The 42119-nt window shown below is 61.3% G+C and carries 31 protein-coding genes and 6 pseudogenes; 10 read left to right on the forward strand and 27 right to left on the reverse strand.

Annotated elements, in window-relative coordinates; genetic code table 11:
* A partial coding sequence (locus EN943_RS37935) for a hypothetical protein (protein WP_206522735.1) occupies positions 1-209 on the forward strand: 209 nt, incomplete at its 5' end.
* Between the two features lie 896 nt (positions 210-1105).
* Here the strand turns inward: EN943_RS37935 and EN943_RS38965 are convergent.
* Positions 1106-1414 carry a helix-turn-helix domain-containing protein gene (locus EN943_RS38965; RefSeq protein ID WP_236473435.1) on the reverse strand — a complete coding sequence of 103 codons (309 nt, stop codon included), beginning with the start codon at positions 1412-1414 and terminating at the stop codon, positions 1106-1108.
* A gap of 62 nt (positions 1415-1476) precedes the next feature.
* A complete protein-coding gene (locus tag EN943_RS38230; protein WP_224571022.1) occupies positions 1477-1776 on the reverse strand; it encodes a hypothetical protein in 300 nt (99 codons plus the stop codon).
* Between the two features lie 3 nt (positions 1777-1779).
* Between EN943_RS38230 and EN943_RS38235 the strand changes: the two genes are divergently transcribed.
* The 3 genes and pseudogenes from EN943_RS38235 (at position 1780) to EN943_RS07540 (ending at position 4413) form a co-directional block, all read left to right on the forward strand.
* On the forward strand, positions 1780-2022 hold the full coding sequence (locus EN943_RS38235; RefSeq protein WP_224571023.1) for a hypothetical protein: 243 nt from the start codon (positions 1780-1782) through the stop codon (positions 2020-2022).
* 1053 nt (positions 2023-3075) lie between these two features.
* Positions 3076-3297, forward strand: a pseudogene (locus EN943_RS07535) (insulinase family protein); the annotation flags it as partial.
* Positions 3298-3354: 57 nt separating this feature from the next.
* A complete protein-coding gene (locus EN943_RS07540) occupies positions 3355-4413 on the forward strand; it encodes a class I SAM-dependent methyltransferase (protein ID WP_024504268.1) in 1059 nt (352 codons plus the stop codon).
* Between the two features lie 421 nt (positions 4414-4834).
* On the opposite strand, the pseudogene EN943_RS07545 reads toward EN943_RS07540, so the two are convergent.
* The 18 genes and pseudogenes from EN943_RS07545 to EN943_RS07625 form a co-directional block, all read right to left on the reverse strand.
* Positions 4835-6179, reverse strand: a pseudogene (locus EN943_RS07545) (IS5 family transposase).
* A 335-nt stretch (positions 6180-6514) separates the two neighbouring features.
* A complete protein-coding gene (locus tag EN943_RS07550; RefSeq protein WP_024502859.1) occupies positions 6515-6757 on the reverse strand; it encodes a DUF2274 domain-containing protein in 243 nt (80 codons plus the stop codon).
* Between the two features lie 12 nt (positions 6758-6769).
* Positions 6770-7984, reverse strand: a complete 1215-nt coding sequence (locus EN943_RS07555) for a TrbI/VirB10 family protein (RefSeq protein ID WP_063169228.1) — start codon at positions 7982-7984, stop codon at positions 6770-6772.
* Complete coding sequence (trbG, locus tag EN943_RS07560) at positions 7981-9006, reverse strand: P-type conjugative transfer protein TrbG (RefSeq protein WP_164548809.1); 1026 nt, start codon at positions 9004-9006, stop codon at positions 7981-7983. The genes EN943_RS07555 and trbG overlap by 4 nt, the downstream gene beginning before the upstream one ends.
* Position 9007: 1 nt before the next feature.
* Positions 9008-9739 carry a conjugal transfer protein TrbF gene (gene trbF, locus EN943_RS07565; RefSeq protein ID WP_063169230.1) on the reverse strand — a complete coding sequence of 244 codons (732 nt, stop codon included), beginning with the start codon at positions 9737-9739 and terminating at the stop codon, positions 9008-9010.
* On the reverse strand, positions 9740-11062 hold the full coding sequence (gene trbL, locus EN943_RS07570; RefSeq protein WP_063169231.1) for a P-type conjugative transfer protein TrbL: 1323 nt from the start codon (positions 11060-11062) through the stop codon (positions 9740-9742).
* Between the two features lie 33 nt (positions 11063-11095).
* Complete coding sequence (gene trbJ, locus EN943_RS07575; protein WP_024502854.1) at positions 11096-11821, reverse strand: P-type conjugative transfer protein TrbJ; 726 nt, start codon at positions 11819-11821, stop codon at positions 11096-11098.
* A complete protein-coding gene (trbE, locus tag EN943_RS07580; protein ID WP_063169232.1) occupies positions 11818-14268 on the reverse strand; it encodes a conjugal transfer protein TrbE in 2451 nt (816 codons plus the stop codon). Before trbE ends, trbJ begins: the two co-directional genes overlap by 4 nt.
* The gene (locus EN943_RS07585) at positions 14262-14534 is read right to left on the reverse strand and encodes a VirB3 family type IV secretion system protein (RefSeq protein ID WP_024502852.1); all 273 of its coding nucleotides are present in this window, start codon (positions 14532-14534) and stop codon (positions 14262-14264) included. The genes trbE and EN943_RS07585 overlap by 7 nt, the downstream gene beginning before the upstream one ends.
* On the reverse strand, positions 14534-14842 hold the full coding sequence (locus tag EN943_RS07590; protein WP_024502851.1) for a TrbC/VirB2 family protein: 309 nt from the start codon (positions 14840-14842) through the stop codon (positions 14534-14536). The genes EN943_RS07585 and EN943_RS07590 overlap by 1 nt, the downstream gene beginning before the upstream one ends.
* Before the next feature lie 12 nt (positions 14843-14854).
* A complete protein-coding gene (gene trbB, locus EN943_RS07595; protein WP_024502850.1) occupies positions 14855-15823 on the reverse strand; it encodes a P-type conjugative transfer ATPase TrbB in 969 nt (322 codons plus the stop codon).
* Positions 15820-16233, reverse strand: a complete 414-nt coding sequence (locus EN943_RS07600; RefSeq protein WP_063170364.1) for a CopG family transcriptional regulator — start codon at positions 16231-16233, stop codon at positions 15820-15822. Before EN943_RS07600 ends, trbB begins: the two co-directional genes overlap by 4 nt.
* Positions 16234-16349: 116 nt before the next feature.
* Positions 16350-18374: a conjugal transfer protein TraG gene (locus tag EN943_RS07605; protein WP_063169233.1), complete on the reverse strand. Its 2025-nt coding sequence runs from the start codon at positions 18372-18374 to the stop codon at positions 16350-16352.
* Positions 18375-18593: 219 nt separating this feature from the next.
* Complete coding sequence (locus EN943_RS07610; RefSeq protein WP_063169234.1) at positions 18594-22058, reverse strand: Ulp1 family isopeptidase; 3465 nt, start codon at positions 22056-22058, stop codon at positions 18594-18596.
* Between the two features lie 833 nt (positions 22059-22891).
* Positions 22892-25198, reverse strand: coding sequence for a S9 family peptidase (locus EN943_RS07615; protein WP_063169235.1), 2307 nt, complete (start codon positions 25196-25198; stop codon positions 22892-22894).
* 667 nt (positions 25199-25865) lie between these two features.
* Positions 25866-26097 (reverse strand): annotated as a pseudogene (locus EN943_RS38240) (IS5/IS1182 family transposase); the annotation flags it as partial.
* An 86-nt stretch (positions 26098-26183) separates the two neighbouring features.
* Positions 26184-27228: pseudogene (fni, locus tag EN943_RS07620) on the reverse strand (type 2 isopentenyl-diphosphate Delta-isomerase).
* A gap of 88 nt (positions 27229-27316) precedes the next feature.
* Positions 27317-28210, reverse strand: a pseudogene (locus EN943_RS07625) (hypothetical protein); the annotation flags it as partial.
* A 902-nt stretch (positions 28211-29112) separates the two neighbouring features.
* Here EN943_RS07625 and EN943_RS07635 point away from each other — a divergent pair.
* The 4 genes from EN943_RS07635 (at position 29113) to EN943_RS07650 (ending at position 32067) form a co-directional block, all read left to right on the forward strand.
* Positions 29113-29409 (forward strand): DUF2604 domain-containing protein, encoded by a 297-nt coding sequence (locus EN943_RS07635; protein ID WP_024505654.1) that lies wholly within the window; start codon positions 29113-29115, stop codon positions 29407-29409.
* On the forward strand, positions 29402-30019 hold the full coding sequence (locus EN943_RS07640; protein ID WP_024505653.1) for a putative metal-binding protein: 618 nt from the start codon (positions 29402-29404) through the stop codon (positions 30017-30019). The genes EN943_RS07635 and EN943_RS07640 overlap by 8 nt, the downstream gene beginning before the upstream one ends.
* A 98-nt stretch (positions 30020-30117) precedes the next feature.
* Entirely contained in the window at positions 30118-30504 is a 387-nt protein-coding gene (locus tag EN943_RS07645) for a Mov34/MPN/PAD-1 family protein (RefSeq protein ID WP_236383243.1), read from the forward strand.
* Positions 30505-30507: 3 nt separating this feature from the next.
* Positions 30508-32067, forward strand: coding sequence for an E2 ligase fold family C protein (locus tag EN943_RS07650; RefSeq protein WP_024505651.1), 1560 nt, complete (start codon positions 30508-30510; stop codon positions 32065-32067).
* A gap of 206 nt (positions 32068-32273) precedes the next feature.
* Here EN943_RS07650 and EN943_RS07655 read toward each other — a convergent pair whose 3' ends face one another.
* The 7 genes from EN943_RS07655 to EN943_RS07685 form a co-directional block, all read right to left on the reverse strand.
* Entirely contained in the window at positions 32274-34742 is a 2469-nt protein-coding gene (locus EN943_RS07655) for a S8 family peptidase (protein WP_063169237.1), read from the reverse strand.
* 17 nt (positions 34743-34759) lie between these two features.
* Positions 34760-35746, reverse strand: a complete 987-nt coding sequence (locus EN943_RS07660; RefSeq protein ID WP_024505649.1) for an ATP-binding protein — start codon at positions 35744-35746, stop codon at positions 34760-34762.
* 355 nt (positions 35747-36101) lie between these two features.
* Positions 36102-38072, reverse strand: coding sequence for a relaxase/mobilization nuclease RlxS (gene rlxS, locus EN943_RS07665; protein WP_063169238.1), 1971 nt, complete (start codon positions 38070-38072; stop codon positions 36102-36104).
* A gap of 178 nt (positions 38073-38250) precedes the next feature.
* On the reverse strand, positions 38251-38934 hold the full coding sequence (locus EN943_RS07670; RefSeq protein WP_024505647.1) for a lytic transglycosylase domain-containing protein: 684 nt from the start codon (positions 38932-38934) through the stop codon (positions 38251-38253).
* Positions 38922-39470 carry a S26 family signal peptidase gene (locus EN943_RS07675; protein ID WP_024505646.1) on the reverse strand — a complete coding sequence of 183 codons (549 nt, stop codon included), beginning with the start codon at positions 39468-39470 and terminating at the stop codon, positions 38922-38924. Before EN943_RS07675 ends, EN943_RS07670 begins: the two co-directional genes overlap by 13 nt.
* Positions 39467-39736 carry a helix-turn-helix domain-containing protein gene (locus EN943_RS07680; protein ID WP_024505645.1) on the reverse strand — a complete coding sequence of 90 codons (270 nt, stop codon included), beginning with the start codon at positions 39734-39736 and terminating at the stop codon, positions 39467-39469. Before EN943_RS07680 ends, EN943_RS07675 begins: the two co-directional genes overlap by 4 nt.
* A 181-nt stretch (positions 39737-39917) precedes the next feature.
* The gene (locus tag EN943_RS07685) at positions 39918-40241 is read right to left on the reverse strand and encodes a DUF736 domain-containing protein (RefSeq protein WP_024505644.1); all 324 of its coding nucleotides are present in this window, start codon (positions 40239-40241) and stop codon (positions 39918-39920) included.
* A 1010-nt stretch (positions 40242-41251) separates the two neighbouring features.
* On the opposite strand from EN943_RS07685, the gene EN943_RS07690 reads away from it, so the two are divergent.
* Together EN943_RS07690 and groES are read left to right on the forward strand one after the other, a co-directional pair.
* Positions 41252-41599 (forward strand): hypothetical protein, encoded by a 348-nt coding sequence (locus EN943_RS07690; protein ID WP_063169239.1) that lies wholly within the window; start codon positions 41252-41254, stop codon positions 41597-41599.
* A 62-nt stretch (positions 41600-41661) separates the two neighbouring features.
* Positions 41662-41955, forward strand: a pseudogene (groES, locus tag EN943_RS07695) (co-chaperone GroES); the annotation flags it as partial.
* Positions 41956-42119: the final 164 nt, after the last annotated feature.

Consider the following 42119-nt stretch of genomic DNA (forward strand, 5'->3'; position numbering starts at 1 on the left):
GTACCGGCAACGCATCGAAGGAACTTTACAATCATAAAGGTACGTCACTGGTCTCGCGGCTCACCTATGACGATCTAGACGCGCATTCGAGTCCACAATCCGACTGGCATTTTCGTAAAGGCCTCCTCGGTGCGGGCGGCATCAGGGAGGATTTTCTCATGACGAGGACTTCTTACGGAAATGGGGGGCTACTCAAACACATTCAGTGATCAGCGCGGGGGCGGCGTCAGCTATTTCACCGCCGATCTTGGATATAATTTCTTGAACTCACCGCGCTACCGCATCGGTGCTTTTGTTGGCAACAATTTCTGGCACGAGAGCTACGATGCTTTCGGTTGCACGCAGCAGGCGACCAACTGGGGAACCTGTGTGCCAACCGTCCCACCTACGTCAACCTCTCAGCCAGGACAACGATTGGCATTCGCTGCGACTCGGCTTGGCCGGGCAGACGCAACTCACCGAGCGACTCAGCCTTTCTGGTGACGTGGCGTTCCTCTTCACGCGGCTCGACGGCAAAGAGCAGCACCACATGCGCCCAAGATCAAGCTAATTCCCGAAGACGGCGATGGGCATGGCGTCCAGCTCGAGGCGGTGTTGCGGCCGTGGCGAATAACGGCACCGCTCATTTCGAAGAGGCAATGGGCGGTCGTGGTTCCCCGCAGGCCGACGATTGGAAGGCAAAGCGCTACGGCGTTTTCGTGCAGGCTAGCATCAAGTTCAACTGAGAGAGCAAGAACCGAGGAGAGCGGCGATGCCACTCCAGCTCATTACGATCATTGGATCAACAGAAGGAAGTTTTCCGAAGAGTTTTGCAAGCGTGCGCAAAGTCGCCAGACAAAGTTCTCTCGGTCCATAGTGTACGTGCCGTCACGCCCGTTCTCGACATGGTTGAATGATACGTCCCGCGCGATCGATCAAAGTCGTTTTTCATTGGTTTTCCGGAAATCGCGGGGAGCACAGCGTGCTGTGACCCTCGCCTGCTGGTTTTCTGTCAACGCGCAGATGAGGGAGAATGAGCGTACAGCAAAAATCATCAGTGCTGTCGCTTTCGCCAAAGCCCGCCGCAGCTAAACGGGGTCCCACGCCCGGTAGCGCCCCCTGCCGGTCACCTCACGGATGCCGAGTTCGGCACCAGCCCGAGCGCAGCGCGCTGGCTAATTTTCAGCTCGGCCGCGACCAGACCTGCCGACACCAGCGGCCGCGCCAGCACCAGCTCGATCAGCGCCGGCAGGCTCGAGTTTTTGCGCCGGTTCCTGAGCCGGCGCTCCATCTGGCTTTTGGCCAGCGCCTGGATGATTGCAAGGCTGAAACAGTCGATGGAACGCCCCTCCAGCGAAGCCGAACCGGACGAGGCGCGCGCGCCAGGTCCTTCGGCTGCCATCGGCACGCTGGGTTTAAGTGCTTGGGGTGACACGGCGTGATCTCCGCCGTTGGCGGGAACAGGGCAGTGCAATAGTACTGCCCTGTTCCTTTTGATCAGAGGCCAGTGCGGATTTCTTCGGCAAGCGCCCTCAACGTCGTCTCGACGTCATCGCCGTTTACCATCTTCTGCATCGCCACGGCCCATGCGTTCATGGCTTCGCCGAAGCCGACACGCGGTGTGAAAGCCAGCGCGGCTTGGTCCTGTATCTTTTTGAAGCTGTCAACGAAGTTGTTGAACTCGGGCTGCGAAGCGTACTTAGTCCAGGTGTCGTCTGCCAGGTCGACGTGCGCGGCGGATTGACGAGCTGGCCAGCAAGGGCACCCTTGAGCGCCACCTGCTTGGAGGTGGCCCACGGGATGAACAGCCAGGCCGTGCCCTTCTTTTCGGAAGCCGCGTTCATGGCGAGAGCCCAGATCCAGATGTCAGACTCCAAGCTCGTGGCGCTCGGTGCGTGCAGCGGCGGAGCGAAGGCGATCTTGCCGGATGCCGGCTTCCCCGCAACATCGTTCCAGAAGCCGAACATATTTGAGTCGATCGTCATCGCGCTGCGGCCGGACGCGAAGGAAGGAGCCGCGCACTTCTTGATCATGTCCACGTAATGTAGTCGTATCCAGCATCGGTAAGCTTCCAATCGCTCAGGTATTTGTCCAGCGGCTCCAGGGCGCCACTCGGAGCGAGGTCCTACGCGGGCTGAATGCCAGTGCCGAACACATCCCATGCTGGCGACTTCGTCGTCAGTTGGATCGTCATCTTGTTCCAGTAAGAATCGTCTGGGTAGAGTTCCGGCGTGACCTTGATGCCGGGTCAGCTTCTCGAACTCCGGAAATTGCGCAGCGAGAGCATCCGCATAGGGGTGGATGTCGTAGGCCCAAGTTATGCTGGTCCCTTCGAATTGACGCCAGTTCACGGTGTCGGCAGCGGCCGAATTAGTGAGCGATGCCGAGACGGCAAAAAACGCCAAGTCAAAAGCAAGCTGTTTGCGAAGCGACGCGCACCTGTAACGAGTACGGGGAATGAGCGACCCATGTAATCCTCCCTGGGGCATTTTGCCAATTTTTGGGTCCACTCCTCCATCCCGAGTTCGCTCATAGCCACAATAAGCGGTTTCCAACGAGCTCGCTCTGAATGCACCAGGCCAACTGGGTAAAAACGGGTAACCGGCACTAAAAGGCGTTGTAGTATCGCCACCAGAAATACTGCTCCGTGGTGCTGGCCTTTGCCTGGGGGCGCAACACGGCAACTACCCGCTCAAAACGGTTGGTCCTCTACCTCTTATTCACCGTCGCTTTCCTCGCGGCCTAACCCGGCCGGAATATCCGTTGCCAGAAAAAGGCCTCGCGGCCGGTTCGAGGCTCATCCCTCCTCCGAAGCAGCACGCTCAAGTATCGTCACAAGCCCCGAGCGCTTCGCGTTCGGCGATGTCCAAATTCCGACAATGTCGGATACAGTCAGATCTACTGGATTGCGTTTGAATGGTTTTCTCATTTGGCACAGTACATGCGGGTCATCCGCAAAACACGTGACCGACCAACAAGAGTTCGCATGATCACCTTACCACAACATACAGCCGCCGCGGAACAATCACTTGGCCCCTGATCGCCCACCCCGGCACCACAACCGGAGTCATCGATGTTCTGACAGGCTGCCCAAGGATACCTGCTGCAACAGGGCTTGCCCTGGTGACGACCACTCCGGCTCCGCCGGTTACCGACGAGGGCAAAGTGACGGATTTCCTGCTTTTCAACGGCATGGAGGTGGCTGTCATTCCCGACCACCGCGCCGGTCGTCACCCATATGGTCTGGTGCAGGATCGGCAGCGCGGAATGAGCCGCCGGGGATATCTGCATGTCTTCGAGCATCTGATGCTCAAGGCGCCTCATGACGAGCACGGCTCCGTCGCCTGGAGAGATTGAACCCAAAGGGAGATTCAGATGTCTGAAGCGAATCAGGAAAAGTTGGACGCATTCTTGGGGAAAATGGTCGGCGATCTCGGTGCGATCGCAACGGGCGCGGGAGTCCTGCTGGGGGACAGACTCGGCCTGTTCAAGGCATTGCGCGAAGGCGGCAAGATGACGGCCGCCGAACTTTCGACACGCACCGGCACCCAGGAACGCCTCGTAAGGGAATGGCTTTCCGGGCAGGCGGCGGCGGGTTACGTCGACTACGATGAAGCGAGCGACAAATTCTATCTCAACGCCGAGCAAGAGCTGGTGTTCGCTGATGAAGACAGCCCGGCCTTCATGGCAGGCGCATTCGAGTTCCTGTCCGCGCTGTGGCTCGATGAAGAAAAGGTGAGGCAGGCATTCCAGTCCGGCAAGGGCGTCGGGTGGCACGATCATAGCGCGTGTCTGTTTCGCGGTACGGAACGGTTCTTCCGTCCAGGCTACAATGCCAATCTGATCGACTCCTGGCTGCCGGCCTTGGAGGGCGTCGTCGAGAAGCTCGAACGCGGCGTGGACGTCGCGGATGTTGGATGCGGTCATGGTGCATCGACCGTGCTCATGGCACAGGCCTTCCCCAATTCGCGCTTCGTCGGCTTCGACTATCATGCCCCTTCGATTGAGCGCGCCCGCAAGGCGGCCGAGGTAGCCGGCGTCGGCGTTAACACGCGGTTCGACGTGGCGGCCGCCAAGAGCTATCCCGGAACCTATGACCTCGTCACATTCTTCGATTGCCTTCACGACATGGGCGACCCGACGGGCGCCGCCACCCATGTCCACGGATCGCTCAAGCCGGACGGCACGTGGATGATCGTCGAGCCGTTCGCGCATGATCATCTGGCGGCGAACCTCAATCCCGTCGGCCGCGTTTACTATGCCGCTTCCACTTTCGTGTGCACGCCCGCATCCGTGTCGCAGGAAGTCGGGCTCGCGCTTGGAGCCCAGGCCGGTGAGGCGAGGCTGCGCAAGGTTGTGACCGGCGGCGGCTTCAAGCGATTGCGTCGCGCCGCGGAGACACCGTTCAACATGGTGCTGGAGGCCCGCCCTTAGCGTGGCCGTCGCCAGAAATTGCAGCTCATCGCATTTGATGAAGATCACCGCCAAAAATCCGGACGCATCGGGCACATTTTCAAGGCGTCTGGGTTCACGCAGAGGTCGCTGCCGAGTTGTGTGCCAAGAGTCCCATACGTTGCGGCTCAGAAAGGACCCCACGCACGGCGACGAACATGCCCATAGCGATGGCCGCTATAATCACATATGTCCACCATGGCGCGTTCACAAAGCTGGTAAGCCACGTCGCACCGAACGCGCTTACGACAAAAACGAGAGCCTCGATAAAAAGACTGAGCCTGTACACATTCAGTCGTCTCATCCTCATACCACCCATCCAAAGACTGAGCTTGTTGCGCTACTGCGACAGAGCCTAACATATTGGAGAGTGCTCACTAGTCGACCGTGAACAATCCGAGCCCTAAGCGGCGACCGGCTTCGGCCGGATTTGAAGCAGGGCAATCAAGAGCGACAAAAACCCCTTCAGCCACCTGAGCAGGAGGGAGAAGTTGTAGCCGGCGGCGGCCAGGATGGCGTTGAGGGTGTCGCCCTGCTGGCCGGCGAGGTAGTTGCGGCCCATTCTGTGTTCGCTCTTGATGTGGCCGATGACGGGCTCGACCGCCGACCGCCGTCGCATCTGGCGCTTGATGGCTGGGGTGACGCGGCGTTTCTGGCCCGCGGTGAAGACCCTGAGCTTGTGGCTCTGCGGTGCGTTGTGGCCGCGATAGCCGGCGTCGGCGAGGATGCGGCCGATCTCGTTGCCGATGGTCTTTTCCATGTCGGGGATGACGCTTGCCAGCGTGTGGCCGTCATAGGGATTGCCGGGCAGTGCTTTTGCATGCAGGGCGAACTGGCCGCCCCTGGAGCGCTTCAGCGTGGTGGCCACCGACACCTTCACCCCGAACTCGTAGGGCGCATGCGCCTTGCCCTTGCCGATGCATTCCACCTCGTGTGCGTGCAGGCTGTAGATCTTGCGGCCGCGCTGGCGCTGGCGTTGCTCGAGAACGGTGGCGGCCTGGTAGAGCGGCCATTTGAACAGCGTCCAGCCCCTGATCGCCGGCGATCTGGCGACCAATGTCGCGAATGGTCCGGCCGAGATAGGTCTTGAGCTTGCGTAGCGCCTTGTTGGCCCGCTTGAACTGCTTGGCGTGGGCATAGCGCTGGTGGCTGATCAGCGCCAGCTTGCCGACCCGCACATAACTCTGGCGCAAATGGAGACCCGTCCTCTTGGCCAGCCGCACCAGCCGTTCGCGTGCCCGATGGATGAGCTTGGCGTCGGTCGGGAACATGACGTTCTTCGGCTGCACGGTGGTGTCGACGATCACCTGGCGCGTGTCGGCCGGTTTCATCGCCCCGGTCTTGACCGCGAGGCTGAGGCTCTCCTGCAACAGCACCATAATCCGCTCCTCGCCCATACGGCTGCGCCAACGCGTCATCGAGGAGCGGTCGAACGGCAGCGTATGGCAAAAGAACGTCTCGCCGGTGAGATACTGGAAATAAGGGTTCTCCACCCAGCGCTCGCACAGCACCTCATCCGACAGGTTGAAGGTGTGCTTGAGGATCGCCAGCCCCGCCATCAGCCGGGTCGGCAGCGGCGGCATGCCGGGGCCGTCCGAATAGACGGCGCCGAAACGCTCCTCCAGCACCGGCCAGTCGATCGCCTGCGCCAGCCGCACCAGCTCGTGCTTCATGTTGATGATTTGGTCGAGCCGGGAGCGGAACAGGTCCTGCTCTCCCGTCTCGCGCTTCTCGCGTGGCCTGGACATTCGCTGTCCCCTCGATTCGCCGCCGCCGAACCGAGTGAATCACGCTCCGCGCCACAAGGGAATCGCAAAACCGAATTGCAGGAAAACAGCGTCCAAATACCGCTAATCCTGCAATTCCAAAGCCGCTATCCGCCTCAATCAACAGGCCAGATCAATGGCTTGCGGATAGTTCACGGCCGACCAAATCGAAAATGCAAACTTAGGCTGTTGCGCGGTATCTCCTTCCACATCATCTCTTGCGCATACCTGCATTCCAAGGTGTTTGATCCTATGCTTCGCGAGGAGCAGGTAGGTCGCGACAGCTAGGCAATGTTCCAGCTGCCCTAGCGGAGGAGTCACGATTTTCCGGCAAGCTCCGTCGGCAGACGTTCCTTTCTGGCCTTGGCAAAGGCTCGGTCGCCTTCCAGAAACGCCGCCAGCATGAAAGGGATGAGTTCTGCCACGGTTTCAGACTGACCATAGGTCTGACGGTAAAGTGCAGCATACTCCTTGAGTGTTTGGCTCAGCTCCGCGCTGACGGTAATGGTGATCTTCGAAGCTGTTCGGTCCGGAAGTTTTCCAAGTTTCAGGTCAGCCATGATAACTCCTGCTCAACTGGCGTATGGCCGCAGCACGATGTCCTTGTGCACGATGACGCGCAGTGGCCAACCTGGGCGGACGACGATGGTGGGCTGGATATTGAGGTTTTTTTCGGTGATGCGCTGGCCGGCTCGACTGGCGTTCTGCTGGGCTGATTCCCGGATCGCCTTGACCAGATCGCTCTCGTTTTCGCCGAGGCTGAATTCTGTGCCGACACCGAGCAATGTGGCAAGCGCCACTCCCTTGATCATCTGCCAAGTGTGGAAATCGACTTCGTCTTCCAGCCCTGCGTAGCCGGCGGTGTCGCTCGCGGGCAGATTGTCGATTTCGGCCGACGAGCCGTCGGGCAGCAGAATGCGCTGCCAGACCAGCAGCGCTCGCTTTTGCCCGAACGCGACGACGCTGTCGTAGACGCCGATAAGACGTGAGCCCTGCGGAATCAGCAATATGTTGCCCGTGACCGTGTCGTGCACATTTTCGGTGACTTGCGCGACGACAAGGCCCGGCAAATCGGAATTGATGCCGGTGATCAGGCTGGCGGCAATCACGCTGCCAGCCATCAGTTGATATGGCGAGATCGGCGTCTGCAGCGCATGCGGATTGTAGATCCCGCCAGTGCTCCGCTGGCTGAGAAAATCAAGCTTTCGCTGCTGATTGTTCTGGTCGCCTTCCGCCGCCGCCACCGAGGCTGACGCGCGTCCTGCTTCGGATTGGGGAAGCGCCTCAAATGGATGCTGAGCAGTTTGCACGCTCTCTCCGACATCTGTCTTTTGAGCTCGATTTTCGACGCGGAAAAGCACCCGCGATTCACGCGCTTCGATCGCCTGCTGCGCTAGACGCTGCTCCTCGGCCGAGATGTCTTGGCCCGGCACGATGCCGAGCTGGCGCTGCCGCTCGAGGATGGGGCGGCCGAGGTCGCCCGGCAAAGGTAGCCCAAGGACGGGAGGCTTCGGCTTCATGCCGGAATAGTCATGGGGAAGCGTATCGAGCCCCTCGGCGGTTGGTTTGCGCTCAGTGTTGTAGAGATCTTCCGCCTGATCCCTGATGCGAAGGGCCGGCCCCTGGAGGGCGATCATGGTAACGCCGAAGACAGCGCCGGATCCGAGCGCTGCGATCGCGATGATCACACCGCGCCTGAACCGCACCACGCGGCGGGGAGAGGCCCGAAGCTGCAGTTCCTCGGGATCCAGTTTCGGCGGGATGCCAGAGCGGGAATTTTCGATCATGAGTCCTCACCTCGCCGGCTGCCGCGAAAGAGCGAGATCCGCCGTTGCGGTTGCCTGCCGTCAATCCTGCTGATGCGGATCACCTGCTGCCGCTTGGTGCCGAGGCGAAGTTCGGCCGCGGCGAAGAGCCGATCGACGATGTAATAGTTGCCGCGCACGCGATAGTTGACGAGCTCGCTGCTCCCATCTGCGCCGACGATGAAGAGTGGTGGCGCCTCGCCCTGATCTATGCGACGAGGGAACTCAATATAGACCTTGCTGCCGTCGTCGAAGGCTCGCGTCGGTCTCCAGGGCGGTGTGTCGCCACTGATTGAGTAGCGAAAGCGAAGGTTTTCGAGCGCGATATTCGACGCGACCGGTGTAACTGCCTCGGCTTGAGCATTGCGCTGGCGAAGCGCGATGATCTGGTCTTGGCTGTAGGTCCAGGAGATTGCCGCCATTGCGGTCTTCTCGGTGCTTTGAAGCTGCAAATGATAGGTCCGCCGGTCCGTCGTAATGACGACATTGGTGGCAAGACCCGGCGCGAAGGGTTTTACCAGAACATGGGTGCGCTGATTGTCACCGGTGCCGCTTGCGGTATCGCCAATGACCCAGCGCACGGTGTCGCCAGCCGACACGGCGGTTAGTTTCTCGCCCGGCTGCAGAGCGATGTCGGTCACGCGCTCCGGCGCGGCATAGAGTTGATAAAGCGCGCCATCGGTGAAGGGGTAGACTTGCACGGCATTAACATACCCGTACTTGGTGGGTTGCTGGGTCGCGGCTTTGTTGGCATCAGCGACGCGTTCTTCAGGGGGGCGCTTGTCCTCGGCCTTGCCGGGCTCGGGCTGCATTTGGCCAGGCAGCGGCAGTGGTTTTGGCACCTCGACAATTCTAATCGGCCTCTCCGGCGCCTTTTCGATCGCGGCCGGTTTGAAGTCGGCAGCGTCATAGGAAATCTCAGGCGGCGGCACCTTCTTCGATGCACAAGCGGAAACGACCGCTGCCGACACCGATAGGATCAGCACGGCACGAATCGGTGACATTTTACCTTTCATTGGTGGACTCCGTCGGAGAAAGGGGGGTTGGGACGGCGCTGTCGAGCTCGCGTGACCAGTCAATGGCATTGATGAAGACGCCGAGCGGATTCTTGCGCAGCTGATCCGTATTGCTTGGCGAGCGAATCACGATCGTGAGGATCGCAGTCCAGCGCATCGTGCTGGCAAGGCTTCCGCGCTCAAACACCTGCTCGGTCCATTTGACCTGGAATGAACTTTCGGAGGCTCTGACCACGCTGGTGACCTGTACCGAAACACTGCGCGTTCCGATCTGACCGAAGGGGTCGTTCGCCTTGGCGTATTCGTTGAGGAAGAGCGCTGCGCGATCGCTAGCAAAGTCGTACGCTGCCAACCAGTTCTGCCGTACCAAAACCGGATCGGTGGAAACGGAACGGACATTCTGGATGAAGCGGCCGAGATGCCAGGCGATCTGAGCATCCGAGGGCTCATAATTCCGGATCGCCGGCGCGACGGCGCGCGTCTCGCCGAAGCCATCGACCTCGACGACATAAGGCACGACACGGCTTTGCATCGACTGCCATACGAGTCCGCCGGAAAGCCCGGTCGCCAAGGCCAGGCAGCCAAGGGCCATGATCCGCCAGTTCCTGGCCTGCAGTCGAGATGAGCCGATGCGCTCGTCCCACAGCTGGGCGGCTTTTTGATACGGCGTGACCGGTTCGGGTGTTTTGCCGTAACGGTGCACGGGTCGCTTGAAGAGCATCTAGTCATCCTTGTCGTTGAGAGAGGGGGTGGCGCTGCCTCCCGGCCGGTCTCCGTCTCGGACAGCTTGCATGGCAGCGTGGCGATTTGCACGGGCGGTCTGTTCAGAACGTAGGCGCCTTGCCCACGTCGGCGCCGAAACAGTGGCCGAACCGGCAGAGCGTTCGGTCATTGGCGCTGTCGGCGTGCCGCCGGTCGCGGTCCACGCGGCATCGCGCCCGGCATCGGCGTTGCGCCCAACACTTGCAGTGGCGGATCGCGCTATGCGTATAGCGGCGCCGCCAGCTGCACTGGTTACACCATGCATTCCAGCAGCCACACCGGAGAGGCCAGCGTCGGGCGAGGTTGCGCGCCCGATCTGCCATGACGTGGAAGCAGCCGATCCCATTGTTGTGCCGGCTCGGATGGCGGCGACACCGCCGCTGGTTGCCATACGCGCGCCAGCAAATGCTGTGCCTCCAGCAACGAGTGATACACCCGCTGCCGCCGCGGTCGTGCCGAGGGCGGCGCCCGCCCCAAGCTGCGGTGCGCCTGAGACAAGACCCGACGCGATCCCCGGCCCAAAAATGCCAAGGCCAAGCAATGCCAGTGCGCCCAGTACCTGGGACATGGCACCGGCAAGATCCGGCTCCTTGCCTTGCAATGCGGAAGCGAACTCCCCGAAGAGCGTGGAGCCGATACCGACAATGACGGCGAGCACCATCACCTTGATGCCTGACGAGATAACATGGCCGAGCACGCGTTCGGCCAGGAACGCTGAACGGTTCCAAAGTGCGAATGGAACCAAAACAAAACCTGCCAGCGTGGTGAGCTTGAACTCAAGGATGGTGATGAAAAGCTGGATGGAAAGGATGAAGAAGGCGATGATGACCAGGAACCAGGCCATCAGCAGCACGAAGATGGTCAGTGCGTTGCCGAAGATTTCCGGGAAGCCCAGGAGCTGACTGGCTTGGTCAAGCATTGGCCAAGCACCTTCGAAACCGGTCGCGGCAATGCGGCCCGGGCGCAAGAGATTGTCTGCCGACAGATTGCCGGCCGACGCCTTAATCCCGAGACCGGCAAAAGAACGATAAACGATATCGGCGAGGTTCTTGAAATTGTTCAGAATGAAGGCGAAGACGCCAACATAGAGCACCTTGCGGACAAGCCGGCCGAGAACGCTGGTTTCGTCGCCGAGCGCCCACGCCAGGCCGGCAAGTGTGATGTCAATGCCGATCAGAATGGTAGTGAGGAAGGCGAGGTCGCCCGATAGCAGACCGAACCCGCTGTCGATGTAGCGGATGAAGGTCTCCATGAAGCGATCGATGACGCCAAGGTCGTTCATGCCGCTGCCTTTCTCGTCGTGATGAACTCGTGATTAATTGCCGGGATAAGCCGAGCCGGTACCCAAGAATCGCTTCGTCATCTCGCGGGCGGCTTCGTCTGACTGGGCCTTGCGGGCGGCATCCTCGGCCTCAGCTCGAAACTGCGTTGCGAGCAGCGTCTGGATCTGCATCTGCTGTTTTGTCGAAAGCGCCATCAGCTGGTTGGTGGCCTGGCTTGCCTGAAGCGCACCGGCCGCCCCTTGGCTGCGGTTGACGAGATCGGCGAGCAGATCGCCGTCGGCGCGGACGTTCTCGACGATTTGCGACTGGACACCCATGGTCTGGCGGAACGCCTGCATGGCGGTTTGCCAACGCTCCCGCGCAGCACTCGCCACATCGCTGACTTTGATCGTGGCGTCGTAGCTTTCCGGATATTGGCTGCGCCACTGGTCTTGAAGCTTGCCCAGATCAAAGCTGAGGCCACTCGCCTGGTCCATCAAGCCGTCGATGCGATGGAGCGAACCGGTGAGTTGGCCAACGGAAGAGAAATCCAGACGCTGAAGATTGCGCGCCATGTTCTGCAGCATGGTCGCCTGATTCTGCAGCGACTGGATCTGGTTGTTGATCTGCTCCAATGCGCGCGCGGCCGTCAGCACGTTCTGCGCATAATTGGACGGATCGAACACGATAAGGGCGTAGGCGGGCTGCACATAGTCGGCCATAGGCTTGGCGATCAGGGAAACGGTGATCAGGCCGGAGAGAAGGCGTCGCCGCATCATGAGAATTGCTCCTTGTCTGGTTGAGGGAATTGCTTGAGAAGTTCGCCGGCCCAATCGAGGCCGCGCGCGATCAGGAACTGCGAGGCAAAGCTGCCTTGCCCGTCTTCGGACATGATCCTGTCGATCAGAGTCTGCGTGGCCGGATCGGAAGCACCGCAAAGCGCAAGAGCGATGGGGCCAAGCTCGAGCTCGAACAGACGGTTGCCGCGGCGCGATTGCAGATAATACTGACGCTTCGGCGTGGCGCGGGCGATCAATTCGATCTGCCGCTCGCTTAAACCGAAGCGCTCGTAGGCTGTGCGCGCCTGGGGTTCCACGGCACGATCATTGGGAAGGAAAATGCGCTGCGGGCAGCTTTCGATGATTGCCGGCGCTATGCCAGAGCCCGCGATATCAGCCAGCGACTGCGTAGCGAAGACAACCGACACGTTCTTCTTTCGCAGCACCTTCAGCCATTCGCGGATGCGGGCGGCGAACAGCGGATTGTCGAGATAGACCCACGCCTCGTCGAGCATGATCAGCGTGGGCCGTCCGTCGAACCGTTCCTCAAGTCGCTGGAACAGATAGGTAAGCACCGGCAGCAAAGCGCTTTGGCTGTGCATTAACTCCTCGGTCTCGAAACACTGCACATCCGACAAGGCCAGCCCATCATGATCGGCATCGAGCAGGCGGCCGAAGGGACCGTCGAGCGTGTAGGGCATCAATGCGGTCTTCAGCGCATTGGATTGAAGCAGGACCGAAAGACCGGTCAGTGTGCGTTCCTGCGCCGGCGCGGTGGCAAGGCTGGCCAGCGCTGACCAAATAGCCTCCTTCACCTCCGGCGTGACGGTGACGTTCTCGTGGGCAACAAGGCTGGCGATCCATTCGGCCGCCCAGCTTCGGCTAGCCTGGTCGTTGATGCTGCGCAGTGGCTGAAAGGCAAGGGAACCGTCCGCTCCTAGCGCGTGGTGTTCTCCACCCATGGCAAGTGTTGCAGCACGGGCCGAATTGCCTTTGTCGAAGACATAAACCTGGGCGCCGGCGTAGCGCCTGAACTGCAGAGCAATCAGAGCAAGCAGAACCGACTTGCCGGCGCCGGTCGGACCAACAACCAGCATGTGGCCGACATCTTCGACGTGGGTGGAAAGCCGAAACGGTGTCGACCCACTGGTCTCGGCAACGAAAAGCGGTGGCGCTTCGGTTTGGGTGACTTTCGCGAGATGCTCGTTTGTCGCAGGACCGGCCCAAACCGACGACAGCGGCATGAGATGGGCAAGGTTCAATGTATGAACGAGCGGTTGGCGAACGTTAGCGTAGACATGGCCAGGCAATGAGCCGAGCCAAGCCTCGACCGCATTGACGCCTTCTCGGATCGTGGTGAAGCCGAGCCCATTGATGATGCGCTCGACCGCGCGAAGCTTCTCTGCAGCGGCTTGGCGATCCTCGCCCCACACCGTCACGGTGGTGGTGAGATAGCCGAAACTCACATGATCACCGCCCAATGCCTGAAGGGCTTCGTCGGCATCGAGCGCCTTGTTGTCGGCATCGCTATCGACAAGCGGGACCGGCTCGTTGGTAATGACCTCGCGTAGGATTGCCACGATCGATTTGCGCTTGGCAAACCACTGCCGGCGCAATCGCGTCAGCGTCTTCGTGGCTTCCGTTTTCTCGAGCGGAATGAAGCGCGTCATCCAGCGATAGGCGAAATCCTGATGATTGAGGGTATCGAGGATTCCGGGCCGGGTGAGGTTCGGAAAGCCGAGGATGGTCAGTGTGCGAAGATGCTGCTCACCCAGCATCGGCTCCAGGCCACCGGTAAGCGGCGCATCGACCAGGATTGCATCCAGATATATCGGCGTTTCCGGGGCCATGATAGGATGGCGACGAGGCGAAATCGTGCCGTGGAGGTAGGTCAACGTCTGAGCATCATCGAGGACGCGTACTTCGGACATGAAACCCGAGAAGAGATCGAGCACGCGGTTGGTCTCGTCACGGAACCTCGCCAGATCCTGGCGCCAGTCTCTTTCTCCTCGGGAATAATGAGAGTCGACGAGCGTGCTTTCTGCGCGCGCCTGGGCGTCCGGCGGTGGCATAAACACCAAGGTCAGATGATAGCGGCTCTCGTAGTGCGCTACCTTCCCCTCGAAAGCAGCGCGGCGTTCTTCGTCGACCAGCCACGACGCGGCGTCAGGAAAATGCGAGTTCGGATAGCCCAGCGCTTCTGTGCGCTCGGCCTCAAAGAACAATGCCCAGCCAGAGCCAAGGCGTCTGAGAGCATTGTTCGCCCGGGCGCAAATGCCGACGAGTTCAGCCTCCGTCGCACTTTCGAGATCCGGGCCGCGGAACCGCAACGTCCGCTGAAAGCTGCCGTCCTTGTTGAGCACGATGCCGGGCGCCACCAAGGCAGCCCAGGGTAGATGGTCGGCAAGCCGGTCGGCTTTGCTTCGATATTCCGAAAGGTTCAGCATGCAAGCCACCCCTTCAGACGTAGGTGGCGCACAAGCACGCTGGCGAAGTCCGGATCGCGTCTTGCGGCAAACACCGCTAACGAGTGGCCTGCGATCCAAAGCACCAGACCAGCAATCCATTGCTGCAAGCCGAAGCCAATGGCCGCGGCCACTGTACCGTTGAGGATCGCCACCGCGCGCGGAGCCCCGCCGAGCAGGATCGGCTCGGTCAGCGCCCGGTGGACCGGTACTGCGAAGCCCTCGATATGCTGCTCCCCGGCGGCCATCAGACGAGCGCCCCACCACCGAAGGAGAAGAAGGAGAGGAAGAAGCTCGATGCCGCGAAGGCGATCGACAGACCGAAGACGATCTGAATCAGGCGCCGAAAACCACCGGCGGTGTCGCCGAAGGCAAGCGTCAGGCCGGTGGTGATAATGATGATCACCGCAACGATCTTGGCGACCGGTCCCTGCACGGACTCCAGGATCTGCTGCAGCGGCTGCTCCCACGGCATGCCGGAGCCGGCGGCATAAACCGGGGCCGTGATAAGAAACGCGAGCGCTGTGGACGAAAGAAAGCGAAGCTTCTTGCGCATGAGGAAGGCCTTTCAAAGCTGCTGGAGTTGCGAAAGCGTGAGCGGGGCAACGGCGTAATCGCCGCTGCCGTCGAGACCGGTGACCTCGGCGATTGCGTCGATGTGGCGCGACGAGCCGCGTCCCGCTATGAAGACGATCAGATCTATCGCCTCAGCGATGAGCCGGCGGGGAACGGTGACCACCGCTTCCTGGGCGAGTTGCTCAATGCGATAGAGAGCCGAGCGCGCGGAATTGGCGTGTACGGTAGCGATGCCGCCTGGGTGCCCGGTGTTCCATGCCTTCAGCATGTCGAGCGCTTCCGCGCCCCTCACCTCGCCCACGATGATGCGGTCCGGCCTGAGCCTCAGCGTCGAGCGCACGAGATCGGCAAGGGTGACCGAGCCCCGCCTTGTTCTCAGGGCAACGCAGTCCCTGGCCGCGCACTGCAGTTCGCGTGTGTCCTCGATCAGGATCACCCGATCGTCGCATTCGGCGACTTCAGCCAGCAGAGCGTTGGCGAGTGTTGTCTTCCCCGAGGAAGTGCCGCCGGCGATCAGCATGTTGCGCCGCTCGCGGACGGCCTTTTTCAGCGCATCGGCCTGCAGCGGCAGCATGATGCGTTCGGCAACATAGTCGGCCAGGGTGTAGACTTTCGCGGCGGGCTTGCGGATGGCAAAACATGGCGCCAACACCACAGGTGGCAGCAGGCCTTCGAAGCGTTCGCCAGACGGCAATTCGGCACTGACGATCGGGTTGTCGGCGTGCGCCTCGGCGCGCACGTGCGAAGCAACCAGGCGGATGATACGTTCTGCCTCGGACGGGTGCATGTGAACGTCGGTATCGACCCGACCTTCGCCTAACCGGTCGAGTCGCAGCGCGCCGTCGGGATTGACCATCACCTCGATGACGGACGGATCGGCCAGGGCTTCGGTGATTGCCGGACCCATGGCGGTGCGCAGCATGACACGCCGCCGGTGGTCGGCCTCGGGATGAGAGCTCATCCTTCCCCTCCCCCACCATTGTCTTTGCTAAGCGACTTTTTGCCGGAAGCGATCTGGCGGCCGACCTTCTCAACGAATTTCTCGAAACGCTCTTGGGCAATAGCCTGCGTTGCCCGATCCGGGACCGGCGTGTGGGCGTGAAGGGTGATCGAAAAGCGGATGAAGAGCGCCAGGCTCTCCAGGATCACCTCGGAATCGCGCCTGACGTGGGCAAGATCGCGGGAGAGCCGGTCAAGCCTTACGCCGTAGCGCCGATCGAACTCGCTCTCGCCACGCCGCTCGATGAACGCCTCGATCGCCTTCCCCACGATCGCTGATTTGGTCGTTGACGGATCGCGACTGAGGTTGTCCAGTTTCTCGCTGAGCTCCGGCTCAAGCAGAAACTGATGGCGAATGCGGTGCGGCTTCATGCGGATCGTTCCGACGGCCCGGCGTTGCGCCGGCGACGGGAGAAGCATCGGCCAGACGCTCAAAATTGCTTATGGCCGTTATCTACGCTGAGGTGCGCTCTGCAACTCAGCGGACTTCAGAAGCCGGGAATGACATCGTCGCCCCTGCCCTCGTTGATACCGTAGACGCGGGCCGCAGTGGAAATCCGATCCATGACACGCTTGTCCGCGAGCGCTTCGCTGTCATCGTCTGCGGGCTTGTACAGATCGGCCTGATCGGGCTCTTGAGAGACAACAACGTCTTCTTCGGGCAGGCTTGGATGGCGTTGCTGCTGAACGCCTCCCTCGTCTTCAACTGGCGCGTCGGCGCTTTCCTCGTCCGCAGCAAGTCGGCTATCGACGCTGCACACTTGTCCAGTCCAGCCGTCCGGGCGTGATGCAGGGCAGTCCGCATAGGGTCCGTCGTGCAGCACCGGCGCAGGCAGCACCCGATCTGTGAAATTCTGATCCTGATAATAGCGCAGCTTCTTGGCGCGGATCGGCGGCAACCCAGAAACCAGGACCAATTCGTCTGACGGCGGCAATTGCATCACCTCGCCTGGCGTCAGGAGCGGGCGCGCGGTTTCCTGGCGGCTCACCATGACATGTGAAAGCCAGGGCGCAAGCCGATGGCCCGCATAGTTGCGCATCGACCTAAGTTCGGTTGCGGTGCCGAGGGCATCCGAGATGCGCTTGGCCGTGCGTTCGTCATTGGAGGAAAAGGCAATTCGCACGTGGCAATTGTCGAGAATAGCATTGTTCTCGCCATAGGCCTTTGAAACCTGGTTCAAAGATTGTGCGATCAGATAGGAGCGAATGCCATAACCTGCCATGAAGGCGAGCGCCGTTTCGAAGAAGTCGAGGCGACCGAGCGCCGGAAACTCGTCCAGCATCATGAGCAGCTGATGCTTACGGCTCTTCTTCGGGTCCCCCTCCAGACGCTCCGTCAACCGCCTGCCGATCTGGTTCAAGATCAGTCGCACAAAAGGCTTGGTGCGCGAGATATCCGAAGGCGGCACGACCAGATAGAGCGACAGCGGTCGCTCTCCATCCACTAGGTCAGCGATGCGCCAGTCGCAGGACGAAGTGGCCGCCGCGACCGTTGGATCACGATAAAGCCCGAGAAAGGACATGGCGGTCGAGAGGACGCCTGAGCGCTCGTTTTCCGACTTGTTCAGGAGTTCGCGAGCCGCCGAGGCCACTACGGGATGGACCTGAGGGTTATGCCCCGTCCCGAGATGGTTTGTCGTCATCATCCGCCGTAGCGTTGCGGCAAACGAGCGTTGCGGGTCCGACAGGAAGGTGGCGACGCGGGCCAGCGTCTTGTCCTCTTCAGCGTAGAGCACGTGCAAAATGGCGCCAACTAGGAGTGAATGGCTGGTCTTCTCCCAGTGGTTCCGTCGCTCCAGCGCGCCCTCGGGATCGACGAGGATGTCGGCGATGTTTTGAACGTCCCGGATCTCATCTGGGCCTTTGCGCACCTCCAGCAGCGGGTTGTAGCGTGCCGATCTCGGGTCGGTCGGATTGAACAGAAGGCAGTACGAGAATTTCGACCGCCAGCCGGAGGTCAACTGCCAATTTTCGCCTTTTATATCATGAATGATGGCAGACCCGGTCCAGGAAAGTAGCGTTGGAACAACCAGCCCCACGCCCTTGCCCGAACGCGTCGGCGCAAATGCCATGACGTGCTCCGGGCCGTCATGGCGCAGATAGCGATCGTTCAGCCTACCGAGGAAAACGCCCGCCGGCCGTAACAACCCTGCCGTCTCGACCTCATGAGTCGTGGCCCACCGTGAAGACCCATAGGTCGTAACCGACCCGCGCTGTCGCGCGCGCAAAAGCGAGCCAGCGATTGCGGCGGCACAACCCAGGAATCCGCTGGCGCCTGCAAGCGTACCGGCTTTGTCGAAGACCTCCGGCGCATAAGCATCGAAGTGGAACCACCATTCAAACAGCTTCCACGGCTTGTAGATTGGCCAGCCGGCGAAGAGAAACCATGGTGCGCCGAGAGGCGTCTGGTAGGTCAGCATTTGAGCGCACCATTGGGTTGCCGTCCATACGCCGATAATGACAATTGCGCACACAACGGCGATCTGCCCGATCAGTAGCTTCGTAGGTGTCATCGGCTTGGCCCGCTGAACAACGCGACCTAGCATCGCGCGGCGCAGCCGGGACAGGAATGTTCCTCACATACGATTTGGGAGCAATGAACGACTTCCTACGTATGCAGGTCGGTCAGCACGCGTGTTGCGCCTTCACGCGACACCATCCGCCACTCCATCCTTTCCATTCACCCTGAGGCCCGGCGCCGCCGACAGTTGCGTGACCGCTCCTCCGCAAAGTTATCTTCTGCGTTCAGGGAGCCACGGCGCCTGGGCTGGCTGATGAACACCGTCCGCTCGCGCATGTGGGGTCGAATTGATTTGTGCCCAAGTGGAGGCAGGCTCGTCTTCCAACAGTTGCCGCAGTTCCCCTGGCTCGAACGCCATCATCGGTGGGGAAGCGGGTTCATCCTCCAACAGTTGCCGCAGTTCCCCTGGCTCGAACGCCATCATCGGTGGGGAAGCGGGTTCATCCTCCAACAGCTGCCGCAGTTCCCCTGGCTCGAACGCCATCATTGGTGGGGAGGCAGGCTCGTCCTCCAACAGTTGCCGCAGTTCCCCTGGCTCGAACGCCATCATTGGTGGGGAGGCAGGTTCGTCCTCCAACAGTTGCCGCAGTTCCCCTGGCTCGAACGCCATCATTGGTGGGGAGGCAGGCTCGTCTTCCAACAGTTGCCGCAGTTCCCCTGGCTCGAATGCCATCATCGGTGGGGAGGCGGGTTCATCCTCCAGCAGCTGCCGCGGCTCTTCCTCGTGCGGCAAGCGCCTCCTTAGCCGGTCTTGCAGCGCCTGCCGATCGGCAACGAGGTTGTCGAGGGGCAGCGGCTCGTGGTCTGGCCGCTGCCCTTTCACCAATCGTTCAACCAGCGCCCACGTGCCCTCCAGGACAAATACGCCGCAATCATAATGGTTCGTCTGTCTGGCCATGGGGGCTGGCGCCAAGGTGGCATTCAGCAGTCCTGCGAGCTGTTTTGCAGGCACGTCGTTATATCCCTCTCGCTGGAGGGAGTCGTAGTGATAGGCGAACCGCCTTTCCGGGTCGCGGCGATCAACGAGCAGCAGCGACCAATGGGTGCCGGGGCTAGTAGCCGTGCCATTATTCACTGGCAAGAACAGGAAGTCGGCTGTGGCGTTGTTTTGATTATAGATGGACTGCAATATGCCTCGAGCGTCTTGCGGCGACGTGTGTCGCAGTAGATGGGATACGGAAGGATCCACCAGCCGAGTCCGGGCAGCGAGCGCCGGATTGATCCCCTGCAGTTGCCCCTCCAGCAAATTGTAATCTCTCTGGATATGGGCGTCGCTCAGCCATTCGGCGGCGCCGAGCACCCGCCCCGTTGCAACGTTGGACGGGGCTGTCGGATCGAGCGCCCCGATCTGAGCCCCAGAGGAACTGGTAGTCAGTGTGGTCACATCAACCAGTGGAAGGCCGCGGTAGGTGCCTGGCAGCCTAGCGGTTGCTGGCGAGGCGGGTTGGGGAGCTCTTGCCGGTGCCGCTGGCCCAGCTTCAGCAGCGGCCCCAACGCGCCTGGTGACTGCGTCTGCCGGATGAGCAGAAAGGACAGTTTCGCGCCCGAGCACAATGCGCGGCAGGATATCCCGGAGGTGAGCCAATGCAGAACTGATACTTAGCCTATTACCATAGGAGACAGCCTTGAAGCTCTCAACATCTTTATCCAGCGATTTGTCGTGAATCCGAGCCGCAATCCCAAGCTTGTTATTTTGACGCAGGTACTGACTAAAATGTCTAAGAAAATTTGTATAGCCGCCCACGGTATCTGGATTCCGTCCGGTCGCAGGCGCTGCCAGGTACTCCTTGGTCGAAGCGGCTCTGTAATTTCTAATGAGCTCGGCATCGTCAGGATAGGGGATCACGACAGGGCGAGCCATAATCGGGGCTCCGCCTGTCGACTTCTTGAGGTAACGCAGTGCGCCAGCCACGGTGGAGGAACCACCCGTACTCTCGTACTCCTTGAGATCCTGATCCAGCGACGAATGGTAAAGCCGAGCAGCAAACCCTGGCTTGTTGTTTTGAAGGAGCCACCGACTAAAGCCGAAAAGAGAATTTACATTGTAAGTGACCGTGTTCGCTTTGGCCTTACCCGCGTGGAATGCTGCCCTCAGCCCTTCGATAGCGGTCGCATCGTTGGAATAGACAGGACGCTTGTCGGCACCGTCGGGGACTACAATTGGACGATCCGGCTGCACTGTCGAGGGCATCGACCCACCACCTCCGGGATGCGGTGCTGGGGTGGATTCGTGCTCATCCCTCTGCCTGACGAGCTGCGCCTCACATTCCGGTGTAGCCACCTCATGAGGATCCTGCATCGGTTCGATCCCCTCCATCTCCTGCTGCAACCAAGCCAAAGCTTGGCGAGCGGCCTGCGCGGCTTCATCAACCGCGGAGGATGTCTCCACACCTCTGGCGGACGCCGGCAGAGCCTGCTCCGCCCGCCGTCGAAAGAGCTCTGGCGAGGCGGATTTCTCCGCCCACAATCTGGGCTGCGTAGCGAGTCCCCGTCCAGATTTATGTGGCACCGCCTCGCTTGGCAGCGGGCTGCTCCTGTCCCGTGCAGCTACCAGCTCCTCCGGGGCGCCCTGGTCGCCGTGGCGCCAGTTCAAGTGAGGGACGGCCTCTCCAAAGTCGGGCGCTTGGTGTTGGTGCGCGGTTGGGGCGAGAGACAATGGTAGATCGGTGCCCTCCTTATAACCTACCGGCAGGAGCTCCTCTGGCCAATCGAATCCCTGCTGTGGTGCGGTATGCTGAGCAGCGTCGCCACGGGGACGAGCCTCCATGCTGACCGCGTTTTCCAGATGATTCCCGAGTATAACGCGCGGCGGGTTCTTGCGGAGATAAACCAGCGCAGATTCGATCGGAGCTCCACCATTAGAGGAGGCGGCCTTGTAGCTCTCAACATCTTTATCCAGCGATTTATCGTAAATGCGACCCGCAATTCCGAGCTTGTCATTTTGACGTAGGTAATGACTGAAATGGTTAAGAGCAGTTGCGTAGCCGCTCGCGGATCTGAAATGTCTGGTGAGCGCGGCGTCGTCAGGATGGGGGTTCAGGACAGCGCGACCCACAATCGGGCCGGCTCCGCCCATCGACTTCATCAATTGACGCAGTGCGCCAGCCACGGTGGAGGAACCACCCCTACTCTCGTACTCCTCGAGATCCTGGCTCAGCGACGGATGGTAAAGCCGAGCAGCAAGCCCTGGCTTGTTGTTTTGAAAGAGCCAACGACTAAAGCCGAAAAGAGAATTTGTGCTGCGAGTGACCGTGTCCGGCCTGGCTTTACCCGCAAGGAGTGCTGACTTCAGCCCTTCGATGGCGGTGGCATCGTTGGAATAAACAGGACGCTTGTCGGCACCGTCGGGGACCACAATTGGACGATCCGGCTGCACTGTCGAGGGCATCGACCCGTCGAGATGCGGTGCTGGGGTGTATTCGTGCTCGTCCCCCTGCATCACAAGTTGCGCCTCCCGTTCCGATGTACCCACCTGATCGGTGGGGAGTTGCATCATCACGCGAGCGCCTGAGTTGCCAACCTCACCTGGTTGCCGCTCAGTGACAGCATGCTGCAGATTGCTTTGGATCCTCTGCCTCTTCGTTGGTCTCAACTCACCTTTACCATGCGAGCCATTGACGAGGACCTCCTCGCCTAGCGCACCCATCAACTCGTCCGCCGCCTGCAGTTCGCCCAAGTGCTGCTCAAAACCGGCTTGGCCGGCCTGTCCGCTTGCTCGTGCGGTACGGCGTGCTGCACCTGCAGCCAAGCTGCCACGATGAATGTCTAGTTTGTACGGGTGCACGCTATCCTCACTTCCACAGATCACATGAGCAACCTACTCAGGCAAGCTTTCGAGAGGCTGACGAGGTCCGCCGCCGCGGAAGGCGAAGGCTGGTTTTCTGCTCAGCGGTTGACGGCCTCGCGTGTTGCGGCCGCGCCGGGTATCACGCCAATCAATCTGAATAGTCGATGCGTCAAACGAACCAGGATGGGATTTTCGTAGCGGGGCTGCTCTACTCACTCTTGTCCTGAGGGCAGAATTCAACCATATCGCCGAGCAACTGGATGCCGATTGGATACCCGATCCGGAAAGCTTCAGCTCATATGTGACGCGAGGATGAGAATCGTGGCAGCTCCAGACCGACGGGCTGCCACCCACAGCGGCGATGACCGACGAGGGTCTTCTATTGCCAAGGCAATCGTCCGTTCGGGGACCTATGTGTTCCAATGCTCGTCGAGCGGATCGGTGGGCCGCACCGCCGTAGCGTTACGGCGAGCGGAAGCGGCGTTGGGTGCGGCTTTTCCCCTGAACGCTTCACACCAGGCTGATAGGGGATCTTGCAATCGCACACACGCGGTCTGCAGGCGTGCCTATCAAGCAGTTTGCTCAGACCAACGTCGCGGCGAGCCGATCCTCAATACGCAGCGCAAGTCCTAGACTCCACGATCGTCCTTCGGTGCAGATTTGCTCGCGCCTCGCCCTGATTACAGCTGATAAGGCGAGCTAACAATTGCAAGAGCCACAAGCTATTCCAGCTCGATCGGTTTGGTGTTCCAGTCGGGCGGGGTCTGACCGAGAATGTTGCGAACGAAGAAGTCTAGGAGTTTGCGCTCGGTGTAGGTGCCTAGAGTATGGTGATTGGCACCAGGAACGTAGACCATGTCAAAATCTTTTCCTGCCTTGATGAGTCGATCGGCAAGCTGGAACGAGCAAAACGGATCGACATTATCATCCATTTCGCCGACCGCGATCATCAGCTTGCCCTGCAGCCTGTGAGCATTGTCAACGGCGGAGGATTGCGAATATTCAATGCCGACCGGCCACCCCATCCAAAGTTCGTTCCACCAGGTCTTGTCTATCCTGTTGTCGAAGCAGCCGTTTTTGGCGACGGCGACCTTGTAGAAATCGGGGTGAAAGAGCAGCGCGCTGACTGCACTCTGGCCGCCGGCGGATGCGCCAAAAATGCCGACGTTGGATATGTCGTACCATGGATATTGCGCGGCCGCCGCCTTGTGCCACAGAATGCGATCGGGAAATCCTGCGTCCTTCAGATTCTTCCAAGCAACATCATGGAAGGCGCGGGAGCGGTTGTTGGTGCCCATGCCGTCGATCTGAGCAACGACGAAGCCCAGCTGCGTGAGCGGCTCTGTCCACCGCGAGAAGGATTTTGGGACGAAGGAGCCGTGGGGTCCAGCATAGATATTCTCCACAACCGGGTATTTCTTCGTCGGGTCGAAGTTGGCTGGCAGGTGGAGCACGCCCCAGATGTCAGTTTTGCCGTCGCGCCCCTTGGAATGGAAACTGAGCGGCGGCTGCCAGCCTGCGGCGACGAGCTCAGAAATGTCGGCCGTCTCGATCTGCTGGAGCTTGGCATTGTCGCTGGCGCGGTAGAGTGCCATGCGCGGGGGCAGATCGATGCGTGACCAGAGATCGACATAATAGCGCCTGTCAGGCGAGAACTCGATATGGTGGTTGGCCGGTTCGGGCGTCAGTGCAGTCAGTCCCTTGCCGTCAAAGCCGATGCGGTAAGCATGGACCCAATAGGGGTCCTCCTGCGAGTTCATCCCGCTCGCCTCGAACCAGATCTGACGCTTGACCGGATCGACATGGTTGACCCTCCGGACGACCCACTCACCTCGCGTGATCTGGTTTTCGAGCGCGCCTGTCCGGCCGTTGAAAAGATACAAATGCTCATACCCGTCGCGCTCTGATGCCCAGATGATCTCCTTCCCGTCATCGACATCGTAACGGAAGATTTTTCCGGCATCCTCCTGGCCATGCCCCAGCGGCAAATAATCAACGAATGTCTCGCTGGTCTCATCGATCAGGGAGCGCCCGCGGCCCGAGGCGGCGTCTACCTCGACCAGGCGATAAAGCTGATGCCCGCGCTGGTTATATTCGAAAGTGAAGCCGCGGCTGTCCGCCCACCACCGGAGAGGGGAAAGTTCGAAGACGTTCGAGAAGAGGGCACCGTCAATCACGATCTGGCGCCGGCCGGCAATGTCGAACAGGACTGGCTGGGGCAGCGGAAGGACATCGCCCGGCCTGGGATAGAATTTTGTTGAATATTCCCGCTCCAACTGGTCCGTCGAAGAATTGAGGTAGCGGACCTCTCGCCTATAGCCGGGGCGAACAAGGTAAGCGGCGAGGTGGCGCGAGTCCGGCGACCAGCTCAGCGTCGAAAAGACGTAGCAATTGCCTTCGGCTCCGTCCCGGCTCAGAGGAACATCCTGCAATCCGTCCTCGCTGCGCAGGAAAACGTTGCAGTTCTTGATATAGGCGATCCATTTGCCGTCGGGCGACGCGTTGCTCTTGTCGGGGTTGTTCTCCGCTGGCGGCGTGTAGCGGTGGCTGAGCTCCCTACGGTCCCCTTTCCTTGCATCGAATGTGGTGCTGGTACAGTCATAGCTTGCAAGGTCGCAGCTCCACCGGGTGTCTTCAATCTGGAAGTCGAGCCTGCGACCATCCTCACTCAGTTCGAAACGGTCGAACGGAAGATTGCCGGCTTGATAGCTCTCATGGCTCACCTTGTTTAGCGCTGCCGCCAGACGCGCCTGATCGAAAGCGGGCCGCTTGAAACCCGTGGCAGCATCGACCTGCATGAACTGCTGCTCGCCGTGGCTAGTCCGGCGGTAGACGAAGGCTTCACCCCCGGTCAGCCAGAAAGGCATTTTGGGGACATTGACAGTGAGCCCGCCATATCGATCGTTGATCGTAAGTGCGCGCTTGAAATCGGCCGGCGCTAGCGTCGGGTGTAAACTTTTCGAACCCTTGGCCAGCGTCTGAGTTGCCGATCGCCATGCGGCGCGCGTCAAAGCGCCGATCCTGGACATACCTGTTCACTTCTTTCGGTTTTCGGAATGCTAATTTTGAAGTTGGGTTCTCGTCGCCGGTCTGCAGCAGCGCCGAAGCGTCGCCTTGGAGGAGAGCCAGCACGCGGGTGCAGCCAGGCACGCGCAACAGGGGCGCTCCTTGGACATCCAGGCACTGGTTCGGGTGCCGATTGAAGAGTTGGCGTCCGCCGCCGAAACAACCAGGAAAGAGCGTCCATGCAGCCCTGACGCGACTATTTCCCCGCGAGTATGGCCGCTTGCTTTTCTGCATCATCTGAAAGGTCCTGCTCTAGTCGGGCCGGATGTCACCCCGGCAGAAATCATTGTGCTATTTCGACAATCTCCGAGCGATTGCCGCCGGCCCATGACGAGGTTTACCGATAGGGCGCAATATGCGTGCCAAAGGAAAAGCGGTTTAAATACACGGCAATCCGCCTATGTCGCATCCCCAACATCGTCGCACACCGGACAATGCCGGACGAAATTGTCCCGGGGCGTCAAATTGGTTTGATGGTGACCCAAGGAGTTCTGGCTTTATCTGAGGCGTTCGGCCTTTTTCGAAAGCCGGACTCTTCGCGCGTTTCCGACGGCCCGAAGCGCCTGATCAAAGCTGACGGCATTCCCGGGTCTTGGCCTTGCCACAGCAGCACCTGCTGCATCAATTCCGACGGACGCTGTAGAACACCTGCAACACACGGCCCGCAGCAATTTCTCCGGCGCAACGCTGGGGCGACCGCCTTTGGCACTGCAGGCGTACATGCCGGAAAGGATGCCGTCTAGCCGCACCAGCGCTCCATTGATCATCAGCCGGTGCGGGCACCAGGATGACCGGCTGGAACGAAATCTTCCAACCGCTTCATCGTGAACAGCTGCTCCATGAACACATCGCTCCCGTCAATCGAGCCGTCTCGCCAGGGGGATCAATAGTCTGTCTTTGGCGTAGGTATTTCAGCAGCCTGCTGTTAGCGTGCGGACGACGCCGACATCAACCGGCGGACAAATGCGACGAGGGCAACAAGCGCGCCTGACGCAACGCCGCCAGATCAGCCGAGCCCGTGCAGAAGCAGGCGACGGCCAACTGGCGGATGACGATCTCGAAATGCGCGACAACGGCCCCGGTGGACACTGTCGCCGCGCCCAGCACGCTGGCCGCCTGCCCGGCGATGTCCGCGCCCAGGCGGATGGCCTTGGCCACGTCGACGCCATCGCGGATCCCGCCCGACGCGATCAGCTTCACCGTTGGCAGCGCCCGACGCACCGCCTGCACGCTGGTCAGGGTGGAATCCCCCAATCGGCGAATGACATCGCCACTGCACGGTCGGCGGCATTGCGGGCGCGCTCGCCCTCCACTGCGGCCCAACTGGTGCCGCCGGCGCCGGCGACATCGATTACCGCCACGCCCGCCTCGACGAGCGCACAGGCACCGAGGCGGACAGGCCCGCCCCCACTTCCTTGGCCACCATCGGCACGCCCACGATGCGCGCGGCGCCAGCGATCAGCGCCAGGACGCCGCGCCAGTTCGCGGTCGCCCTCCGGCTGTACCGCTTCCTGCAGCGGATTGAGATGGACGATGAGCCCATCGGCCTCCAGCGCGTCCACCGCGCGACGCGCCAGGTCCAGGCCGTCGGCCTCCCGCAGTTGCGCGGCGCCGATATTGGCCAGCAAGGGAATGTCTGGCGCCAGGCGGCGCAGCGCGCGCGTTAGCCCCTGGGAGTTGCGGGATTGCAGGCTCACACGCTGCGAACCGCACATGGCGATCCCCAAGGCTTGCGCTGCCTCGCTCAAATGCCGGTTGATGGCCTCGGCCCGTGGCATGCCGCCGGCCATAGAGCTGATCAGCAGCGGCGCGCGCATAGCCTTGCCCAGCAGCGAGGCGCGCAGGTCGATCTGCGTCAGGTCCAACTCGGGCAGTGCGCAGTGTTCGAGATGGATGTACTCCCAGCCAGCGGCCACCGTGGCCGGCGCCGTTCGCCGATCCAGCACGATGTCCAGATGTTCGTCCTTCCCCGGCTCAGGGCGGTGTCGCTCATGCTCGCTCCATCCGTAGCAGCGGGCGACGGCGTTGCGTCGGATCGAACCGACGGCAGCGCGCCCAAGCCGCCGCCTCCGGCGCGTCCAGGCCGACGCACGCTGGCCTCCCCCTGCAGCGTCGCTGCGATAGCGGCTGGTCGAAGTCTGGTAGTACTGCGCGCGGATCGCCGCCATCGCCTCGATCAACGGTCCCCACGGCGCGGGAAAGCATTCTTCCGCCATCACCCGGTGCAGCATGCGCGTATGGCCGGCCAACTCGTCGTTGAGGAACTCAACCACAGGCATAGCCGGATAGCGCTGCAGAAGCAGGATCGCCGCGTTATCGCCGGCCGACCTGTCCTTGTCGCGTCCATGCAGATCGTTCTGCAGGCGCCCTATCACTGAGATGAGCCGCAGGACCTGGCGAAACGCTGGACGCGCGCGCAAGGTCGCCATGTCCAGCCCCCACAGCAGCGACAGGCAACAGAACACGGTCCCGTAAGCGATCGAATCGATGCCGTTGTGCAGGTACTCGGCGTAAGACCAGCGTCGCGCCCCTGCCGCCTGCGCGTGTCCGGCGCGCAGCGCCGCGCAGTAGCACCGGGTATAGTCGAGAAGCCGAGCATAGTCGTGACGATCGTAAGCGAGCGCAGCCAGCGAAGCGCGCAGCTGAGCGCAGCCCTCGAATCCGGAGAGCACGCACGGTACGCCGTGCCCCAGCGCCTGCTCCAGGGCGGCGAGCTGCTCCGGCGCGATCAGGCCAACGTCGTTGCAATCGTCTAGCCAGAACAGCAGCGCCAGTTCGCGATAGAACGCCACGATCAGCGTTTCGTCCTGCGGATCGCGGCCGGTGCGGGCGCTGGTGTCGCGCAGGCTCGGGTGAATGCGTTGCAGGATATACTGGCCGCCCCTTACCGCTTCCTCAGCATGCTCATCCGCGAAACCGGTCAGGGCACGCCCCCACTCAAGCACCTGCTGCAGCGCGCGTTCGGTCTGGATCATGGCGCCGCCCCTGCTCCCTCGGCTACGACGCGCCGCCCACAACGAAGCGCCAGCCACAACCCGGCGAGACCGCATCTCCGCGCCATAACGGCGATCGCGAAGTTATCGATCCGATTGCCAGTTGCTGATGCAAGCTCTTGTGAACGGCCGTTAGGACCGGCCCGCAGCCTCGCCGGCAGTATCGAGCAATCCGCTTGCGCCGGCTCGCCATAGCAGGCGAGGACGGCAAGGTCGCCGGCGGCAAACGCACGCGAGCACATTGCAAGCGACATCCGCGAACGCGGCGCCGACTGGTCAGCCTCCGCCTCGGTGCCCGCATATGTCCGCGAGTCGAGCAGCGCCTTCGCCACGAAATGAGCAGAACGCCTTACGAGCATCGACCGCCGGCTGCTGCGCATGCGCGATGATGAGGCATGGTCTCGCAGCGGACCCGTTCCGACAGATGCTGCACCAGGGACGAGGCGACCTTATCCAACAAGGCACCACTTGCGCTGTTTGTGGAGACGAGCGTCGGCTGCATCCATGCGGCTGCTTGAGTGGTGAAGACTCTGAACGACGGTTCCTACGGCGCTGCCGGCGCAATCGGCTGCTTGGGGGACGCGTGACGCAGTCAAAGCTCCCCTTGCCAAGCACGGAGCAGGCGAGTGAGAGAGCAGATGAATAGGCGTGTCGCCAATATTTTTGCATTGCTCTAATCGATTATAGTTGTGAGGAGCAATTTGAGACCATTTACTTGCGGCTCAAGTCACCCATAAAAGAAGGCAAGCACCGATTCGGTAGCTTATCCCCTGTCTTTCGCGTACTCGCGGCCGTGGCGCCGGGTGAACGATTGAAGACCGCCGGTCTCACTCGCAGGTGGGCGCCAGGGCGTGGGGCGGTTGGCAAGCCACAGGAGTAGGACAATGTCGAAGGATTCGGGTAAGGGCGATAATCACGGCGGCGGACCGGGCAAGATCGAGATCACGGTGGTGGTGAACGGCCAGCCCACGCAGGTCGAAGCCAATCCCAACCAGCCGCTTCACGTCATTCGTACCAAAGCCCTTGAGAACACGCAGAATGTCGCCCAACCAGCCGAGAATTGGGAATTCAAGGATGAGGCCGGCAACTTGCTCGATGTCGACAAGAAGCTTGGCGACTTCGGTTTCCCGAATACTGTGACCCTGTTCCTCAGCCTGAAGGCGGGCGTCGCAGGTGCCTAAACACCAAAGTGTGGATCCGGAGGTCTCCCGAGCGAAGTTTGATCGGGAGATCGGCCGGTTCCGGCCATATGCTGATGTCTATCGGGCTCAGGGCTGCTTCTTGATCGAGGCGACCTTTCCGCGCGCTTTCTTCATTTTCGCCAGCCCCAAGTTAAAGCCACGGGTGGTCAGCGCAGCGAGCGAGGTCGACTTCACCGACTACGACTTAAGACCACCGTCCGTGGTCTTCGTCGATCCGTTTACGCGTCATCCGATTGCCCGGAAAGATCTATACCTGAAAATGCTTAGACGTCCGCCGCTGCCCGGAACGCCGCCGGAGATGATAGGAGCTCTCATCCAGCAGAACGCCGTGCCGCTGACGGACTTCATCCAGGCCAACAGTCCCGAGGACGAACCATTCCTGTGCATGGCGGGCGTCCGGGAATACCACGACAATCCAGCCCATTCAGGTGATCCATGGCTGCTTCATCGGGGTTCTGGCGAAGGCTGTTTGGCCTTCATCCTGGACAAGATCATCAAGTACGGAATCGTTCCTATAGAGCAGTTGCAGATTCAACTCCAACCGACAATCGTAGGAATGGTGGTATCCCCTCAGGCGATACAAGAATGACTGGTTTGAGAGATGTAACGATCGTGACTCTCCCGCGCGGCTGCATCTCGACCACGCATGGGCATCTGCGCTCAGTTGGTCGCGAGGGCAATGAGGGGATGGCGCTCTGGGTCGGCGTTCAGCAAGAGCGGCACTTTGCCGTAACAGAGACGGTTATCCCGGCGCAGCGTCACATTCGGACAAACGATGGCGTTTGCGTGATCGTTGCGGCCGAAGAACTGCACCGGCTCAATGTCTGGCTCTACAAAAGCGGCCTGAAACTCTTGGCCCAGATTCACAGCCATCCGGGCCGCGCCTACCATTCGACGACGGACGACGCTTATGCGGTTGCTACCACGGTTGGGTGTCTGTCGCTGGTAGTGCCGAATTTCGCCCGCGAGCCTTTCGATTTTGCTCGGGTCGCCGCCTATCGGCTTGACGAAAAGGCCAAATGGAATGCGCTCCCTCCCGCGGCACTGTCGCGAATGATCATGATATCGAGTTGAACAATGGCATTCGCTAACTTCATCGATCGCGCCGCCACGGCGGCATCTCAGGTCCTGGCCGATTTTCATCTGGGAGACTTCAAAGCAGCTCTTGAAAAGCAGGTCGTGGCAGTCGCCTTCGACCATCAGGCCGCTTCCTGCGCCGAAGGCCAGGCGACACTAGATCTTGCGGTGAGATTGCTCGCTAGGCTCTACCCGGTTCTGGCGATACTCCCGCTGGACAGCGCGGCGAGCTCTCAAGCCCAAGCGCTGGAGCGCTTGGCAAAGTCGATCAATCCAAAAGTCGGCATCCGGCGTTCCGGCAAGTCTGCCACCGTCTGCGTCGTTGCAGGGGTAACGCGCCCATCACTCCGGTGCCCGATCTTTTTCGTGGGATCGGACGGTTGGGCGGCAAAGCTGTCGCGTACGGACCCGGTGGGCTCTGGCCCAAGTCTGCTGCCTTATGGAGCTGGCGCCGCCAGTTGCTTCGGCGCCGCCAACGTCTTTCGAACTATCTTCGCTGCCCAGTTGACCGGCGCCGAGTTGGACGAAACCATCGACCTCTCGCTATGCAGCTACGACAAGACCAAAGCCGGAGAGCCTGGCCCGATCGACTTCCCAGTCGACCTTGGCGAAACCCACCTCGTTGGGCTCGGTGCGATAGGCCATGGCTCGCTTTGGGCGCTAGCGAGACAACCCGATCTCAAAGGTCGTCTGCATGTAATCGATCACGAAGCGATCGAACTCTCAAACCTGCAGCGCTACGCATTGGCTGGCCAGGCGGAGATTGGTATGTCCAAAGCGGTTCTTGCAGCCACCGCCCTTAGATCGACTGCCCTTGAGGTCGAGGCGCACCCTCTGACGTGGGCAGAATATGTTGCGCGCCGGGGCAATTGGGTCTTCGACCAAGTGGGTGTGGCGCTTGACACCGCCGCCGACCGTCTGGCTGTCCAAGGTGCACTGCCGCGATGGATCGCAAACGCTTGGACGCAGGAGCACGATCTCGGTATCTCCCGGCATGGTTTCGATGACGGCCAGGCTTGCCTTTGTTGCATGTACCTGCCATCCGGAAAATCCAAGGACGAGCACCAGCTGATTGCCGAGGAACTCGGAATACCGGAAGCACACGAGCAGGTGAAAACGCTCCTGCAGACCAATGCCGGAGTTCCCAACGACTTTGTAGTTCGCGTGGCTACAGCGATGGCTGTGCCGTTTGAACCGCTAGCCCCGTTTGTCGGCCAGCCCCTGCGCTCCTTTTATCAGCAGGCTATCTGCGGCGGTCTGGTGTTCCAGCTTAGCGAAGGAAGTCGCCGCGTTCGAACTGTGGTTCCGATGGCCTTTCAGTCGGTGCTTGCCGGGATTATGCTTGCCGCGGATTTGGTCAAACATAGTGCGGGGTTTCCCATGAGCCCGACGACGAGCACTCGGGTGAATCTTCTGCGCCCCCTTGGCTCTCACTTGCACGATCCGAAGGCCAAGGACTCCAGCGGCCGCTGCATCTGTAGCGACGACGATTTCATTGCCGCTTACAGGCGCAAATACGGCGAGCGCGTTGATCAGGTAAGCGATGTCTCGGCCGCCTAAACAGACGCGCACCTCTCCGTAGACGCAGGGGGCGCGGCTTGTGGGCGTGACCATGGGCGCCATTATCACACGCTTGGCCCGCTCCTTTGCCGGCCTATCGTCCTCCGCGCATGATCCCTGTTGCCGACGTGATGATCCAGCACCAGCCGCCATGGCACCAGAGGCTGGTCAAACCTCCGTTGTTGGCCGATTTGGACAGTGCTGCATCAGGTCTCGACCGACGTCTCGACAGTCAGGGCTGCTTCGACGGGTGTGAAGATGTCAACATCGACCCCAGGCGCCCGCATCGTCACAATCAGGGCGTACCGAGCCAGAGCGTCGACGCGTTCCAGGTAAGGCTTCTCCTTCCACCAGCCCCCGACCGGGAACACGCCGATCGCATCACGCTCGGCGAGATCGGCGGCGCTGCCCGACCAGAAATCGGCGTGCAACGAGCCGCGATCGCGGAAGGTGCCGAGCAGCCACTCTTCTCCGCCTCCAGCAGGCGCCCCTTCCTCCTCGTCCCGAGCGGCCTGATTGATGCGGGCTCGGAATTCGTCGACTGTCTCGGTCGCTGACTTTACTCTGAACCGAAGACCATGGGACGCGTAACGATGCCGGCGGGTCCATCCGCGTTCACCGGGGTTGGGTTCGATGAAATAGGACAGCGTGACGCGGAGCTCGACCTGGGCAGCGCCGAGCGCCGCGAGCTGCTCCTTCGGCCAAGGCAGGCGATGCAGCTTCATGTCACGCGTTTTGGCAGCCGCGCCGCCCTCGCGCTGGAAAGGCTGAAGCTCATCTTCAACGATAAGCGTGAGGTCGTTCACCGTTGACAGAAGCGCGCGCCCAAGATCTGGCACGCCGTAACCATAGCGCCGCACGAGCGCCTGGATCTCGCCCTTCGCTCCGTTGCACGCATCGATGCGTGCGCGCATCGCCGGAGTCCATTCGGCCGAGTGGACGATCAGGGCGCGAACCGTTTCAGGCCACAGCTCGGGGCGCGCTGATAGAATTAGTCCCGCCATCCGTGCGGCATGGGCCGTTGCCGCGCTCGTATCTCCGAGGGTGGTGAAGTGGCGCAGTTCGGGTCGATAGAAAGTGGTCAATATCTGCAGATCGTCGATCGGCTCGCCAGGCAACACACCGTCATGGGCGAGATTGCCGCCTTCGAAGACGACCTCGGGCTTCACCGGCCACTGCCTGTCCCAAACGACCGAAGTGCGACTGCGCGGCGAGAGCTCGCCGACCGGCGCGATCGGAGCGTAGCCCGCAAAGTCGGTGTCAATGATATCGACCTTTTCTGTGAAAGCGCCGACCGTCAGCGCATTCCAGGCCTGAGAAGGATCATCGACTGCTTCCAGATCGTTGCGCGTCAAATGCTCGGCCGGCATGAGGTCATCGCCGATGTTGCCGGCAGAGAGAACGATCAAGCGTCGCTGCTCCTCTTCGAAACAGAGTTGGTCGATAGCGGCAGACCACGATGTGGGCCTTCCACGCGCCGGACTGGCGCTTGTCACAGCCATTGCGATCGCGCGGCGGCGCTCCGGCGCCTGCACCTCGGCGCGGGCGATCGCTTCCGCGGTGATCGAGCCATAGAGTTCTGGATCGTTTGCCTCGTCTTCTGGCGGAAGGATACGGACACTCTCCAGCCGAAAGGGCAATGGAACTGGATCGCCTCCGACCAGGAGCGGGACCAGATCACCGTACAGGCCGACACCTGCCATTCGCGTCCCGTGGCCGCTCCACGCAGGTGTGTCGTCGCTGCCCCATGCCGGTTTGACGGTGTGCCAGTCTTCAACGGCAAGTGCGGGTTCGATCAACGGGTGGGTGCGACGTACGCCGCTGTCGAGAATGCAGACCGCAATATCGGATTGAGGCGGTCTGACGCGCCCGAGAAGCTCGTCGCTCCAGTCCCTTTGCTCCGCGCCGCCAAGGCCCATGAAGAAGGACGGCGTATCCTTCGCGCGCCGCAGCTCGGCGACGACATCGCTGTGCGCAATCATGCGGTCGAGCATTGCCGTGCTGGCGAGTGCCAGCATGACCACCCGCTCCGGAAACCTGACCGCATGCGTGCGCAAAGTGATGTTCAGGGCTTCGGCAATGTGCTCGAAGTTCTCGCGGCGACCGTCGCGCAGCCAGACTTCCCACCACACCTGCTCGTCAGCGGCCTGGGGGAAGAGGTCGTCGTGGTCGGTAAACAACGATCGTGCAGTCGCCAGCCTGACTGTCTCCATGCGGGAGACGAGCGGCTCGTTGCGCGGTCTGCCGCGGTCAGTGTCAACGTCTCGATACGCCTCGACTTTCCGCAAATAATAGGCTTGCGCGCTTTGCGGCAGGAACACCGACGCTGTGATGGGAGCACCGGGTTGAGTTGGCTCATGGACGGCGACCAGCTCCATGTGCTGGCGACGATCGGCCAACTGGTCGAGGGCCGCCCGTCCGGACATGGGCAGATCGATCTCGAGGTAAAAGCCAGGCGTGCCGACCGACAGCTGGGGGTCACGCGCCGCAATCTGCTGGCGTGCACTTTCGACCGCTTGTTCGATGGATTGCGTCAAGGCCGCAGCATGCGACGCCCGATCACGCGCCGGCAGCGGCGGTGCATGTATAAGTTGGTTGGGCCGCCGATAGGCTTCCCGAATGCCGTTGTTGCGAAGGTGGATATGGGCGCGGTCGCGCGGAAAATCGTCTGCCATTATGATCTGTGCTGTCGCTACTCAGACAGCGAAGCCTGCCGGCGTTCCTTCAGAGCGTCGATGAGCGCTTCCGAGGTGATCCGCTTCCCCCCCCGCAATATGATGGTTTTTGCAGCGTCGTCGGCCGCGCGGGTGATCTCGGCCTGCGACAGTCTCTCTGCCTGAGAGATCGCCTCGTTCCAGGCAAGCCCTCTGGTGTCGAAGCGGTCGAGTCGAGCCCGAAGCAGCGCCTCGATAATCGGCCGATCGGGCACGGCGTATTCGATGACATCGTCGAAACGGCGGAACAAAGCTCTGTCGAGCAGCTCGGGATGATTTGTTGCCGCAATAATCAGGCTGTGGCTGTCGTCTTGCTCGAGAAACTGCAGAAACGAATTCAGCACGCGCCGAATCTCGCCAACATCCTGGCGTTCGCCTCGACGCGCGCCGATGGCATCGAATTCGTCAAAGAAGTAGACGCCCCGCGTCGCCTGCATTGCATCAAAAACAAGCCGCAGCTTTCCGGCAGTCTCTCCCATGAACTTGGTGATCAAACCATCGAGGACGATCATGAAAAGGGGCAGATGAAGCTCCCCGGCCAATGCCGATGCGGTCATCGTCTTGCCTGATCCTGGCGGGCCGACCAGAAGCAGTTTGCGACGGGGAACAAGCCCGTGCTCGCGCAAGCTTGCTTGTTGGCGCTGCTCTCCCAGCACGCGGTGCAGGCGCGAGCGCAGACTGTCCGGCAAAATCATGTCCGTCAGTCGCAGGTCCGGATAGCGCACATGCAGGAGGCCTGCGAGTTCGCCCTTTGGCTGAAAAAGGGGAACCGGCCGACTGCTCTTGGCAATCCGGGCGTCCCTGCTCTTGGCTGCGTCGACCAGATCCTTGAGCTCCTGAGCAAGCTTGCCATGGCCTTGACGTGCCTCATGCGCAGCAAGCTGCATCGCGATAGAGAGGAAACGATCCTCGTCGCCGGCAATGTGGCTTTTAAGCAGCGTCACGATATGGCGGGCCGTGGTCATGGCTCTCTTCTGGGGTATCCGTTTACTTGGCGAAGCGCATGCAACCTAAACGCTTTCAACGGCGATTTGTAACGCGCAATGGTGTTTTTTCTCTTGTCGATGTTCGCCCGTGGCAACTTCAGCGGTGAACTGTTGCGCCGCGGTCATAGGCCAGCCGGAATAACGCCGGCCAGCAGACAACAGTCCGCATCTTCGAGCGCTCGAAGTCTGGCCACTCACGCAGCGTGTCGGGTCCGAACGCTCCAAAGCCGCCCCGCCTGGCAGGTCCATGCGACCGATTGCGGGCGTGCGGCCATAAGGTCTACGCGGGCTCGCATGGCTGCCCGCGCCGCTGGCTAAAAAGCTGTACACCATCTCACGAAACACCAGGTCCGCTCCTTTGCCGGCCGACGGTCCATGAAATCCCCTCCCCACTCACGACACCGGAGACCTCCTTGCCCACATGGCGCTCAAGCACCGGCCGCCATGGCACCAGCGTGAACTCGCGCGACTTTTCAACGACGGCATATTTTCCGCTGGCAAGCTCGACGGAGCGGCGGAGCGTACCCTCTACTCGTCCTCCGAATCGCGCTTCGGCATAGGGCAGGCCAAGTTCCTCCGACAGTTGGCCAGCAACACGGTTCAGTTCTCGCTGGCGCAGGATCGAAAGCATGTTGGCTCGATAGACGATCCCATCCTGTTCTTTATGCGCGAGGCCTTGCGCGATCAGCCACTGCCGCCGGCGAGCTTGCGCCTCTCTCACGTCGCGGCCGAAGCCGGATCCGTGCAAAGGCTCGGGTCTATCGGCAACCAGCTCCCGGTCGAGCCAGGTGGCGCCGTTGAAGCTGACCTGTCGCTCCAGCGCCATTGAGGAGAGCTTGTCGGCAACGACAGGCTCGGCCCTGGCCCGCTGGCCCTCATAATTCGCGACGCGATCGAGATGGTCCGGCGCGATGAGCCAGGTGCCGTTCGGCTCTCGCTCAACGCCGCCGGTCGCGCGGCGGATCGCCTCCAGCCGCCGCACATGCGTTCGCGCAAAGCTCTCGGTGGCGGATGGGTCATGCTTCAGGTGCATATCGACGTCGTAACGGCCGCCATGCGCGGCGGCGATTTCGGCGATGGTACGATCGACCTGCCTCGGCTCGGTGTTCCTTGGCGCGACACGCACGATGCAGCCATTAGGCATCGTTTCCATCGCCTCGCCTCTACCGATGTTGATCCAATGGCTCTTACCGTCGACGGCGTCGACGATCATGTAATGGCGGTCATTGATCTCGTCGGCCAGTCCACGCGCGACAACGCGACCGACGAGAGACTGGACGGGCTCGCCGGATCGATCGTGGATCACCCAGTCGGCGGCCCTGCGGGCAAGCCCCTTGCCGGTCAGTTCGCGGTGCATGGTCTTGATGATGTCGCCGCGTTCGCCGGTGCGGCGCAGCGTGGCTTCGAGCTCATCGTCGAGGCGCCAGGAGCCAGCGCCGACCTCCGCGGCCAGACCCATCCGCTCGAGCTTGCGCAGCCGTCCCTGGTGCAGCGTCTGGCGAATGGCGTCGGGACCGCCCGGCGAGACCAGGCCGTCATCATCACGCATGCTGAGCAGCCGACGGTCGATGCTGGTGAAGCGTTCCTGCTCCATTTCCCGGCGCAGGCGAAGCTCAATCTCGCGGTCGGTTCGCGGACCGAGATCGAGGCTGACCAGCTCGGCCGCCCGCTCGCGGATGCCAGATGAGATATATTCGCGCGCGATGACCAGGTTCTCGCCACGGTCGTCCCTGCCACGGACGATGATGTGGCTGTGCGGGTGGCCGGTGTTGAAATGATCGACCGCGACCCAGTCGAGCTTCGTGCCGAGGTCTTCCTGCATCTGCGCCATGAGCCGCCGCGTCAGCGCCTTGAGGTCGTCGTACTCGATGCCGTCTTCGGCAGCGACGATGAAGCGGAACTGATGGCGGTCGCCGTCCGCGCGATCGATGAACGCCTTGCCGTCGACGCGGCCGCTGTCGGCGCCGTAGAGCTCGCCAGGTTCACCTTCGCGGGTGACCCCGTCGCGCTGAAGATAGCGTAGATGGGCACGCGCCCCGTCCGCGCCCTTGCCGGCGAGCTTGACGACCCGCGCCTTGACGATCACCCGGCGCTGGCGGAAGGCGGCATACCGGTCGCGCGATTTCAGCAGTGCGGCGGCCGCCCCGCCGCGCCCTGTCCGGCTTCCTGTGAAGCGACCACCGCGTTGCGGCCGGCCGCCAGCCCGGTTGATCGCCGCACGAACCTGGCCGGCATAGCGTTTGCCGGCCTTCGAGCCGCGCGACCCGATTTTGCCGAGCTTCGGCCTGAACTCGTCATCCTTAATGCGAGCCTCCCAGACATATCAAGCAAAATCAGACACTTACACGTCAAACCCTCTTGGCACCGGCGGCAGCCTCCCGGAAAAACGATGTGCAGACAAAGATTTAACCGCCTCCTGGAGGCGGTACCTTTATCTTGCCTTCCGCGCCCAGCCCCGCCAGACGCGCCCCCGTCCGCCATGGCTAACGCACCGGCTCCTTCGGCTGCGCGCCGTCCTTGCCGAGCGGCACGAAGAGATCGCCGTTTCGCACGCCTGAGTGAACACCGTCATGAATGAAGAACAGCGACCGTCCGAGAGGAGCGATTTGCGCCTTTGGAGCGACAGATTGGCTTTCGAACGCCTCGATGTCGGCCGCCGAAACTCCGGCCGCCTTGAGTTGGTCGAGGTACTCGACGGTCTCTTCTGGCAGCGGTTTGCCACGCTTCAAATGCTCGTCGTAGCGCTCGGGACCGGCATTGTAGGCGCCAAACAGGCCAGGAAATCCGAAGCGGTCATACATGGCACTGAGATAGGCCGTGCCGGCCAGGATATTGTCGCGCGGATCGTGGGGGTTAGGCCCAAGGCCGTGTTCGACCCGCATCTCTTCATAGGTGCCGGGCATCACCTGCATGAGGCCCATGGCGCCAGCGGGGGAGGTGATGGGGCGGCCGCCGCGCATTGTCTTGCCGCCGCTTTCGGCAGCCATGACGGCATAGATCCAGGCTTGGGGAATATGGAAGCGCCGGCTTGCTTCCGATACCAACGTCTGCCACTTTCGCAGCTGCGGACTTTGGGAGATGGCGACCGGCTCAGCGCCGGTCGAGGCGGAACAGGCGCATGGCGCAATGGCGATCATGCCCAACAAGAGGAGGGTCACTCGGTCCATAGTGGTACGAGCCTCCCGATGACATTTTGAGTGGGAACAGGCCCGAAATAGCGGCTGTCGAAGGAGCGGTTTTTGTCGCTGCCGAGCAGGAAAACCTCGTTATCCCCGAGCGCTCGGCAGCCGTTCCACCATGGCAAAGGTCGGCCTTCGGCGTCGATTTTGAGCCGGCGCGCGACGATGTCGCCGCCGATGATGATGGCGTCATTGAAGGCGCAGACATTATCGTCCGGCAGCGCTGCAAGACGTTTTGCCAGCGGCACATTGCGAGGCAGATAGCTGCGCTCGGCGGCGAGATACGCCGCGTATTCAGGCGGGCGCACGAGCACGAGATCGCCACGCGCCAGCGCTCCCGCAGCGATGCGGTAAAGGCCGATCGGCGCGCTGGCCGAGGCGTTCCAGACCAGCCAAGGGGCGGGCTTTCCCAGCGCCGTGAAGCCCAAAAGACCGAGACCGGCCGCGGCCAAGGCGACCGTCTTACGGGCTCGAACACGCCTCAGGCGGCTGCCGATCAGATGGATGGAAGGGCGCCGCCTCATGAACGGCCTCCCGTGCCGCCCTGGCCGGAACCGGCCTTGCCATCGCCGGCGATGGAGTGCTGCGGGTGTCCTTTCGACCAATGGTCGAGTTCGTCGATGTGATAGCGGACATAGCGGCCGTGCTTGCGGAATTTCGGGCCGCCGCCCTTGAGCCGCATCTTTTCGAGCGTGCGCTGGGAGAGCCCGATATAGAAGGCGGCTTGGGCTGTGCTGAGAAACGGGCTGCCCTTTTTCGCGCGGGCCGCGCGTTCGTTTTCGTCGTCCATGATGATCCTCGTTTCGCTTCGGACAAGCGAGGGCGAGGATGGGCGAGGGAGATCGTCTCGGGGACGGGCGAAGAGTCGGGGGAGAGTTTTCGCCGCCCTTTAGGGCGGACGGGGTTTGGGTGGAACTCCTGGGAATGAGCCCCGCGCCGGGGCTGCGGCGCGAGGCTCTTATCTCGGCCGGTCAGTCGGCCGGGTTCCAGATGATGGCGTAGGTGTCGTGATCGTCCTGGCCGGCGGCTCGGCCGAGATTGGCGTAGAGCTTGCGCGGTCCGAACTCCGGCGCTGCAATCGACAGGCTCACATAATCCTTGCCGGAAGTCTCGCCGGTGCGGATCCAGCCAGCGCCGACTTCGACCCCTTGCGTAAGCACCCGGAAGTCGGGATGGTTATCGGCGCTCTTGGCCTGGTTGGGGACGATATCGATGTCGGCGCGGACGCTGAGCGTCTTGAACTGGCCCTTGTAGGCGCCGTTTTCCTGCTTGTTGACGTAACCGATCGCGGTCATTTCGAAGTCTCCTTTTGTGGTTTCGCCGGGGACCATCCCCTGCGATGGCGCACCGTAATGGGCGCGTCAGGACCGCCTGAATCCGACAGGGCCGCAGCGACAGTGAAGGACCCGAGCGGGCAGCTTTTTTGTGAGCGAAGCGGCGCGAGGAAGCCGCCGCAGGCGGCGGGGAAAAAAGCTGATGGCGCGAGGGTTTCGGGCGGCCGGACCCGCCCATAGGTCGACAAGCCAGCCGCAGGGATGGTCCTTGGAGAGAGCATGGAGACCGCTCGCCAAGTGCGGTCTGTCAGCCAAGCAGGACGCCGGGATGAAACGGCCTGCAAAGATGCTGCGCCCTTATGCCGGATCGAGATCGTGCCAGCGGGTCGGGCGCCAGAGCAGACATCCGGCATGGTGCGATCTATGAAAGCAGGGCTCGCCAGCGGGAATTTGATACGCGAGGGGGCCAAAGTAAGGCTGGATGAGAAGCCGGTGCTACCTGCAGGTCCAGTGTCATGTGGCGGCGCTCGGGAAACCGCTACGCAATGTAACGCGCTCTTATGAGGCGAACAGACCGGCCCCAAAACCGATCGACCGGTGGTCGGCGCGAAACGCGTCATGCCTGTCCGAAAGCTGACAGTGGCAGAAGACGCATGTCGGGTTCCGCACAATTGACCATGCTGGATTTGTGAGGTTTTCAGGGAGAGCCATGCGTTCACTTCCCAGTGAGCTTTGGCACGGCATTTGCTCTTGATGTGGCAACACGGATCGAAGGTTGACTGCATGCACAAGCGCGAGATGAGCAATGCTCTCCTTTCCTGGAGGCTTGGCAGCAGATTCGATTTGACGTTGCGAGGAGCTTCAGCCGCTCGCGGCGGAAGTGATCTCAAATCTGAAGGCACCGTTGGGGCCGCAGCCATCAAACACATCTTTCTCTTTTTCGCAGCTCGTCTTCAACGCGATGCGGACTTCTTCGCGTCGACGGCGGCCGAAGGTGGAGAAGGGGCTCGACTTGCAAAAAGGAGTTGTCAATGACGTCTTACGTTCGCACCAACAGCCCGGCGCAGGTGCGCTCACTGTCCACCTTTGGCAAGCATCTGCAAAGGAGCGTGCTGACGGCGACGCTGCTTGCCGCGGCTTCGACGGGAAGTGAAGCGCAGCCCTATGTTCGTGCTGACGGCAGCACGACTGACGACTTGGAAGCGGCGCGAGCAAGTTGGCGTCATGACGCCGAATTCAATGGAAATGTGGGGCTCGCAGCCATCAACGCGGATGCCGCGTATGCGTTGGGTTCCACCGGGGAGGGGGCCAGAGCTCCTCGCCTGCCCTCGTCCGTCTTGACGAGTGCCCGCTTACAGCCTACCTCACTATCGCGTTAGCACTCGTCCATCGCGAGTGCTAACAAAAACCCCTCAACAGCGCACCAGGGAAAAATCCGAAAATGGCAAAGTCGAAGTTCCGCCCGCTGCATGACCGCGTGGTCGTTCGCCGGGTCGAATCCGAATCCAAGACCGCTGGCGGGATCATCATCCCCGACACGGCAAAGGAAAAGCCGCAGGAAGGCGAGATCATCGCTGTCGGCTTCGGCGCTCGTGACGAAGCTGGCAAGCTGGTCCCGCTGGACGTCAAGGCCGGCGACCGCATCCTGTTCAGCAAGTGGTCGGGCACGGAAGTCAAGCTCAATGGCGAAGACCTTCTGATCATGAAGGAATCCGACATCATGGGCATCATCGGCTCATATCAGGCCCTTTCGTCAACTGAATTCCCGGGCTCGATTGAAGCCCCTGCCAGGAGCTAAAAATGGCTGCCAAAGACGTAAAATTCTCCCGCGATGCCCGCGAGCGCATGCTGCGCGGTGTCAACATCCTCGCTGACGCGGTGAAGGTCACGCTCGGCCCC

The sequence above is a fragment of the Mesorhizobium sp. M7A.F.Ca.US.006.01.1.1 genome, from assembly GCF_003997935.1.
GTDB lineage: Bacteria > Pseudomonadota > Alphaproteobacteria > Rhizobiales > Rhizobiaceae > Mesorhizobium.

What these genes read in the sequence shown, in the direction of transcription:
- EN943_RS07540 (WP_024504268.1), top strand. Translation starts at nt 3,355, where the DNA reads ATGTCTGAAGCGAATCAGGAAAAGTTGGACGCATTCTTGGGGAAAATG.
- EN943_RS07655 (WP_063169237.1), bottom strand. Translation starts at nt 34,742, where the DNA reads ATGGCAGACGATTTTCCGCGCGACCGCGCCCATATCCACCTTCGCAAC.
- trbF (WP_063169230.1), bottom strand. Translation starts at nt 9,739, where the DNA reads ATGCTCTTCAAGCGACCCGTGCACCGTTACGGCAAAACACCCGAACCG.
- EN943_RS07675 (WP_024505646.1), bottom strand. Translation starts at nt 39,470, where the DNA reads ATGAGGCGGCGCCCTTCCATCCATCTGATCGGCAGCCGCCTGAGGCGT.
- EN943_RS07685 (WP_024505644.1), bottom strand. Translation starts at nt 40,241, where the DNA reads ATGACCGCGATCGGTTACGTCAACAAGCAGGAAAACGGCGCCTACAAG.
- EN943_RS07555 (WP_063169228.1), bottom strand. Translation starts at nt 7,984, where the DNA reads ATGATCGAAAATTCCCGCTCTGGCATCCCGCCGAAACTGGATCCCGAG.
- trbJ (WP_024502854.1), bottom strand. Translation starts at nt 11,821, where the DNA reads ATGATGCGGCGACGCCTTCTCTCCGGCCTGATCACCGTTTCCCTGATC.
- EN943_RS07615 (WP_063169235.1), bottom strand. Translation starts at nt 25,198, where the DNA reads ATGTCCAGGATCGGCGCTTTGACGCGCGCCGCATGGCGATCGGCAACT.
- trbL (WP_063169231.1), bottom strand. Translation starts at nt 11,062, where the DNA reads ATGAACGACCTTGGCGTCATCGATCGCTTCATGGAGACCTTCATCCGC.
- EN943_RS07605 (WP_063169233.1), bottom strand. Translation starts at nt 18,374, where the DNA reads ATGACACCTACGAAGCTACTGATCGGGCAGATCGCCGTTGTGTGCGCA.
- trbB (WP_024502850.1), bottom strand. Translation starts at nt 15,823, where the DNA reads ATGAGCTCTCATCCCGAGGCCGACCACCGGCGGCGTGTCATGCTGCGC.
- EN943_RS07680 (WP_024505645.1), bottom strand. Translation starts at nt 39,736, where the DNA reads ATGGACGACGAAAACGAACGCGCGGCCCGCGCGAAAAAGGGCAGCCCG.
- EN943_RS07690 (WP_063169239.1), top strand. Translation starts at nt 41,252, where the DNA reads ATGACGTCTTACGTTCGCACCAACAGCCCGGCGCAGGTGCGCTCACTG.
- EN943_RS38235 (WP_224571023.1), top strand. Translation starts at nt 1,780, where the DNA reads ATGAACAGCCAGGCCGTGCCCTTCTTTTCGGAAGCCGCGTTCATGGCG.
- EN943_RS07585 (WP_024502852.1), bottom strand. Translation starts at nt 14,534, where the DNA reads ATGGCCGCCGGGGAGCAGCATATCGAGGGCTTCGCAGTACCGGTCCAC.
- EN943_RS07650 (WP_024505651.1), top strand. Translation starts at nt 30,508, where the DNA reads ATGGCATTCGCTAACTTCATCGATCGCGCCGCCACGGCGGCATCTCAG.
- EN943_RS07660 (WP_024505649.1), bottom strand. Translation starts at nt 35,746, where the DNA reads ATGACCACGGCCCGCCATATCGTGACGCTGCTTAAAAGCCACATTGCC.
- EN943_RS07550 (WP_024502859.1), bottom strand. Translation starts at nt 6,757, where the DNA reads ATGGCTGACCTGAAACTTGGAAAACTTCCGGACCGAACAGCTTCGAAG.
- trbE (WP_063169232.1), bottom strand. Translation starts at nt 14,268, where the DNA reads ATGCTGAACCTTTCGGAATATCGAAGCAAAGCCGACCGGCTTGCCGAC.
- EN943_RS07600 (WP_063170364.1), bottom strand. Translation starts at nt 16,233, where the DNA reads ATGAAGCCGCACCGCATTCGCCATCAGTTTCTGCTTGAGCCGGAGCTC.
- EN943_RS07645 (WP_236383243.1), top strand. Translation starts at nt 30,118, where the DNA reads ATGGCGCTCTGGGTCGGCGTTCAGCAAGAGCGGCACTTTGCCGTAACA.
- EN943_RS07670 (WP_024505647.1), bottom strand. Translation starts at nt 38,934, where the DNA reads ATGGACCGAGTGACCCTCCTCTTGTTGGGCATGATCGCCATTGCGCCA.
- trbG (WP_164548809.1), bottom strand. Translation starts at nt 9,006, where the DNA reads ATGTCACCGATTCGTGCCGTGCTGATCCTATCGGTGTCGGCAGCGGTC.
- EN943_RS07635 (WP_024505654.1), top strand. Translation starts at nt 29,113, where the DNA reads ATGTCGAAGGATTCGGGTAAGGGCGATAATCACGGCGGCGGACCGGGC.
- EN943_RS07590 (WP_024502851.1), bottom strand. Translation starts at nt 14,842, where the DNA reads ATGCGCAAGAAGCTTCGCTTTCTTTCGTCCACAGCGCTCGCGTTTCTT.